Origin of the sequence: Sphaerisporangium album (assembly GCF_003323745.1) — a bacterium.
GTDB classification, from domain to species: Bacteria; Actinomycetota; Actinomycetes; order Streptosporangiales; family Streptosporangiaceae; genus Sphaerisporangium; species Sphaerisporangium album.
The window spans coordinates 57,672-115,342 of record NZ_QOIL01000008.1 but is presented as its reverse complement, the minus strand read 5'-3'; the positions used below and the strand labels follow the sequence as shown (position 1 = coordinate 115,342).

Here is a 57,671-nt window from a genome sequence, read left to right as displayed (position 1 = left end):
GGAATCACGCCGTACCTCGACCGGACGGGCGTCTCGACACAGGTCAACGGGCGGCGTTTCCTCCAGCCGGGCGTGGCCTCCGTCCCGGCCTGACCGTCGCCGGGCTCACCGTGCCCGACCGTCCACCGGCTCCCGGGTGATCACCTGGGGGCCGGTGTCAGCCTGATCGGGAATTGATCAAACAGATCCAAAACCCGCTGAAAGGCTGATCGTGGTACGTACCTGTACAGACCACTCGCGGCCGGGTGCGCGCGCGAGGGCGCGTACCCCGTTCGGGATGATGGGGGCGTGCTGGCCGACGCGATCGACTCCCTCGCCTGCCCCGTCTGCCGCGGCGACCTGTCGCTGCCGGGCGAGGTCGTGCGCTGCGCCAACGGCCATTCGTTCGACGTCGCGCGGCAGGGCTACGTCAGCCTGCTGACGGGCTCGGGCGTCCCGGGCACGGCCGACACCCCGGCCATGGTCGCCGCGCGGGATGAGTTCCTCGGCGCCGGGCACTTCGCGCCGCTCGCCGACCGGCTCCGCACGCTCGTCCACAAGGCCGCCGAGCGCGAGCCCGCGCTCGTCCTGGACGCGGGAGCGGGCACGGGGTACCACCTGAGCCGGGTTCTGCGCCCGGAGGACGTGGGGATCGCCCTGGACGTCTCCAAGCACGCCCTGAGGCGGGCGGCGCGGGCGCATCCGCGGATCGCCGCGGTGGTGGCGGACGTGTGGCGGCCGCTGCCGGTCAAGGACGGCCGCGTGGACGTGGTCCTGGACGTCTTCGCCCCCCGCAACGCACCCGAGTTCGCCCGCGTCCTGCGCCCCGGGGGGACGCTGATCGTGGTGACCCCGACGCCCCGCCACCTGACGCCGCTCGTCGAGGCGCTGGGCCTGCTGACGGTGGACGAGGACAAGGACCGGCGGGTCGGGGAGGCGCTCGGGGGGCACTTCGCGGAGGCGGGGCACCTGGTGGAGGAGGCACGGATGTCGCTGGACCACCGCGCCGTGGCCACGGTGGCCGGTATGGGACCGAGCGCGCATCACATCGATCCCGTCACTTTGGACCGCGATGTGTCCTCGCTGCCCGCCTTGACAACTGTCGAAATGTCATGCCACATCTACCTGTTCCGTAAGATCGCCTAGAATACCCGAATTACGAATTTCCCCGACTTTGTAGGCCATCATCCGATTAGAAGCGACATACTTAACGGCAACCCGCCGATCCCGGTCCGGGAGAGCGTGAGGGAGGGGCACGCCCATGAAGGCCGAGGAACGCTGGCAGGCCAGGTTCCGCGCGGCACGTATGACACTGCCTGTCTGGGCACGGCTGGCACCCGCCCGGGCCGTGTACCGCTGCAACATCTCCGGCATCTGGGAGATCCACGCCTGGGACCGGTCCACCGGCGCCACCAGGCAGGTCACCAGCCGTCCGCGCGGCACGTCCCACGCCGCGATCGACCCCACCGGCCAGTGGATCTGGTGGTTCTCCGACACCTACGGTGACGAGTTCGGCATCTGGATGCGCCAGCCGTTCACCGGAGGCCCGGAGATCCCCGCCCACCCGGACCTCGCGCCCGGCCATCCGACCGGCCTCGCGCTCTCGTCCGCGGGCACCGCCGCCGTCGGGCGCAGCAGCCGCCACGGCTTCCAGGTGCTGCACTTCCGCGTCGGCTCCGAGGACAGGCCCGCCGTGATCTACGAGTCGCGGGAGTTCGCGCAGGTCGCGGGCATGTCGCTGGACGGCTCGCTGATCGCGGTCAGCCACAGCGAGCACGGCGACTCGCGCCACCCCGCCCTGCGCGTGATCAGGCCCAACGGCCAGGTGGTCGGCGACCTGCACGACGGGCCCGGCAAGGGCTTCAGCGGCGTGCGGTTCGCCCCGATGATGGCGGACCGGCGCATCCTCACCCTGCACGAGCGGCGCGGCCGCCGCGAGCCGCTGGTCTGGGACCCGCTCACCGGCGAGCAGCGCGAGATCTGGCTGCGCGTGCCCGGCGAGATCACCGCCGACTGGTACCACGACGGCCGGGCCCTGCTGATCGGCCACAACAACCGCGCGCGGACCGAGCTGTTCCGCTACGACCTCGGTGGCGGCGGCCTCACGCCGATCAAGACCCTGCACGGCGTCATCCACGACGCGATGCCCCGGCCCGACGGCACCGTCGAGTACTCCTGGTCGAGCGGCGCGCACCCCCCGGTGATCAGGTCCAGTGACGGGGGCGTCGTCATGAACCAGTCCGGCCCGTCCGCGCCGCCCTCGGTTCCGCTGGAGGACGTCTTCGTCGAGGGCCCGGGCGGGCGCGTCCACGCCCTGGTGTCGCGGCCCGAGAGCGGCACGGGTCCGTACCCGGCCGTGTTCCTGCTGCACGGCGGCCCTGCGGCGCAGGACGACGACTCCTTCCTGCCGAACGTCGCCGCCTGGGTCGACGCCGGCTTCGTGGTCGTGCGCGTCAACTACCGGGGCTCGACCGGGTACGGGTCGGCGTGGCGGGACGCGCTGCGCGGCGACGTCGGCCACATCGAGCTGTCGGACGTCGCGGCCGTCCGCGAGTGGGCCCTGGCCACGCGGCTGGTGGACCCGGAGCGGCTCGTGCTCGCGGGCGCGTCCTGGGGCGGCTACCTCACGCTGCTCGGCCTCGGCACCCAGCCCAAGTGGTGGGCGGCCGGGATCGCCGCCGTGCCGATCGCCGACCACGCCGCCGCCTACAACGACGAGACCGAGGGCCTGCGCGCCTACCACCGCGCGCTGTTCGGCGGCTCGCCCCGCGAGGTGCCCGACCTGTACGCGGCGTCGTCCCCGATGACCTACCTGGACGGCATCCAGGCGCCGCTGCTCGTTCTCGCGGGCGAGAACGATCCACGCTCGCCGATCAGGCAGATCGAGCAGTACCTGGAGAAGCTCGCCGAGCGCGGCCACGAGTTCGAGGTCTACCGGTACAACGCCGGCCACGGCTCGCTGGTGGTGGAGGAGCGCATCCGCCAGATGGCGGCCCAGCTCGACTTCGCCCGCAAGAACGTCGGCCTCTGAGGCCCTGACGCCTCGGCGCGGCTGATGTTTCGGGGCCGCTGAGGCTTTGATGCCTCGGAGCCGGGGCGCGGTCCCGCCGCGCACCCGGTCCGGACCAACTGGTCCAGACCATTCGGGGGCCAACCGGCTTCAAGACGCGAGCCGGGTGAGTTCGGGACGCCGACCGGCTTCACGACGCGTGCCGGATGAGGACGTCAGTCGGCGCGCAGGACCAGGATCGCCAGGTCGTCCGCGCTGGGTTCGACGGCGAACTCCTCGACGGCGCGGCGGATGCGCTCGGCGACGCCGCGGGCCGACAGGTCCACGCATTCGGCCAGGAGCTTGGCGAGGCCGCCGTCGTCGTCCAGCAGGCGACTGCCCGAGCGGCGTTCGGTCACGCCGTCCGTGACGCCCAGGAGGACGTCTCCGGGGGCCAGGTGGACGTGGTCGGCCTCGAACTCGGCCTCGGGGAACACGCCCAGCAGGGACTGCGAGGTCACGACGCCCTCCACGACGCCGCTCGGCCGCAGCCGCAGCGCCTCGGGGTGGCCGGCGGAGATCAGGGAGAGGTCGAGCCCCTTCTTCGTGCGGGTGATCTCCCCGTGCAGGAGGGTGAGGAACCGGGCGCGCTCCCCTTCCTCCAGGATCGCCCGGTTCAGCCGGGACATGACGGCGGCGACGTCGTACCCCTCGCGGGCGAGCAGGCGCAGCGTGTGACGGGCCAGGCCGGTGACGGCGGCCGCCTCCGGGCCCGTGCCGCAGACGTCGCCGATCGCGAACCGCCAGGAGGACTCGCCGGTGGTGAAGAGGTCGTAGAAGTCGCCCCCGACCTCGTTGGTCTCGCCCGCCGGCTCGTACACCACGGAGTAGTCGAGGCCCGGGGTCTCGGCGGGGGTGCCGGGCGGCAGGAGGCTGCGCTGGAGCGCGCGGTTGGCGTCGGCCTGCTGGGCGTACAGCCGGGCGTTGTCCATGGCGAGCGCCGCGCGCCGCCCGAGGTCCTCGGCGAGCTGGGCGACGTCGTCGGGGAAGCGGCCGGCGCGCCCGAGGCACATGACGCCGAGGCTGCGCCCGCGCGCGGTCAGCGGGAAGGCGAGCGACTGCCAGTCGGCGAGCTGGATCGGCATCGGGCTGAGGTTGTCCAGCGCGGGGATCTCGGCCTGGTCGAGCTGCTCGCGCAGCGCGTCGATCTGCGACTCGTCGGCGTGCCAGAGATAGGCGGGCGTGGGCGGCTCGCCGCTGGCCCCGGCCGTGTAGACCGCGCACCAGGTGGCGAGCCGGGGGACGACGATCTGGGCGATGAGCGCGGGCACCATGTTCAGGTCGAGGGTGCCGGCGAGCAGGTCGCTGGCGTCGGCGAGGAACCCCAGCCAGCCGGGGCCCTGCGACGCGCCGCCGCGGGCCCAGTCGTCGTGCGCGACACGCCCGGCGCTCCAGTCGTCGATCACATCGACCTCGGCGTTCCCGGGCAGGGGCAGGCGGGCCCAGCGGGTGCGCAGCGCGCCGGAGAAGCTGACCCCCCAGACGCTCACCGGCGCCGACGGGGCCGAGGCGACGGGCTCGTCGAGGTCCTTCTGGCGCACCTCTATCTGGAGGGAATCCCCTTGATGCACCCATACAATCTCAAATGGGACATCCTGCACCTCGGACACGAGTTCTCCGGTCAGGCGCTCAGCGGCCGACCTGATCGGAGCAGCGGCCCAAGCGGTCATGACCTCACGCGTGAACCGTATGGCCGCGGGTAGGGCCGTACCGCCGGCCGCGAAGGATGCGGCCAGCACACCCCGGGAAGAACTAGTCATCGCACCGTGCTTACCACACCTCGTCGTTACATGCGGTCAATCGACTGGGCGACCGCATCGCCGCCTTCATGCCAGACTGGCATTACTCCGAACTCCCGCCCGAGCAGCGTGAAGGAGGCTTCATGAAGGGTACCCCGACCGCGGAGCCCGTTCCGGAGCGGTGTTACACCGAGTCCGAGCTACGGCCGCTGCTGGAGACGCTGATCACGTGGCGTGACGGTGACTTCCGGCGCAGGGTTCCCCATGCCCCGCACGGCATCCTCAGCGAGATCCGGCTGCTGGTCAACGAGGTCGCCGACCGGCGGGAGCACCTGGCCAACGAGCTGCTGCGCGTCCGCAGGGAGGTCGTCAAGGAGGGCCGCTTCGGCGTGCGCCTGACCCCCGGTCCCGGCGTCGGCTCCTGGGCCGAGAGCGTCGACTCGGTGAACGCGCTGATCGACGCGCTGGTCGGCCCGGTCAGCAGCGCCGCCGACGTCCTCGACGCCGTCGCCCAGGGCGACCTCTCCCGCCGCATCGACATGGACCGCACCTCGCGCGGCGAGGTACGGCGGCTCGGCAAGGCCATCAACGGCATGGTCGACCAGCTCTCGCTGTTCTCCTCCGAGGTCACGCGCGTCGCCCGGGAGGTCGGCTCCGAGGGCCAGCTCGGCGGCCGGGCCAACCTGCGCGGCATGTCGGGAAGCTGGCGCGACCTCACCGAGGCGGTGAACACCATGTCCAGCCGGGTGTCCGCCCAGGTCCGCGACATCGCCGTCGTGACCACCGCCGTCGCGCGCGGCGACCTCAGCCGCAAGGTCACCGTCGACGCCGTCGGCGAGATGCTGGAGCTGAAGAACACCGTCAACACTATGGTCGACCAGCTCTCGGCCTTCGCCGAGGAGGTCACCCGCGTCGCCCGCGAGGTCGGCACCGAGGGCGAGCTGGGCGGCCAGGCCCGCGTACGAGGGGTGTCGGGGGTCTGGAAGGACCTCACCGACAACGTCAACGTCATGGCGAGCAACCTCACGAGCCAGGTCCGCAACATCGCCACGGTGGCGACCGCCGTGGCCCAGGGCGATCTCTCCAAGAAGATCACCGCGGACGCGCAGGGCGAGATGCTTCAGCTCAAAGAGACCCTCAACACGATGGTCGACCAGCTGTCGATGTTCGCCGACGAGGTCACCCGCGTGGCGCGCGAGGTCGGCACCGAGGGCCAGCTCGGCGGCCGCGCCGACGTGAAGGGCGTGTCGGGCGTCTGGAAGGACCTCACCGACAACGTCAACTCGATGGCGAACAACCTGACCTACCAGGTGCGCAACATTGCCCAGGTCACCAAGGCCGTCGCCGGCGGCGACCTGTCGAAGAAGATCGACGTCGACGCCCAGGGCGAGATGCTGGAGCTGAAGTCCACCATCAACACCATGGTCGACCAGCTCTCGTCGGTCGCCTCGGAGGTCAGCCGCGTCGCCCGCGAGGTCGGCTCGGAAGGCCAGCTGGGCGGCCAGGCGCAGGTCCGCGGCGTCTCCGGGGTCTGGAAGGACCTCACCGACAACGTCAACTTCATGGCCAACAACCTGACCTCCCAGGTCCGGCAGATCGCGGCCGTCTCCAACGCCGTCGTGCAGGGCAACCTGTCCAAGAAGATCACCGTGGACGCGCAGGGCGAGATCCTGCAGCTCAAGGACACGGTGAACACCATGGTCGACCAGCTTTCGATGTTCGCCGACGAGGTGACCCGCGTCGCCCGCGAGGTCGGCACCATGGGCCAGCTCGGCGGCCAGGCCCGCGTACGCGGCGTGTCGGGCGTCTGGAAGGACCTCACCGAGAGCGTCAACGAGCTGGCCGGCAACCTGACCTACCAGGTCCGCAACATCGGCGAGGTCACCACCGCCGTCGCCAAGGGCGACCTGTCCAGGAAGATCGACGTCGACGCGCAGGGCGAGATCCTCGTCCTGAAGACCACGATCAACCGCATGGTCGACCAGCTCTCCTCGTTCGCCTCCGAGGTCACCCGCGTGGCCCGCGAGGTAGCCTCCGACGGCCGTCTCGGCGGCCAGGCGCGCGTCGAGGGCGTCGAGGGCACCTGGAAGCAGCTCACCGAGAGCGTCAACGAGCTGGCCGGCAACCTCACCACCCAGGTTCGCGCGATCGCCGAGGTCACCAGCGCCGTCGCCCGCGGCGACCTCACCCGCTCGATCAGCGTCGAGGCGCAGGGCGAGCTGGCCGACCTGAAGGACAACATCAACACGATGGTGTCCAACCTGGTCGCCACCACCAAGGCCAACCAGGAACAGGACTGGCTCAAGAGCAACCTGGCCCGCGTCTCCCGCCTCATGCAGGGCCACCGCGACCTCATGGAGGTCGGCAAGCTGATCATGAGCGAGCTCACCCCGCTCGTGACGGCCCACCACGGCGCCTTCTACATGGTCTCCAGCCCCCGCGACACCGAGCTCCGGCTGATCGCCGGGTACGGCGTGCGACCGGGTGACGGCCTCGGCCCCCGCGAGCGCTTCGCGTTCGGGCAGGGCATCGTCGGCCAGGCGGCGGCTGAGGGGCGGCCCATCGTCCTGGACAATGTGCCGTCCGACTACCTCACGATCGACTCCGGGCTGAGCAGCTCCACCCCCGCGCAAATCGTCGTCCTCCCCGTCATCTTCGAGGACCAGGTCCTCGGCGTGATGGAGCTGGCCTCGTTCAGCCGGTTCGGCGAGGTGCACCTCGCCTTCCTCAACCAGCTCGTCGAGACCATCGGCGTCACGATGAACACGATCATCGCCAACTCCCGCACCGAGGGCCTGCTCGCCGAGTCGCAGCGGCTCACCACCGAGCTGCGCGAGCGCTCCGACGAGCTTCAGCGCCAGCAGGAGGAACTGCGCCGGTCCAACGCCGAGCTGGAGGACAAGGCGGCGCTGCTCGCCAAGCAGAACCGCGCCATCGAGATCCAGAACTTCCAGATCGAGCAGGCCCGCCGCACGCTGGAGGAACGCGCCGAGCAGCTCGCGGTGTCCTCGCGGTACAAGACCGAGTTCCTCGCGAACATGTCGCACGAGCTGCGCACCCCGCTCAACAGCCTGCTGGTGCTGGCCAAGCTGCTCACCGAGAACAGCGAGGGCAACCTCACCGCGCAGCAGGTCGAGTTCGCCAAGACCATCCACGGCGCCGGGTCCGCGCTGCTCCAGTTGATCAACGACATCCTCGACCTGTCCAAGGTCGAGGCCGGCCGCATGGACATCCACCCGCAGCAGATCTCGATGCCCAAGCTCGTCGAGTACGTCGAGGCCACGTTCGGGCCGCTCGCCCAGGACAAGGGCCTGTCGTTCTCCGTCGAGCTCGACCCGGCCGTGCCGGATGAGCTGCGGACGGACGAGCAGCGCCTCCAGCAGGTGTTGCGCAACCTGCTGTCCAACGCGGTCAAGTTCACCCCGAAGGGCGAGGTCCGCCTGGACATCACCCGGGCCGCCGGCGTCCCCTACATCGACGAGACCCTGCGCGGAAGCGACGACATCCTGTCCTTCTCCGTGATCGACACCGGCATCGGCATCGCGCCCGAGAAGCTCGACGTCGTCTTCGAGCAGTTCCGCCAGGCCGACGGCACCACCAGCCGCAAGTACGGCGGCACCGGGCTCGGCCTGTCGATCTGCCGCGAGATCGCCCGCCTGCTCGGCGGCGAGATCCACGCCAAGAGCGAGCCCGGCCGCGGCAGCACGTTCACCCTGCACCTGCCGATCAGCTACTCAGGACCCCTGGCCAACGGCGACGGCGGCGCGGCGGTCCTGGACACCCCGCAGGAGGCCTCCCTGGAGCTCACGGCCTCCGACGTCCTGCCCGAGCTGCCGGCCATCGCCGAGGAACCGCCGCTTCCGCACACCCCCGTGGCCTGGCAGGGCGACGACCCTCTGAACGGTGCGAAGATCCTCATCGTGGACGACGACATCCGCAACGTCTTCGCGCTCACCAGCGTCCTGGAACGCCACGGCGCGACCGTCGTCTACGCCGAGAACGGGCTGGAGGGCATCGACCAGCTCGAACGCAACGACGACGTCGCACTCGTCCTGATGGACATCATGATGCCCGAGATGGACGGCTGGGCGACCACGTCCACCATCCGCCGGATGCCGCAGTTCGCGGACCTCCCGATCATCGCGCTGACCGCCAAGGTCATGCACGGCGACCGGGAGAAGAGCATCGCCTCCGGCGCCTCCGACTACGTGCCGAAGCCGGTCGACGTCGACCGGCTGCTCGAACGCCTTCGGGGTTGGCTCACACGAGGCCGGGTGGCCTCCGGCGAAGGTAGGGAGGGGCGCGGTTGATGCCCGATCGAGCGAAGATCCTTCTGGTCGACGACCGGGAGGAGAACCTCATCGCCTTGGAGGCGATCCTCAGCTCCCTGGACGTGACCGCCGTGCGGGCACGCTCGGGCGAGGAGGCCCTCAAGGCTCTGCTCGGCATCGACTTCGCGTTGATCCTGCTCGACGTGCGCATGCCAGGAATGGATGGCTTCGAGACCGCCGCGCACATCAAGCGGCGCGAGCGCACCCGCAACATCCCGATCATCTTCCTCACGGTGGTCGACAGCGCCCCCGACTACGCCTTCCGCGGCTACGCCGCCGGCGCCGTCGACTACCTGACCAAGCCGTTCGACCCCTGGGTCCTGCGCGCCAAGGTCTCGGTCTTCGTCGAGCTCTACAACATGAACCGCCGCCTCGCCGAACAGGCCTCCCTGCTCCGCGAACGCCTCAGCGTCGAACTCCCCGACGGCATGGGCGCCGAGGTCCTCCCCGAGCTGTCCCGCCGCCTGACGGCCGTGGAGGAAGAGGTAGCCCGCATCCGCGACCTCACCGAACACGCCAACGGCAGCACCAGCCTGACCGGCCCCCTGAAAGACCTGACCGACCGCGTAACCCACCTCAGAGCCGGCTTCGACGCCCTCAGCTGACCACCCGATCAACCGCCCCGACAACTTCGCGGCAACGGACCTTCGCGAAATCGATGAGCATGCGATTTCCTTTGATGCGCGCACGTTGCGTGCCAGGCTTGGAGCGTGTCCACTACCGTGAAGATCCTTGACGTCCCCGAGGAGGTCGTCGAGATCCTCAAGTCGCGCGCCGCTGCCAGCGGGATGTCTCTGACCACCTACCTTCGGGAAAGGCTGTGCGAGGAGGCCGCCATCCCCTCCATCGAGGAGGTGATGGCGAAGATCGCTACCGATGATCCTATACCCCATGACCCCGACCTCGTCCAAGAGGCCCTGCGCGATGGGCGTCGGTGAATTAGGCCCGACTCCCACCCCGTCACAGAACACGCCGTACAGGCGAGCCACAGCTCAAATGATATGCCTTGCAAGACATATCGCCTTGATGACATAATTCCTGGGTGGACATCGACTGGCCGGCCAACTTCGGCACCTGGCTCGACCGACTGGAGGCGGACTGCCGGGCGGGCGACGAACGCGCACGCCGCATTCTGGCCTTCACGGCACGCGCCTTGGACCAGCTGCGAAACCTGACCGAGCCGCCGGTGAAGGAATCGGAAACGGCGACGCTGCGGTGGGTTCGCCAGTCGCGCCGCCACATACTGTGGCGCGTGTCCCACGCCTACCATCCGGATGTAGCCGTGCGGCTGATCTGCTGGTTCCCGCCGGACAGCGGCAAGGTCGTCGTCGCGCTGTTCGCCGTGGACAAGGCCCAGTTGGGCGACCTGTTCTACAACAGCGTCGCAGCTAGAGCCGACCCACTGATCGACTAGTGGAAACGGGAGACATCCTACGAGGAGAAGCCATGACCGAGTCCGACAACACCTTCGTCCGAGGCAACGAACACCTGGATCGTCTCCTGTCCGATCCGAACCTTGCCGCAGAGGTCGCCGAGGCCAACGAGTCGGCCCAGGAAATGGATCGCGTCTACGCGATGAACCTGGCGATGATCCGCAAAGCAGGGCAGATGACGCAGGTTGAGGTGGCCAAGAAGCTAGGAGTGGGGCAAGGGGTGGTGTCGCGGCTGGAGAATCGCGGCGACATGCTGCTGTCCACCCTGTACGACTATCTGACGGCAACCGGCGCCGAGAGCGCGAGCATCGTTGTAACCGTGCACGGCCGCCGCATCGAACTCGACCTCGCTCAACTGCGGGCCTCCCACTCCGAACGCCCCTCGGCCTGAACCCGCAGTTCACGACTCGAAGTATGGTCGGTCACCAGACCGGCAGCGCGGCCTCCATACACCGACCGACGAGGAGGTCAGCATGAAGGAGATCGGGCCTGTCCGCCCCATCTACCCACCCGCTCACCCGAAGACCTCTCCGGAGGAACTTGTCAAAGCCAAGAAGGCCGGTCCGATCAAGTCCCTCGCCGACCTCGCGGCACCGCACGTTTTCGAGACCGATGAGGAGCTGGCGGAGTTCCTGGCCTTCACGTACGCCGAACGCCACGCCGACCTCAACTTTCCGAGCGCACTGTACAGCCCATGACCACATATGGATCGCCGCCGGGCATCGCATCCTGAACCCCACAGCCCTCATCCCTTTCATGACTAAGCGCAAGGACGAACCAGAGGATGCAGTGGGGGCGGGACTCGGTGAAGCCCCAGTGGGTGGAAAGGGTGCGGATCAGGCGGATGCCGCGGCCGGAGCTAGCCGGGTCGTCGTCTGCGTCGTCAGCCGGGTGCGGGGGGATGCTCGGGATGGTGGGACCGCCCTCGTCGGCGATTTCGATCCGTACGTCGCCGGTCTGCTCGATCGCCACGGTGACGCCGACGGTGGGGGAATCGGTGTGTACGAGCGAATTGGTGACCGCCTCTGACAGGAGCAGGACCGCGTCGTCGTGGCGGGGGTGGCCGTCGAGGAGCTTGCTCAGCCAGCGGCGGGCCTCCCCCACGGACGGGCCGGTGGCGGGGAAGGTCACGGTCTCCGTCCGGCAGGTGCGGGTGTCGGGACGGGTCATGCGGCGGCTCGCCAGCCTGAGGCAGCGAGTCCGCCGGTGATCAGGAAGTCCCGTTCGGCCTCGCGGATCTGGGCGGTGAGGTCCTGGGCGGTGGTCGCCTCCAGGATCAGCGGGTCCGGGGTCCGGAACAGGGGCAGGGCGTAGAAGCGGCGGCTCCACGGGCCGTACATGATCGTCCAGGCCGGTTCGAGCCGGTCGAGGAGGACGGCGGCGGCGCGGTCGCCCGGGTCCGGGTTGCCGGCCTCGACCCGTACGTAGGGCTGTCCGACGCTGTGACGGCCGGGCCGCCGGGAGCCGCGGCGCCCGAAGAGGCTCCATCGCCGCTTGGTCTGCACCACCTGGCAATACCACCTTCCTGGTCTTCCTGATCGAGGGGTCCGCACGGCGGTCCGGCATCTGCGGGTCCCGCCATTCATGCCCACCACGGGCCGTAGCAGTGCAATCATGGACAGTGATCGACGCTGGCAGCAGGGGAACGGTGTGGTCATCGGTGGGCGCGCCGGACCACGAGCGCGAGGAGTGTTCATGGCCGCAGACGCGATCGACCCGCACGCCTCCGCCTGGCACCTGTTCGGCGCGGTCATGCGCCGCTGCCGGGAGAGCGAACCCAAGATCGCCCTACGCCGCGCGGCGGCCAACCTCTACGTCGACTATTCCAACCTGGCCAAATGGGAACGAGGCGAGCGCACGCCCCCGGCCGAGATGGTCTCCCGCCTGGATGAGGTGTACGGCGCACGCGGAATTCTGACCGCCCTTTATGGCACGTTGGTGCGCCTTAATGCCGCCGCCGAGTCGGACCGGCTGCGCGCGGGTATGTGCATGGAAATCCCCGCATATCGCAATGGAGACGACGATATGGAACGCCGGGCCGCCCTCCAGTTCCTCGCCGGAATCGGCACATTCGGCGCTCTCGGGAGTTCGGGCGAATCTCTGCGCCAGTTCCTCGACCTCTCCCTCGGGCAGGCCCACCGCCCGATAGAAGAGTGGGAACTGGCCTGCGCCGACCACCTGCACGCACTCCGTACCCGGCCCCCCTCACAGGTCTCTGCCGCACTTCTGATCGACTTGCTCGCGATACGACGCCAGCTCGACACCGCCACTCCGCCCGATGCGACCGAACTGCACCGGATCATGGCGGTCCTTGCGTCCGTCCACGCCAATGCGCTGACCCGTCTCGGCGATCATGGTGCGGCCATCCACTGGTCGTACACCGCACGCCAAGCCGCCGACGCTTCGGGTGATCTGGCACTCGGGCTGATGGTCCGAGGCGAGGAGGCAGGGCTTGGCCTGTACGGCCAACGTGCCCCGGAGACCGTGCTGCGGCTAGTGCACCACGCTCAGCGACTTGCCGGAGAACCGACCGTTGATCTGCTGACCACCGAGGTCAAGGCGCTGTCCCTGCTACATCGACACGATGAGGCGATCAAGACGCTGAACAAGCTCCACAGGACCGTGGAGAATGGCGTCACAGCGGACCGGTACGGCTTCTGGAAGCCCGACCAGATTCACTTCGCCGAAAGCTGGGCGTATGCCGCTGCGGGCCAGGAGTCGGCGGCGGATACGGCCCGGGAGAACGTCCTCAAGTTCGCTCCGGAATACCAGTACCGCACCAATGTCCAGCTCCATGGGGCCCTCTGCACCGTCGTTCGAGGCGGCATCGATGAGGGTCTGCGCCAGGCGACGACGACCATCGACACGCTCCCACTCACCTACCGTAGCGGCAACATCATCGAAACCGGCCGCATGATCCTCCGTGCCGTACCCCACCACGAGCAGAACCGCCCATCCGTCGCCGAGTTCCGCAAGATGCTGGCCCCCGAACCCGCGAGTGCTGTCTGAGGGGATGAGTCGCCGAGGCGACCGACGGATTCTGCCGCGCTGACAGATGGTGGCGTGGCTGCGCGGACTGTGATGATCAGAGGGCCACGCGGCTCGCCAAGCCGCTGGTAGACCGCCTTCTCCACCACGTCGGGCCGCGCGTCGATCGAGGGGTCCGGCGCGAAGAGCGGTGGCGCGTCCGGGCGGGGCCCGCTGTCCATGGGCCCCCGCAGGGGGAAATCACCAGCCTTACAGGCGCTTGTCAGGCTGTAAAGAGCGATTGTTCGTGAATATCGGCCTGGATCTTGATCGAGGTCTGTTCCGGCGGTAGGGGATATTTCAGCTCATTCTTGTGCATTGGCAGACACCTGTCGCGCGCCCCACCCCCTGGACGAAGGCAGAGCCCCATGGTCAAGCGAGCCCTCGCGCTAGTGTCCCTCTCCCTCACCGCAATACTCGGATTAACGCTCCCCGCATTCGCGGTGACGCTGGAGCAAAAACTCGCCGCACTTTCCACTTTCACCCAGCCCACGTCGAGCAGCGCCGCCAGCTGGACCTCCGCGTGGCAGAACCAGGCGGCCTGGGCGGACTACGCGTTCGACTGGTCGACCGACCTGTGTTCGAGCAGCCCTGACCAGCCGCTCGGCTACGACTTCAGAATGCCGTGCCGACGTCACGACTTCGGCTACCGCAACTACAAGGCGGTCGGCCAGTTCCCCGGCAACAAGTCCCACGTCGACGACGCTTTCTATTTCGATATGAAGCAGGTCTGCGCCAGATATTCCGGCGTCTCGAAGTCCACCTGCGACGGCCTCGCCTGGACCTACTACCAGGCGGTCAAGCAGTTCGGCTCCCTGAACGTCACCCAGGCGCAGATCGACCAGGTCCGCAAGACCGCCGAGCGTAACGCCGAGAACGCCGGAGCGTAATCCCCTCCACGCACCTCAGGTAATCGGGACGCCGAGCCGCCGCATAGCCGACGCTCGGCGTCCCGCCCTGTTCCGCGGCACCCGATCATCAGCCCTCCAGACGGACGGTGACGGTGACACGGCCCGCTTCGTCGCGCGTGGCGACCGCGTGCCCGGTGCGGTCGATCCCATCCAGTTGCAGCGAGATCGGTCCTCCCTCGTCCACGAAGTTGCGCCACCATTTCTTGGCGTCGGGGAACTGGACGCCGATCGTGACCGTCTCACCCGAGCGCCGGAAGGCGACGGGCGTGCTGAAGGTGCGTCCAGAACGGCGTCCCGTGTAGGTGACGACCGTGAGGCGCCTGCTGACGAGCCGACCCCATCGAGGGGACGAGCGCAATGTCACGACACAAGAGTTGAAACGGCCGATCGCCCTCTTCGAAAGCGGTCCCCGGTATGGCACAGAACCTCCATCAGGACGGATATCTCTTGCCGCCAACGTAACGCGGCAACTGGAGAGGCCCGTCCACTAGACCTGAAGTGAGTCACCCCACCGAGAGCCGGCGGCGGCACGGCGACGACCGACCACCGAAGGTTCGCTAGTCCTTGACGACGGTGTCGCGGGGGCCGCCGTAGACGGGGTTCTTGTCGTAGCGCTCGTCGGTGACGATCAGGCGGACGGTGTCCGGAGCGGATTCCTCCGCCTCCCAGACGATCCAGTCCTTGCCGACGGGGGTGTCCTGCTTGTCCGGGTCCATGCCATAACCGCCCGGGTTTTCGGGGGCGACGGTGGCGATCAGGTACGTGATCTTCAGGCCGCGCTTCTCGATCTCCGGCACGACCTCACCCACGGTCTTCTCGTCCACGCGGTACCCGGCGAGCGTCCCTCCCGCAGTGGTGGCGGTCGTCACTCCCGCCTCGTCGTAGACCTCGCCGGCCCTGGCCGGACGTCCCAGCCGGACAACGAGTTGTCCCGTCAGGCCGACCGGAACGCGGAGCACCAGGTAGCAGCCGTCCTGCCCAGCCATGCACGGTGTCCCGTCCGGTTCCTCCATGCCGGAGGAGAGCCATTCGGGCGTTCTCCCCGACGATTCACGTACACCTCCATGAACACCCACCGACAACTCCTGGCCCACCTTGCGGGGCGCCGCGGGAACGACGCGCACGTCGACGTCCAGGCCGAGTGTCCCGAACGCCTCGCGGTACCTCTGGTGGTCGGCGTAGGGATTCTTGATGCGGGCGACGTACAGGTCGGCCTCGCGGCGGATGTCGATGTCGGAGCTCGCGTAGGAGGTGGCGGGGCCGAGGCCGTTTCCCAGCAGGCTCGGGCCGACCACGACGCCCGCGGCGAGCACGGCCACGGCCACCAGGCCGAGGAGCAGCCGCTGGGGGCCGTACCGGCGGACACGACGAGGTCCGGGGACGGCCCCGCCGTGCTCCTCGGCCGGGCCGAAGTCCCCCGCCGTGATCAGGACCAGCAGCGCGCGCGCCTCCGGGGCGGACGGGTCGCCGCCCGGCTTTCCGGGTTCGACCCGAGCCAGCAACCGGGTCGTCGCGTCGATCTCGTCGGTGCTCATCACAGCGACCTCTCCGCCGGGACGAGCCGGCACTCTGGCGTCGAACGGATGCCGGCCTCGGTGAGCGCGCGGGAGAAGCGCCTGCGGGCGCGGTGGAGCCTGACGCGTACGGCGTTGCGCGACAGACCGAGCGCCGTCGCGATCTGGCGGCGGTCCAGGCCCTCCCAAGCGACCAGCGACAGCAGTTCACGGTCGTCGTCGGGCAGGCTCCGGAAGACCTCGGCGATCACCTTCAGCTCGATCCCGCGGTCGGGAGAGGCCGCGTAGAGGTCGGCCATCCCGGCGTCGAACTCGGCGCGGTGGGCCCGGCGACGGGCCTCACCGCGAAGGTGGTTGGCGAGCACCTTGCGCGCCACGCCGTAGAGCCACAGCACGGCCTCGTCCCCCGGCGGCAGTTCGTCCATGCGCCGCCAGGCGATGGCGAAGGTCTCCGCGACCACGTCTGCGGCGTCCTGCGGCGAGTCGCAACGGCGGGCCGCGTATGCCGTTATTTGGCCATATGTCTGCCTGTAGACGGCCTCGAAGGCGGCCGGTCGTTCGCTATCCACGGGCGGTTCCCATGGGCGGTTTCCTTTGCGGGCAGGGAATGTGGACATCTTCCCTATGTGCGGAGCGAGCCCATCATTACCGGCCAGACCAAGGTGTTCGGGTGGCTCGCGCGGGGCCGCGGACCAGGACGGTACTAGAGGGCGGTCCGGGTCAGGACGTCCACGGCGAGGTCGCGGACGACGGTTTCGTCCACCTCGACGCCGAGGCCGGGGCCGGTGGGGACCTGGGCGACTCCGGTGGCGATCTTGACCGTGGGGCCGCTCGCGTAGGGGGAGCCGATGAACTGGCGGCCGTTGAGGTCGACGGGGCCGGTGATGCCGTAGGCCGCGAAGAGGTGGAGGGAGGCGGCGAGGCCGAGGTCGGAGTCGGTGAGGCCGGAGCCCATCAGGCGGACGCCGCAGTCCTCGGCGAGCTGGCAGAGGCGGCGGGACAGCGTGAGGCCGCCGCTGCGCTGGACCTTGGCGATGGCCACGTCGATCGCGTCCAGGCGGACGAAGGTGGCCAGATCGGTCGGGTGGCGCAGGCTCTCGTCGAGGGCCACGGGCAGCGGGGACGCGGCACGTTCAGCTGGCTCACTTGCTCTTGACCTGTTCGTGGCGCGGTCCTACCGTACACGGAAAGCGCTTACCTGAAAACGCTTTCTGATCATGCCCGGCACGACTCGAACCGAGGATGACCGCTCTGCTCCTGTCCTTCCATGACGTCTTCGGCGTGTCCTGACCCCCCGGATCCACACACCCCCGCCCGCCCGGTGCCGCGCCGTCACCGGCGGGCCCCCTAGGAGGATTTCCATGACCACACGCACCGTCGGCCTCGTGATGAACGGGGTCACCGGCCGGATGGGCTACAACCAGCACCTGGTCCGGTCGATCCTGGCCATCAACGAGCAGGGCGGCGTACCGCTGGCCGACGGCGGGCGGGTGCTGCTCGAACCGACGCTCGTCGGCCGCAGCGAGGCCAAGCTGCGGGAGCTGTGCGAGCGCCACAACATCAAGCAATGGACCACGGACCTGGAGTCCGCGCTGGCGGACCGGGGCAGCCTCATCTATTTCGACGCCCAGGTGACGCAGGCCCGGCTCGGTGCGATCAGCCAGGCCGTCGCGGCGGGCAAGCACGTCTACACCGAGAAGCCGGTCGCCGAGACGCTGGACGGCGCGCTCTGGCTGGCCCGGCTCGCGCGGGAGGCGGGGGTGAGGAGCGGCGTCGTTCAGGACAAGCTGTTCCTGCCGGGGCTGCTCAAGCTGAAGCGGCTGCTGGACGGGGGGTTCTTCGGCCGCGTGCTGTCCGTGCGCGGGGAGTTCGGGTACTGGGTCTTCGAAGGGGACTGGCAGTCCGCGCAGCGGCCGTCGTGGAACTACCGGGCGGAGGACGGCGGGGGCATGGTGCTCGACATGTTCTGCCACTGGTCGTACGTGCTGGACAACCTGTTCGGCCGGGTCGAGGCGGTCACCGCGCGGGCGGTCACGCACATCCCGACGCGGACGGACGAGAAGGGCCGCGAGTACCAGGCCACCGCGGACGACGCGGCGTACGGGATCTTCGAGCTGAGCGGCGGCGTGGTCGCGCAGATCAACTCCTCGTGGTGCGTCCGGGTGAACCGGGACGAGCTGGTGGAGTTCCAGGTGGACGGCACGGAGGGCAGCGCGGTCGCGGGGCTGCGCGACTGCCGGATCCAGCACCGCGGCGCCACGCCCAAGCCGGTCTGGAACCCGGACCTGCCGGTCACCCACTCCTTCCGTGACGACTGGCAGACGGTGCCCGACAACGGCGAGTTCGACAACGCCTTCAAGATCCAGTGGGAGATGTTCGTCCGGCACGTCCTGGAGGACGCGCCATGGCCGTACGACTTCATGGCCGGGGCCCGCGGCGTCCAGCTCGCCGAGCTGGGCCTGCGCTCGTCCGCCGAGGGCCGCCGCATCGAGCTGCCGGAGCTCGGCCTGTGATCACGCTGCCGACCGCGGACGGGAACCTCTCGTCCTACACGCTCCGCGCCCCGGTCACCTGGCCCCGGCCGGACGGCCCGCCCAGGAGCCGCATCGCCTACGCCGCCGCGCACGTCGTCGCCGACCCCCTCGCCGAGAACACGCCGGGCGCGCCCGCGGCCGTCGACTGGGACGCCACGCTGCGGTTCCGCCGGCACCTGTGGTCGTACGGCTTCCGGGTCGCCGACGCGATGGACACCGCCCAGCGCGGCATGGGCCTGGACTGGCCCGCCACCCGCGAGCTGATCCGGCGCTCGGCCGCCGAGGCCCGCGCGTTCGGCGACCCCTCGGCGTTGCTGGCCTGCGGGGCCGGCACCGACCACGCCCCGGGGGCCGCCACGCTGGACGAGGTCGTCTCGGCCTACACCGAGCAGATGGAGGTGATCCAGTCGGCCGGCGCCACCGTGATCATCATGGCCAGTCGCCGCCTGGCCGCCCTGGCGGAGGATCCCGCGGACTACCACCTCGTCTACGGCAGGCTCCTGGGCCGCGCCGACCGGCCGGTGATCCTTCACTGGCTGGGCGAGATGTTCGACCCCGCGCTGACCGGTTACTGGGGTTCGGCCGACCTGGAGAAGGCCACCGGCACCTTCCTGGACCTGGTCCACCGGCACGCCGACAAGGTCGACGGGGTCAAGGTGTCCCTGCTGGACGCCGGGCACGAGACGCGGCTGCGGGCGGCGCTCCCGCCCGGCGTCAAGCTCTACACCGGCGACGACTTCAACTACCCGGACCTCATCGCCTCGGGCAGCCACGCCCTGCTCGGCATCTTCGACGCCATCGCCCCCGCCGCGGCCACCGCCCTCCAGGCCCTCGACGTGGGCGACACCGTCCGCTACACGCAGATCCTGCGGCCCACCGTGGCACTGTCACGCAAGATCTTCGAGTCGCCCACCTACCATTACAAGACCGGGCTGGTCCTCCTCTCCTGGCTCGCGGGACACCAGGACGCGTTCGCGATGGTGAACGGCGCGCAGAGCGCGCGATCCGTCGTCCACCTCGCCGAGGTGTTCCGCCTGGCGGACCAGGCCGGGCTGCTGCCCGACCCCGACCTCGCGGAGGCCCGCATGCGCGCGCTGCTCACCGTCGCCGGGGTGACCCGGTGACCGTCCTGGACGTGCCCAGCGGCCTCCCCGCCGCGATCCCGACCCCCGGGCCTGGCGACGAACGGCTGGCCCGGCTGTCGCTCAACCAGTGGACCACCCGGCGCTGGGGCGTGGCCGAGGCGGTCGAGGGGTGCGTGCGCGCCGGGATCCCGGCGATCGGGCTCTGGCGGCAGCAGGTCGCCGAGCACGGGCTGGTCGCCAGCGCCAAGCTGGTCCGGGACGCGGGGCTGCGGGTCTCCTCGCTCTGCCGCGCGACCGGGCTCAGCATGCCGGGCCGGTCCGCCGAGGACGGCCGGCGGGCCGTCGACGAGGCGGCGGCGCTTGGGACGGACTGCCTGGTCGTGGTCGTCGGCGGGCTGCCCGAAGGGTCGCGCGACCTGGCGGGGGCACGGGCGCGGGTCGCCGACGCGCTCGCCGAGCTCCAGCCGTACGCGCGGCAGGCGGGGGTGCGGCTCGCGCTCGAACCGCTGCACCCGGTGTACTGCGCCGAGCGGGCCGTGCTGTCGACGCTCGGCCAGGCCCTGGACCTGGCCGAGCGATGGCCGGCGGACAGCGTCGGGGTCGTCGTCGACACCTTCCACGTGTGGTGGGATCCCGACGTCTTCCGGCAGATCGCGCGGGCAGCGGGGCGGATCGCGAGCTTCCAGGTCTGCGACTACCTGGTGCCGCTGCCCGCCGATCCGCTGCTGGGCAGGGGCATGATGGGCGACGGGGTGATCGACTTCCGGCCGCTGTACGCCGCCGTCCACGACGCGGGGTACGAAGGGGACATCGAGGTCGAGATCTTCAACGCCGAGGTATGGGCCGCCGACGGGTCCGACGTGCTCGCGACGATGATGCGCCGGTACGTCACCGAGGTCCTCTGACGCGTTCCCCGGCCTGAAAGTGAAGGCCGGGGATTCAGCCCGTGCCGCGCGCCTGGGGCTCATGCGCGGGAGACATGACGCCTTTCCGCACCGGGTGAACTCATGATCAGTAAGCGCTTTCCGTGCGCGTGCGCCGGTGTACCCTAGGACTGCCTCATGGGCTGATCAAGGGCGCGGTGCGTCCGGTGAACTCATCTGTCCGAAGGAAAGGTCGCCGGACTCTTCCACAGCGGGCGGCCTGGAAGAACGTCCCCCGAGGAGGCCGAGGTCACCCGTGTTCGAGGAGATCGGATGAGCGAGCGGTCGTTGGTGACCTTGGAGGACGTGGCCCAGGCCGCCGGCGTGTCCCCCGCCACCGTGTCCCGGGTGCTCAACAACACCGCCGCCGTACGTGCCGACATGCGCGAACGCGTGCTGGCCGCCGCCACCTCCCTCGCGTACACGCCCAACAGCCACGCCCAGGCGCTCGCCCGCGCCACCAGCCAGGTCGTCGGCGTCATCTGCCACGACATCGGCGACCCCTACTTCGCCGGCATCATCCGGGGCGTCATGCGCATGGCCAGCGAGCACGACCTCCACGTGACGCTCGGCAGCACCTTCGGCGACCAGGAGCGGGAGATCGCCTACGTCGGCATGATGCGCGGCCAGCGCGCCCGGGCGATCCTGCTGATCGGCTCCGGGTTCGAGGACGCCGCCTGGCAGGAGGCCATGGGCCGGGAACTGGACAGGTACGTGGCCACCGGTGGCCGGGTCACCGCCGTGAGCCGGCATCGCGGGCTGCACGTGGACGCGGTGCTCCCGCAGAACCGCACGGGGGCCGCCGAGCTGGCCAGGGCGATGGTCGAGCTCGGCCACCGCGAGTTCGCCGTCCTGTCCGGGCCCGCCACGCTCACCACCGCGGCCGACCGCCTGGCCGGCTTCCGCGACGGGCTCGCCCGGGCGGGCATCGAGCTGCGCCCCGACCAGGTGGTGGAGGGCGCGTTCAACCGGGACGGCGGCTACGCGGCGGCCACCGAGCTGATCCGCCGGGGGCTGCGGGCCACGTGCCTGTTCGCCGCGACCGACCTCATGGCCGTCGGCGTGCTGGCGGCCCTGCGCAACCATGGGCTGTCCGTGCCGGACGACGTGTCCCTCACCGGGTTCGACGACATTCCGCTGGTCCAGGACCTCACGCCGCCGCTGACCACGGTCGCCCTTCCGCTGGAGGAGGTGGGAAGGCGCGCGATGGCCATGGCCCTCCGGCGCGGCACCACCACCCGCAACCGCGTCGAGCGCGTCCAGGGCCGGGTCGTCCTGCGCGCGAGCACCGCACCCCCTCCCCCGAGCGGACGTCCGTAACCTTTCTCGCAGGACGGGGTCGGCGGCGGGCACGTTCCAGAACGTCCAGAAACCCCCGGCGCGGAGCGAGGCGGGCACGTTCCATAGCGTCCCGGAAGCCACCGGTGCGGGGAGGGTCAGCGGCGGGCGCGTTCGAGGGCGTCCCAGAAGCCCCGGCGCAGGGCGTGGCGGACCTCGTCGTGCAGGAGGAAGTCGATGGGCAGAGAGGAGCCCTGGAGCAGGCGCGCCTCCAGGTCGGAGGGCATGCGGGGCTTGCGGGCGAGCACGGCCTCCAGCCAGAGCGCCGGGGCGTCCCTGGCCACGGACTCGCCGAAGTCGTGGCCCTCCTTGTGCGCGGCCTTGACCGCGTCGGCGAGGGTCGTCGTTCCGGGCGAGCCGGCCTGCGCGGGCACGGGGGCGGGCTGCGGGCCGGTGTACGGGCCGAGCTGAGGCCCGGGGTACGGCGGCGGGCCGCCGGAGCCGCCCAGGGTGTACTGGCCGGAGGCCTGCGGGGGTACGGGCGCGGCCAGCGGAGGCGTCGGCGGCGGGGAGCCGTGCGAGGACGGCGGGGAGTCGGACGAATAGGTCGGATAGGGCGCCGGGAGCGCGGGCTGGGAGGAGCGCGGCGGGCCGGAGGGTCGGCCGGGTGAGGCGTGCGATCCCGTGCCGGACGACGGGCCGGCGGAACTCAGCCCACGCGACCCCGAACCGGTGGAACCGGATCCATAAGACCCGCCGCCCGAAGACGACCCACCAGAACCCGACCCGTAGGACCCACCACCTGAAGACGACCCACCGGAACCGGATCCATAGGACCCGCCGCCCGAAGACGACCCGCCCGAACCCGGCCCATAGGACCCGCCTGTGGACGACCCCTGCCCGTGCGATCCGGGACCGGACGAGGGACCGGCGGAGTTCCCGCCGTAGGAGCCGGTGCCCGAGGAGGGGCCGGCTGAGCTCAGACCGTAGGAACCGGGGCCCAGGGGGCCGATCGCGGGCATCGCGCCCGTGAGGGTTCCGGGAGGCGCTGTGTCGTAGGAGCTGTACGGGCCGCCGTCCGCGCCAGAACCGGCGCCCGGGGCCGAACCCCGTGAGCCGCCCGAGCCGTGCGAACCGGAGCCGTGCGGACCCGAGCCCTGTGAACCGGAGCCATGCGGACCCGAGCCGTGCGGACCACCGCCCGCGTCCGCGCCTTCACGCGCGCCGGAGCCCAGGCCGTGTGAGTCACGTGAGTCACCCCCGCCCGAGCTGTACGAACCACCACTCGTCGATCCTTGGGAGCCGCCGCCGAGGGAGCCGTACGTGCCCCCGCCCGCCGGGGCTTGCGGACCGTCGCCGAGAGTGCCGTGCGCGCCCGTGCCCTCCGCCTGAGGGCCGTGGGATCCCCGCCCGGAGGAGAGCGAACCGTGTGAACCGGTGCCCGTCGAGAGCGAACCGTGGGAGCCCTGGGCGGGCGGTCCGTAGATGGGCCCGGTGGTGCCGCCCCCGGAGTCCTGGGAGCCCGTCATCCCGCCGTACGAACCCGCTCCGTGGGAGCCTGTCACGCCCGTGCCGCGCGCCCCCGCCGCCCCACCGCCATGGGAGCCCGTCATGCCCGAGTCGCGCGAACCCGCGTCCCCCGAGCCGTGGGAACCCCCGAGCCCGGCGCCGCGCTGCCCCGTTCCCCCTGTGCCGTAGGACCCCGTACCGCTGGCGCCGTGCGAGCCTGTGCCGTGCGAACCCGCGCTGTGTGAACCTGTGCTGTGTGAACCTGTGCCGTGCGAGCCTGTGCCGGGCGGGCTCGTGAACCCGCCGCTGTGCGGAGCGGCCGTCTCCGTGTCCGGGGAGCCGTGGGCTCCCGAGGAGGAGCCGCCGCCGAGGAGGCCGGAGCCGTGGCCGCCGAGCCGGCCGCCCATCGGATCGCCGGTGGCGGGCGGACCGTGGGAGGCGTGCCCGAGGGACGTCGAACCGAGGGACGTCGAGCCCACCCCTCCAGTGCCGAGCGAGCTGGAGCCGAGCGAGTTCGGGTCGTGGGATCCGGACGACCCCGAGGGCCCGGACGACAGGCCGCCCGGGTCGGAGGGGGACTGCTGGGAGCCCAGGCCGGACGTCTGGGACAGGTCGGCCCCGTGCGAACCGGCGCCCCGGGAGCCCGGCGAGGGGCCGGGACCGTGCGCGGACGTGCCCGCCAAGGAGCCCTGCGGCGGGGACGCGGACGGGCCGTGCGAGGGCTGAGAGGGCGGCGTGGAGGAGAGGCCGGAGACGGCGGCGAAGGCGCCGGTCGAGGCGGGGGGCCGTCCGTTGTACGCTTGCGAGGAGTCGCGGGCGCGGCCGTTGCCGATCGGCTGGGGCAGGTGGAGCCCGGTGGACGGGCCGCTGTCGGGCCCGGCGGCGACGTTGCCCGTGACCAGGTTGACGTACGGCCGCAGATGGCCGCTGCCGATCTCGATGAGGTCGTCGCACTCCTGCTGGAGCGTGCGCGACACCGCCCACCCTCCCTCGGCCGCGATGTGGATCACGGTGACGCGGATGCCGAGGTCCTGGGCGTCGCTGACGACCTGGGCGAGGTCCTCGTCGCCGCTGACCACCACGGCGTCGCAGATGGCGTTGTTGCGGGCGAGCGTCATGAGGTCTCGGTGGACCTGCGCGTCCACGCCCTCCCGGCGGCCGGGCCTGATGCGGGCGAGGCGCAGTTTGAGGCCGGGGATGTCGGCGAGCGCGTCGTGCTCGGGCGTGCGCCTGCCCTCGACGGTGGCCTCGTACCAGTAGCAGCGCAGCAGCGGAAGGTCGGTACGCTCGCGGGACAGTGTGGACAGAAGTTGGAGCAGGCCGGGGTAGTCCCAGGCGACGGCTTCGCGATGGCGGGTCCCATGCACGGCCATCGCGCCGTCCGCCAGCAGATAGCCAGCGTCCACGAACAGCGCGCAGCGATCCACGCGACACCGCCCTTTCGTACATGGCCCAGCTCCGGTGGCAGCCGAAGCCCGGCCCTATCTCAGGGTAATGAAGGCACTGATCGCGCGAGGGTGAATCCCGGCGATTCGGCCCGCGCATGCCCATATCTAGGATGGTTCCCGCAGACCGTACCAGTTTGCCTGCTATTACCGACCTTGGGTGATAAACGAGTGGCCCCGTCGGCGCACGTCGCAGGGGTCTCTAGGCTGGCCTCCATGAATGACCGCGCGAAACTTCTCGACGAGATCAAGAAAAAGGGAGTGGTGCACGGCCGGGTCGTGCTCAGCTCGGGCCGCGAGGCCGACTGGTACGTGGACCTGCGCCGGATCACCCTGGACGGCACCGCCGCCCCGCTGGTCGGCAACGTCATGCTCGACCTCACCGAGGACCTCGGCTACGACGCGGTGGGGGGCCTGACCCTCGGGGCCGACCCCGTCGCCACCGCCATGCTGCACGCCGCCGCCGCGCGGGGCCGTGCCCTGGACGCGTTCGTGGTCCGGAAGGCGGGCAAGGCGCACGGGCTCCAGCGCAGGATCGAGGGCCCGGACGTCACGGGCCGCCGGGTGCTGGCCGTGGAGGACACCTCGACGACCGGCGGATCGGTGCTCACGGCGGTGGAGGCGCTGCGCGAGGCCGGGGCGGAGATCGTCGGCGTGGCCACCATCGTGGACCGGGGCGCGGGGTCCACGATCGAGGAGACCGGCCTGACGTACCGCACCGCGTACACGATGACCGACCTCGGCCTGAGCTGAGGGCGAGCCGTCCGGGTCGGGCCTAGCCGTCCCGGCGGGCGGTGAAGTGCTGGCGCTCCCCCGGCCTGCCCGGGGAGCGCGGCTCGCCGTTGACCTCGACGTACACCGTGGAGGCGTCGGCGAGCACCACGTCGAGCGACGGCTGGGAGTAGAACGCCTGCTGGCCCCGGCTGAGGTCGCGGTCCTCGACGATGTCGCCGCCGCTGACCCGTACGAAGATCGGGCAGCGGTCGGCCCGGCATTCGACGTACACGGTGGGCGTCTCGGCGACGGAGGTCTCCACCGGCGGCGGGGGCGCGGCGGGAGAGGTGCTGAGCGTGGCGCTTCCGGCGGGGGCGCCCTGCGCGCCGTCGGAGCTCAGCGCCCCGACCAGGGCGATGACGCCGACGACGACCAACGCCAGCAGGGCGAGGATCGCGACGCCCACGACCAGCAGGCGGGCGATGCCCATGGGGTCAGACCGATGGCGTCCCACACTTCGGAGGGTAGCCCGTGAGCAGGGCGTTCACCGAGCGGTCGCCAGGACTCCTGTGACCGGCCTCGACACCCCGTCCACCAGGGGTGAGGGGCGGGAGATCGCCTCAGCGCGGGGCGGTGGGGTCTCCCGCGTCCCAGTGACCGCTCTGGTCCCGGTGGTGACGTCCGCGCGGCTCGGCGGCGGCCTTGAGCGCCTTGGACTCCTTGCGGCTCTTGAGCACCTCGCGGATGATCGGGATGATCGACAGCAGGATGATCAGCGCCGCGCCGGGCAGGATGTAGTGGTCGACGTTCGGGATCGTGCTGCCCGCGAAGTAACCGATGAGCAGCATCGACTCGGTCCACAGGATTCCGCCCACGACGTTCCACATCAGGAAGGTGGACGAGCGCATGCCGAGCATGCCGGCGACCGGGTTGAGGAACGTGCGGACGATCGGGATGAACCGCGCGAGCACCACGGCGCGCGAGGGACCGAACCTCTGGAAATAGTGCTCGGCCTTCTCGACGTACTCTTGCTTGAACAGCCGCGAGTCGGGCCGGGCGAACAGCCTCGGGCCGGTCCTCGCGCCGATGTAGTGGCCGAGCTGTGCGCCCACAATCGCGCACAGCGGGGCGCATACCAGCAGGACGGGCAGCGGGAACGGCGCGTCGAGCCCGACGGAGGACGCGACCGCCGCGGACGCGCCCATGCCCGCCACGACCAGCAGCGAGTCTCCGGGGAGGAAGAAGCCGATCAGCAGCCCCGTCTCGGCGAAGATGATCACGAGGATGCCGATGAGCCCGAAGGTGACGATCCACCACTGGGCGTCGAGAAGGTTTGTGAGGTCCATCACCGATGAGACTACCGCCGAAGGGCGGGGTGTACGTGCCACTGGGTAGGACCAGTCGTAGTCCGTCCAAAGCGGGCGGCGAGGGGATGACCCGGCTACGGGAGCGCCTGCTCCGGCGCCGGACACATGCTGGACCCCTCCTTCCTCGCCCGCCGCTCCTTCGCAATACTTGCCCCGGGGATCCAGCCCCCGCCACCCACACGTTCTAGGAGTTGACTTCCGATGCCCATCGCGACCCCAGAGGTCTACGCCGAAATGCTCGACCGGGCCAAGGCCAATGGTTTCGCATACCCGGCGATCAACGTGACGTCCACGCAGACGCTGAACGCCGCGCTGCGCGGCTTCGCCGAAGCCGAGAGCGACGGCATCGTCCAGGTGTCGACGGGTGGCGCCGAGTACCTGTCCGGTCCCACGGTGAAGGACATGGTGACCGGTTCCGTGGCCCTCGCGGAGTTCGCCCGCGTGGTGGCCGACAAGTACCCGGTGAACATCGCCCTGCACACCGACCACTGCCCGAAGGACAAGCTCGACGGCTTCGTCCGCCCGCTGCTGGAGATCTCGCAGCGCCGGGTGGCCGAGGGCAAGGACCCGCTGTTCCAGTCCCACATGTGGGACGGCTCGGCGTGCCCGCTGGACGAGAACCTCCAGATCGCCCGCGAGCTGCTGGAGAAGGCCGCCGCGGCGAGGGTCGTGCTGGAGGTCGAGATCGGCGTCGTCGGCGGCGAGGAGGACGGCGTCGTCGGCGAGATGAACGAGAAGCTGTACAGCACGCCGGAGGACGCGCTCGCCACCGCGGAGGCGCTGGGCCTCGGCGAGCGCGGCCGTTACCTGCTGGCCGCGACGTTCGGCAACGTGCACGGCGTGTACAAGCCGGGTCACGTGAAGCTGCGCCCGAGCGTGCTGCACGAGATCCAGGAGGCCGTCGGCTCCAAGTACGGCGTCGAGAAGCCGTTCTACCTGGTGTTCCACGGCGGGTCGGGCTCGTCGCTGGAGGAGATCCGCGAGGCGATCTCCTACGGCGTGGTGAAGATGAACATCGACACCGACACGCAGTACGCCTTCACCCGCCCGGTGGCCGACCACATGTTCCGCAAGTACGACGGGGTCCTCAAGGTCGACGGCGACGTCGGCAACAAGAAGGACTACGACCCGCGTTCGTGGGGCAAGTCGGCCGAGGCGGGCATGGCGGCGCGCGTCACGCAGGCCTGCCAGGACCTGCTGTCCGCCGGCAACAAGCTGGCCTGAGCCCGGACGCCCGCCGAGCGCGGGCGCCGGTGTGGACGATGAGGGGCGGGCCCGCCGGCCCGCCCCTTCTGTGAATTCACTGAGAATGCAAGTAAAAACTGGTGGTCTCGCGACTTCTGTAACGAATACGTCGTTACCATGTGCTAAATGTCCATCTCCTACCGAGCGCGTCCATATGTGTGCGGTGCCATCGGAAAGTGGGATGCGCGCATAGCGGAGCGGCTGGTGTCGGCCTCCCCGCGAGGGCTTGACGAGGTGCACCGATCCCCACTGGCCACCCTGTGGTCCACCGGCGAGCCGGAGAACTGGTCGCAGGGACCACGCTCCGGCTACCTGTGGTGGCCCGCCGCCGGTGCTCCCCCCCAGCCGCACTCCTGGCGGGACGCCGCCGAGCGCCGCCTCGCCGCCGGCCTGGTCCTCGAACCCGGCGGGGCCGTCCTGCACACCGACGCCCTCGGCCTGCACGAGCTGAACGTCCGCCGGATCGGCGACGCCCTCTACTTCGCCGCCCGCATCGACCCGCTGACGCGGCTGGACGACTGTCCCCTCGCGATCGACTGGTCGGCCTGGGCGAACCTGCTGGTCATGATGACCCCGCTGGGGGACGAGACGCCGTTCGCGGAGATCCGCCACATGGAGCCCGCGACCGCGTGGCGCGCCGGTCGGGACGTCCCCGGCGGGCTGCGGGTGGAGCGGTTCGAGCCCGGCTGGCTCGCCGCCGGCCCGGACAAGCCCCCCGCGCCCGAGGACGTCGTCGACCTGATCGCGGACCGGATCCCGCACCGCGCCGGGCCCGTGGCGATCGGCCTCAGCGGCGGCTGGGACTCCCGCCTGCTCGCCGCCCTCGCCGTACGCCGCCCCGCCGCCCAGATCGAGGCCTGGACCACCAGCACCGACGACGGGCTCGACCTCGACATCCCCCACGCGCGGACCGTCGCCGCGACGCTCGGCGTGCCGCACCACGTGGTCAGGCCGGGGCCGGAGTCGTGGCTCCAGGAGCATCGCGAGGTGTGGCGGCGCACCCAGTACCAGACCCTGCACCACGCGTGGGCCATGCCGTACGCCCGCGCGGTGCACTGCCTGCGCGCGCCGCTGATCGACGGCTGCCTCGGGGACGGCCTGTTCCGCACCCGCGGCGACCACGCCGAGGTGGCCGGGGCCGCGAGCGCCGACGAGGCGCGGGAGATCACGTGGAAGGCGTTGTCGACGCACTTCCCCCGCCAGCCCGAGGTCTGGGCGCCCGGGGTCGGCGACGCGATCGCCGAACTCGGCCTGTCGGCGTTCCACCGGGTGATGCGCCCTTTCGACGGGCACCACGCCGCCCCCGTCCTCGCCCGGCTGAACACCCGCTACCGGGGGATCTACACCTCCCCGGCCTGGCTGCTCGGCCCGGAGGCCGAGCTCTGGCTCCCTTTCGCCGACCCGGACGTGGTCACGGCCGCCATGAGCGTGCCGCTGTCCGCGCGCCGCGACCACGCCTACTACCTGGCGATGCTGCGGTACGGCGCGCCGACCGTGGCCTCGCTGCCCTCGACCAACGACCCGGGCGACAGGCCCGCCCCCGGCCCCCAGCGCAAGACCAGCCCGGCGGCGCTGGCCGCCCTCGCCGCGAGCATCACCACCAGCGAGGACGTACGCTCGCTGCTCGGACCCCGGATGCTGGCCGCCCTGACCGATCCCGAGCTCCGCGCGCGGCAGACCCGCTGGTCGGGGCCGCTGTACGTCCTGCAGTGGGCGAGCATGCTCGCCTGCTGGCGTACTCAGTACGGCTCCCGCCTCCGCTGGAGTCCGCTCGCCTGAGCGACGCCCCCCTCTCTCTTCAGCGTAGAAGAAAGGCTAGGAAAATCGGATGACGCGGACGACGCTGACACTGTCCCCCCGCCTCCTGCTGATCGGCAGCGCCGCCTTCGCAGGCCTCGCGGTGGTGGTGCTGGTGGCGCTCTCCGTCGCCGGAGCCGTGGACCCGGTCACCGCGGTCCAGCTCGCCGCCTCGCTGCTCCTTCTCGCCGCCGCCGCCGCGATCGTCGCGAGCGTGCGCAGGACCGACGGCAAGGCGCTGCGCATCGACAACAGGACCAAGCGCCAGGACGCCGCGCTGCTGCGGGCGGAGCGCACCCTCACCCAGCTCACCGCCACCCTGGACGGGCTCACCGGCCGCCTGGTGGACGCCTCCCGCAGCCAGTCGGGCTCGGTCCTGGCCGCGCTCGGCGAGGACCGCATGACGCTCACCACGCAGGCCGGCCGCCTGGCCGAGCTTTCTGAGTCGATGTCCGAGATCCGGGCCCTCGTGCGCGACAACGCCGCCGAGCTGCGCGAGATGCGCGGACTCCTCCACGACGAGACCACCGGCGGCGTCGCCCAGACCGTGCGGCAGATCGGCGAGCGGCTGGACGCGCTCAGCGAGGCCGTCCGCGACGGGCGGTCGGAGCTGTCGGGGGCCGTGCGGCAGAACTACGCCCAGCTAGAAGCGCTGATCGACGTGCGCGCCCTCCTCCAGCCGCGCGCCCCAATGCCCCGGCTGCGGGGGTGGGCGGCCTCGCCGGACGTCCTGCGCCTGCTGGTCGAGCGGATCGCGGTCGACCACGCCAAGATCGTGGTCGAGTGCGGCAGCGGCGCGTCCACCGTCTGGCTGGGGTACGCCGCCCAGCGGTTCGGCGGTGGACGCGTGATCGCGCTGGAGCACGACGAGCGGTTCGCCCGGTCGTCCCGCGATCTGGTGCTCGCCCACGGGCTCCAGGACGTCGTGGAGGTCCGCCACGCGCCGCTGACCTCCTGGACGGCCGGCGGCGAGACGATCCCCTGGTACGACACTCGGGCGCTGGACGACCTGACCGACATCGGACTGGTCTTCGTGGACGGCCCTCCCGGGGCGACCGCGCCGATGGTGCGCTACCCGGCGATGCCCGTCCTGCTGCCGCGCTGCGCGCCCGACGCCTGGTTCGTCCTGGACGACGGTGCCCGCCCCGCCGAACGCGAGGTCGCCGACCGGTGGCTCAGGGAGTTCCCCGAGCTGACCGCGTCGGCCTACCCCGCGGAGAAGGGGGCCATGGTGCTCAGGCGGGACAAGGGATGACATGGGGCGCCCAGGTGACCACCCGGGGACGGGCATGACGGCCGCGCTGCTGCCCGCCGAGACGACGGCCAGGCTGACCCGCGCCGGCGCGAAGATCGCCGTGGCCGTCGCGGGGGTGGACACCGACGGCCTGGACGCGCTGCTGCCGGGGCTGGCGTACGAGGTGGCGGACGTGGACACGATGGGCCCCGCGCCGTGGACCCGTCCCGACCCGCCGGCCGTCGTGATCGTCGCCCGGACGCCCACGGACCTGCGCCGGGCCGTGACGCTCGGGACCGCGCTGCCGTCGGCGCCCCTGACCTGCGTGATCATCGCCGAGGCGCCGTCGTGGTGCGACGCGCCCGGACTTCCCCTGTCGCCGAGCCTCGGCCGGCGCCTGCTGCGCGACCTCGGCGTCACCCGGTACGGCGCGAAGGGGTGGCGGGTCGCGGCGCGCTTCTCCGAGCCGCTGCCCTCCGGCGAGGTCGCGGCGGCCGTCGCCAGGAGCCTCGGCGGCCACCACCTCGCCGGGTACGCCCTTCCTATGGCCGGCCTGGCGGGCCCCGGGCTCGCGGACTGGCGTCCGGGCGACCCGAACGTGGCCTTCGCCGACGAGCGCGGCCCCGCGCCCGACCGCTCCGACGTCCCCACCGCCGACCTGGCCGTCCGCGCCACCCCGCCCTCGGGCCCCGCCGGCCTCGCGGGCCGCGCCACCTCGTCCCCGGAGGCGCCCGCCACCTCGTTCTCCGACGGCCCCGGCGCGGCCGAGGAGGGCTGGATCGACGCGCGCGTCCCCGTCGTGGACCGCCCCGTGGACCTGACCTGGGCGCGGTTCGGCTCCCCAGGCGGCTACCGGGCGCTGCGAGCCCTGGAGATCGAGCCCGACGTCATCCCCCCGGTGGACGAGCGGTCGGTCAACCCCCGGGGCTTCGTGAAGACGCCCAAGCAGCCGATGGCCGAGATCGTCCAGCGCGACGGGCGCTGGGAGATCGACCTGGAGGGCCGGACGGTCGTCCGCGTGCCCGCGTCCGGCGGCATCACCGACGCCGACGTCGGCCGCCTGCGCCGGGCGCGCGGACTGCGATTCGCGTGGCGTCCCTCGCACACCGGCCCGATCGCCGCCGTCCGGGCCGTGGCCGGGCTCGCCGCCGCCGGGATCCCGCTGATCTCCGACGCGCCGCCCCCCTGGGCCGTGGACGGCCTCGGGGCCGACCTGGCCGCGCTCCCCGCCGGCGCCACCGAGAACGACCTGGCCGGCGAGCTGCGCCGCGAGGAGCACAGCGTGCGGCTGCGCCGGCTGGCCCTCGGCCGCCACGGCACCACCGCGCGCTGGCGGTCGATGGCCGCGCGCGCCGGGGTGCCGGTCCCGCCGCCGCCCCCGATCTCGGTCGTCATGTGCACGCGGCGCGCCGAGCTGGTGCCGTTCGCGCTCGGCCAGATCGCCCGGCAGCGGGGGGTGGACCTGGAGGTCGTCCTCACGCTGCACGGCGTGCCCGCCTCCGCGCCCGAGGTCCGGCGGGCCGTACGGGACTTCGAGCGCCCGATCACGGTGGTCGAGGCGGACGCGTCCCTGCCGTTCGGCTCCGTGCTGAACCTGGCGGCCTCGCGGGCGAGTGGCACGTTCCTCAGCAAGTGGGACGACGACGACTGGTACGGGCCCGACCACCTGGCGGACATGGCGCTGGCCCGGGCGTACTCGGGCGCCGAGCTGGTGGGCGCCGCCTCGGAGTTCTTCTACCTCCAGCAGATCGACGTCACGATCCGCCGCGACTGGACCAGCGAGACGATGTCCAACCACGTGGCGGGCGGCACGTTCGTGGTGTCGCGTTCGGCGTTCGAGGCGCTCGGCGGCTTCCGGCCGGTGGCGCGCGCCGTGGACGTCCATTTCTTCCAGGACCTGATGCGGGCCGGCGGCGCCATCTACCGCACGCACGGCCTCGGTTTCGTCGCCCGCAGGGCGGCGAGGGGCGGTCATACCTGGCAGGAGCCCGTCGGTTACTTCCTCGCCCGCGCGAAGGACCAGTGGCGGGGATTCCGGCCCAGCCGACTGATGGAGGCCGACTGATGGAGTGCGAGCAGTGACACAGCGGTACAAGACGGCCGCCGGGCAGCCGAGGATCCGGCACAACGACTACGGCGTCCTGAAACCCCCCGCGCCGGGCACCTGGAGCCCCACGCTGTCGGTGAGCGTGGTGATCGCCGCGTACGGGCACCAGGACAAGCTCGACCTGACGCTCGCCGCGCTGGCCGCGCAGAGCTACCCCCGGCACCTCCTGGAGGTCGTGGTCGTCGACGACGGCACCCTCCCGGCCCTGCGCCTGCCCGAGATCGTCCCGGACAACACCCTCCTGATCACCACGGAGCCCGGCTCGCGCGGCCGCTCCAACGCCCGCAACGCCGGCCTCGCCCACGCCTCCGGCGACGTCGTCCACTGGCTGGACGCCGACATGGTCACCTTCCACGACGAGGTGGAGGCGCACATGCGCTGGCACCACCTCGCCGACTACCTCGTCGTGATGGGGTACGTCCGCTTCGTCGACCACACGCCCGGCACGCCCACCCCCGAGCAGGTGCGCGACGCGGTCGCCTCCGCCGCCACCGAGACGCTCTTCGACGAGGCCGCGAGCGAGCCACACGCGTGGATCGTCGACCTGGCCGAGCGCACGAACGGCCTGCGCACCGAGCGCGACCTGGCCTACCGCGTGCACGTCACCAACGCGGCCTCGGTGAACGCCAGGCTGCTGCGCGAGGCCGGGCCGCTGGACACCGGGCTCGTCCTCGGAGAGGACAGCGAGCTCGGCTACCGGCTCGCCCAGCGGGGCGCGGCGTTCGTGCTGGCCCCCGAGGCGCGCAGCCGCCACCTCGGCACCTCGATGATGATGCGCGACGGCGAGCAGGTGCGCCGGTACAACCAGGCGTTCGTGCCCGACCAGATCCCGGTCATGCGCTGGCTCCGCACCCACCCGCGCCGCCAGTGGCAGGTGCCGTACGTCGAGATCGTGGTCGACGTCACCGGCGCCTCGTACGAGGACGCGCGGGCGACCGTGGACGGATTCCTGGCGAGCACGCTGAACGACCTCGCGATCACGCTCGTTGCGCCGTGGAGCCAGGCCCGCGAGGACCGGCGCGACCCGCTGAGAAGCGCCATGCTCGACCTGGTCCTGCTGCGCGGCCTCTACCGCGCCGAGCCGCGCGTGCGCCTCGCCGAGCAGGCCCCCGAGACGGCCGCGCCGACGCCGTACCGGATGCTGTGCCCGGCGGGCTGGGTTCCCGGGCCCGAGACGCTGCGCAAGCTGGTCGAGCAGGCGTCCGACCAGGGGTACGGGCTGGTCAGCGTCGCCCTGGACGAGACCGACGAGGTGATCGCGGCCCGGCTGGAGCACACCGGCGCGTTCGCCCGGGCCCGGCTCGTGCGCGCGCCGGACGAGCCGCTGGAGTCGGCCGTGGACGACGTGGCCGGCACCCGGTGGATGGACGGCGCGACGCTGGGCTTCCTGCCCGCCGGAGAGGCCGAGCCGCCCAAGCGGGGCAAGGCCGAAGACCCGGCCCTCAAGCGCGAGGTGGCGCGGCTGCGCGCCGAGAACGCCCGGCTGACCGAGCAGCTCGCCGCCGCGACCACGGAAACCGGGCAGGGGCAGGCGAAGCCGGAGAACGGGGCCGCGCCCACCCGGGCGCTGGGACCGTCCACGACACGCCCGCGCGGCCCGAGGGCCCTGCTGCGGCGCCTGCGCTGATCATCGATCTTGGGCCGTAGGCGCTCCCGGCCGCCGCGCCAGGTCACCGCGACAGAACGATTTCTCGATATCACCCCGTATCACAGCAGCCGGTATGACCGAACAGCCGGATCACAGGTAAGACTGTGCTCATGGAAACGCACGAGAACCTCCTCGCCGGGCCCCCGCCGACCCTCCTTCCGGACACCCCGGAGGCGAGGGAGGCCCTTGAATCCGGTGCCAAGCCCAGCGATGTCGCCGCGCGCTTCCCGGCCTACTCCGCGGCCTGGGCGGCCCTCGCCGACGAATTCTTCGCCAAAGGTCACGCCGTCACGTCGTACGCCTTCGCGCGCACCGGCTACCACCGGGGCCTGGACCAGCTGCGACGCGCCGGGTGGAAGGGCCACGGCCCCATCCCCTGGGACCACGCGCCCAACAGGGGGTTTCTGCGCTGCCTGAACGCTCTTGCCCGCGCCGCGCAGGCGATCGGCGAGAAGGACGAGGCCGAACGCTGCTCGAAGTTCCTGCGTGACAGCAGCCCGGAGGCGGTAAAGGCCCTCAATAACCACTAAGCCGCGCTTGGGCGGCATCAGCCTGCTCGGGTAGTCTCTCAACGCAAGAGCCCCTGTCGCGCTTGCGCCAGGGGTTTACGTTTTTGTGCGCGGGAGTTAACCATGCCGGCTGTCGTTCTCGTGGGCGCCCAGTGGGGCGATGAGGGCAAAGGTAAGGCCACCGACCTGCTGGGCGGCGAGGTCGACTACGTCGTCCGCTACCAGGGCGGCAACAACGCGGGGCACACGGTCGTCATCGGCGACCAGAAGTACGCGCTGCACCTGCTGCCGACCGGCGTCCTCTCGCCCGAGGTCGTCCCGGTGATCGGCAACGGCGTCGTCATCGACCCCGGAGTGCTGCTCGCGGAGATCGACGGCCTGCTGGAGCGCGGCATCTCGTGCGACCGCCTGCTGATCTCGGCCAACGCGCACCTGATCATGCCCCACCACAAGGCGCTCGACAAGGTGACCGAGCGCTACCTGGGCAAGGCCCGCATCGGCACGACCGGGCGGGGCATCGGCCCGGCGTACGGGGACAAGATCGCGCGCATGGGCGTGCGCGTGCAGGACCTGCTCGACCCGGGCATCCTCGGCCAGAAGATCGACGTCGCCCTGAACGAGAAGAACCAGGTGCTGACCAAGGTCTACAACCGCAGGGGCATCGACCCGGCGAAGGTGCTGGAGGAGTACCTCGGCTACGCCGAACGGCTCAAGCCGCACATCGCCGACACCTCGCTGATCCTCAACCAGGCGCTCGACGAGGGCAAGGTCGTCCTGCTGGAGGGCGGCCAGGGCAACCTGCTCGACATCGACCACGGCACCTACCCGTTCGTGACGTCGTCCTCTCCGACGTCCGGCGGCGCCTGCATCGGCTCGGGCATCCCGCCGACGCGGCTCACCCGCGTGATCGGCATCCTCAAGGCGTACACCACGCGCGTCGGCTCCGGGCCGTTCCCCACCGAGCTGACCGACGAGATGGGCGACTGGCTGCGCACGACCGGCGGCGAGTACGGCGTGACCACCGGCCGCAACCGCCGCTGCGGCTGGTTCGACGCGATCATCGCCCGGTACGCCACCCGCGTCAACGGCGTCACCGACTTCTTCCTCACCAAGCTGGACGTGCTCTCCGGCCTGGAGCGCATCCCGGTCTGCGTCGCCTACGACGTCGACGGCGAGCGCCACGAGGAGATCCCGATGACCCAGACCGGCTTCCACCACGCCAAGCCGATCTACGAGGAGTTCCCGGGGTGGGAGGAGGACATCACCGAGGCCAAGTCCTTCGAGGACCTGCCCAAGAACGCCCAGGACTACGTGCGGACGCTGGAGGAGCTCAGCGGGGCGCGCATCTCGGCCATCGGCGTCGGCCCCGGCCGCGACCAGACCCTTTCGCTGCGCCCGCTCATCTGACGACGCGCCGGTCCCCCCGCCCGGCGTCCGTCTTGCTCCCCGGTCTTTGGCCGGGGCCCGCGGGGCTTGGCCGGCTCCCGCGGGGCTTGGCCGGGGTTCCCCGTACGTTCACGGCCCCGCCTGAACCGGGCCGGGACACGTGGACGATAGGGTGCGCCGTGTGCAGGTGGAGAAACCGGAGATACACGGCCACCGGGGGGCACGGGGCCTGCGCCCGGAGAACACCCTCCCCGGCATGGCCTTCACGCTGGAGCTCGGCGTCCACGCGATCGAGTTCGACGTCGCGCTCAGCGCCGACCGCAGGCTGGTGCTGACCCACGACCTGACGGTGTCGGCCGTGACCAGCGCCGACACCGCCCCCTTCACGGAGGACGACCCCGGCTTCCCCTACGTCGGCAAGCCGATCCGCTCCCTCACGCTGACGCAGCTGCGCATGCTCGACGTCGGCGTGCGCCGCCCCAGGACCAAGGACGACGGCTTCGCCCTCACCCAGGCGCGCGTGCCCGGCGCCCGCATGCCGACGCTCGGCGCCGTACTCGGCCTGGCCTCCGCCTACGGGGCCGACGACGTGCGGATGAACGTCGAGATCAAGTCCGACCCCACCCGGCCGGACCTGTCCGGCGACCCGCGGGAGCTGACCGAGCTGGTCGTGGCCGAGCTGGACCGGCACAAGCGGCTGGACGGCGCGGCGATCCTCAGCTTCGACTGGCGCGTCCTGCGCGTCGCCCGCGACCTGGTGCCGCTGCGCTACGCCCTGGTCGAGAAGGCGACGCTGGACCCGGCGTGGCTCGATCTCGACCACGTGGCCGACTTCGGCGGCGACATCGCGGCGGCCGCGGCCTCCGTCGGCGCCACCACCCTGTCCCCGGACCGCGTGCTGGTCGACGAGGAGCTGATGGCCCGGGCCGCGAAGGCCGGGCTGCCGGTCGCGGTGTGGACGGTCAACGACCCGGAGGAGGCGTCGCGCCTGCTCGACCTCGGCGTCGCGGGCATCGTCACCGACTATCCGGACCGCATGCGCGACCTGTGGACCCGGCGCGGCCTCGCCCTGCCCCGTCCGGCCGTGAGCCCGCGTCCGGCCCGTCCGTGACCCTCCCCTCGGCCGATCTCTCTGCCCGGTGACCGTCCTCGATCCGTCAGCGAGTCACAACATCAACTGGAGTGGGCGCGGGAGTATCGTGCGGAGAACTAAAGTGGCGGGATCATCGTCCTGATGCGATCCGACGCATCCTGACGCCATGGACCGGAGGTCACCGATGCAGGCGGAGCCGCGCATGTCGAGCTGGGCCACCGAGCGCTTCGGCGCGCGCGCGGCGGACGTGAGACGTCAGCTCGCCGCCTCCCTCAGGGAGGCCGCCGAGAACGCCCAGGACGCGCAGAAGTGGTCCAGGAGCGACAAGCGGTACGCGTACGGCTCGACGTTGATGGCGCGGCGTTACGAGGCGCTGGTGGCCGGGTTCAGGAACGAGCCGGGGTTCCAGGTCATCCGGCCCTACCGCTCGCCGCACCACCTCGTCGTCCTGGACGGCAACCTGTTCCTGCCCTTCCGCTACGCCGAGGACGACACGACCCCCATCTCCGAGGCGCGCATCAGCGACGGCCGCGTCTCCGCGCTCGCCCGCGAGCTGTTCACCCGCTACGGCCCCCGGACGATCTACACCCAGGAGGAGCTCGACCTCGGCGTCGACGAGCACGACGACGAGCTGGACGAGGTGCGTCCCCTGCTGGCGAGGCTGCCCGCCGACACGCGGCTGATCCCGGTCGCCTACGCCGCGAACGCGCAGGCCAGCCTGCTGCGGCTCTACTGGGGCGAGGCCGAGCTGGTCGACGACCTGGGGCACATCCACTGGCTCCACTGCGAGCCGATCCCGCTGCTCGCCGCGTCCTCGCCGTGGGTGCCGCAGACCGTCCCGCTCGACCGCCCGGACGCCGCGCCCGACACGGCGGCCCGCTTCGACGCCGCCGCCGAACCCGACCTCACCCTCACCCGCCGCCCGGCCGTGGAGCGCGAGAACCCCGCGCTGTTCCCCGTGCGCAGCGAGCCCCACGACGAACCGCGGACCGCCGACGCCGATGAGCGAGCGTAGCGATGGAGGCGGCCGGAATCCTGGCCAGGCCGGCGGCCAGGTCACTGGCCAGAACCCAGGCCGCCCTGGGGCCCGGCGGGGTGGCCGCGATCGTGGCCAGGTCCGCCTCTTCGACCCGACCGCCCCCGGACGAGGTGGACCCACGCCGCAGGCGGTCGCCGACGCCTTCGACCAGGCCCGCCTCACCCAGGCGCGGCGGCTCGCCGGGCTGACCAAGAAGGATCTCGCCGAGCGCATCGGCGTCACCCCGGCCGCGGTCGGGCAGTACGAGACCGGGGCCACCCACCCGCGCCCCGACCTCGTCCCCCGGCTCGCCGAGACCCTCGGCGTCCCCATGGCGTTCTTCCTGCCGGGCCGTCCGCACGCCAAGCTGGACGGGTCGATGGCGCATTTCCGCAGCCTGCGCTCCACCCGCGTCCACCAGCGGGTCAAGGCCGTCGCGTTCGTCGAGCAGGTGTGGGAGCTCACCCACGCCCTGGAGAGGCGCGTCCGACTGCCGCACGTCGACCTGCCGGGGTTCTCCGGCGGCGAGGTGCACTCGGGCGTCGAGCTGCCCCGCGACCCGGCCGCCGCCGCCCGCGAGCTGCGCCGCCACTGGGGCCTCGGCACCGGCCCGATCTCCCACCTGGTGCGCCACATGGAGGCCCACGGCATCGTCGTCGTCCTGCCCCCGCCGGACGAGGACGCGACCACGGTCGACGCGTTCTCGACGTCCCAGCTCCCCCGGCCGATCGTCGTGCTGACCGCCAACCGGTTCGACGACATCCACCGCTACCGCTTCACCGCCGCCCACGAGCTGGGACACCTCGTCCTGCACGGCGAGACGGCGGCGGGCGACGTCCAGCAGGAGCGCGAGGCCGACACCTTCGCCGCCGAGTTCCTCACCCCCCGCGACAGCATCCTCCCCGACCTCCCCCGCCGCCTGGACCTGCGCCGCCTGGCCGAGCTCAAGCACGTGTGGGGCGTCTCGGTCGACTCCCTGCTGTACCGCTGCCGCGAGGTCGGCCTCCTCTCCGACTCGGCGGCCGGCCGCGCCTACCAACGCCTGGCCGCCCTACGCGACCAGCCCGGCTTCGCCAACGAACCCATAACCGGCTACCCCGGCGAACACCCCGTCCTCCTGTCCCACGCCTTCGACCTCGCGGCATCCGAAACCGCCCTCACCCTGCCCGCCCTGGCCGCCCAACTGGCCTGGACGCTCCCCCGCGTCCGCCAACTCCTGGGCCTCCCGGACCACCGCCCCGAGCTGCGCATCGTCCCCTGACGTTCACTGCCGGGTCACCTGCCCGGGATGGCCGCACCTCCGTCGGCCGCGCAGGAACGCGTAGGAAAGGACGCATACACGGCAGATCGAATCGTGGGACGATCGCGGTGTGCCGCCGTGCAGTGGCGGCCGGTGATCGCGGCGACGGTATCGGAGTGGCCGAGGATGGCAGCGCAACCCCCATTAGGACCGTCGTCCACGCCGTGGGCGCGTCTCGCCGTGGCGCTCGCGGCGCTCGGCCCGCCCGCCCTCGTCGGCGCGGGGCTGTGGCCGGACGTCCGGACGCATCCGGTGCTGAGCGGGCTGGCGCTGCTCGGGTACTGGATCGTGCTGGCGGTCGTCGAGTTCCTGCGGCAGGTCGGCAAGGCCGTCCAGGACAAATGGGTGCAGCGCGTCGCGGACCTGGTCGACGCGACCGTGACGGACCGCCTGGCCCGCACCCGCAGGACGTACCTCAAGCAATTGGCGGCGAGCATCCGCTACATCGACGTGCGCGGCCTGACCACGATCGGCGAGTACGCCCTGGAACTGCGTCAGGTGTACGTGGACGTGAGCCTCGTCCCCCGCGCCGTCCACGAGACCCTTCGCGAACCGCTGGCCGGGACCTCCAAGGGCGAGCCCCCGCAGGAACCGCTCGCCGGGACCGTCGCGGCCGGGACCTCGCGGGAACCATCGGCCCGGACCGTCACGGCCGACCAGCGGCGCTCGTTGCGATCCTTCCTCGACGCCGACCGGACCGGCGTCTTCGCGGTCATCGGGGCGCCGGGCTCGGGCAAGACCACCCTGCTGCGGCGGACGACCCTCGACCTGTGCCGGCCCCGGCGCGGCGACCTGCCGATCCTCCTCTACCTGCGCGACCACATCCAGGCGATCCTCGACGATCCGGACGTCACGCTCGGCGCGATCGCGGCCGGGCAACCCTGGCTTAAGGGACGGATCCCGGCCACCTGGTTCGAGCGATCCCTGCAGAAGGGCCGCTGCCGGGTGATGCTGGACGGCCTGGACGAGGTCGCGAAGGAGGAGGACCGCAAGGCCGTCGTCCGGTGGATGTCCGGGCAGACCATCCGATACTCGGGCAACACCTTCGTGGTCACCTCCCGGCCGCACGGGTACCACGAGAACCCGCTGAACGACGCCACCGTCCTGCAGGTGCGGCGGTTCACCCCCGAGCAGATCTCGGCGTTCCTGCACGGCTGGTACCTCGCGATAGACCAGCGCAGCACCGGCGAGACCGGCCCCGAGACGCGGGCCCGCGCCCGGAACCATGCCGACGACCTGCTCGAACGCCTGCGCAAGAAGCCGGCCCTCTACGACCTCGCCGCCAACCCGCTGCTGCTGACGATGATCGCCAACGTCCACCGCTACCGGAGCGCGCTCCCCGGCAGCCGCGCCGGCCTGTACGGCGAGATGTGCGAGGTGCTCCTCCACCGGCGGCAGGACTCCAAGGGCCTGGCCGACCAGGGAACCGGCCTTCGTGGCGAGCAGAAGGAGCGCGTCGTCCGCGAACTTGCCCTGACCATGATGCTCCGGGGCGTGAAGGACATCTCCGTCGAGGGGGCACGCCAGGCCATCGGGCCCGCGCTGGCCCGCGTCTCCCCCGACGTCACCCCCGAGGCGTTCCTGGCGGAGACCGAGAAGAGCGGCCTGATCATCGAACGCGAGAGCGGCATCCTCGCCTTCGCGCACCTGACCTTGCAGGAGTACCTCGCCGCCACCGAGATCAAGCAGGAGAAGCACGCATCGTTGCTCGCCAAGCGCGTGGACGACCCTGCGTGGCGGGAGACGATCCTGCTGTGGTCGGCGACCGCCGACGCGAGCCCCGTGGTCGAATCCTGCCTGACCTCCGGCACCGTACGGGCCCTCGCCCTGGCCTTCGACTGCGCCGACGAGGCCCGCGAGCTGTCCCCCGACCTCCGGGACCGCCTGGAGTCCCTGCTGTCGTCCCCCACCTCCGAGAGTGCCGACGCGAAGGACCATTCCCGGCTGATCACCGCGATCAAGGTCAACCGCGCCCTCCGCGACGTGATCCGCATGCAGGAGGGCACCGCGCTCTGCGCCCACCCGGTCCCCACCGACCTCTACCGGCTCTTCGTCGAGGACGCGTACGCCATCAGCCCCCACCATCCCCCGGAGCACATGGCCACCGGCGGCTGGCCGAGCCCGGAGACCCCGATCACAGGGCTGTGGCCGAACGACGTGACGCGGTTCGTGGACTGGCTGAACTCCCTCTCGGCCGACGGGTCCACCTACCGCCTCCCGACCACCGCCGAGCTCTCCGATCCGGCGATCCGCGTGGTGGCGGACCTGACGCGTTCTCGCGCCTGGGCCGAGGACGGCGGCGACACCATACTGTTCGGCACGGAAGCCTCCCACGGTTCGTTCGCGTACGACGCGTCCGAGGAGGCCGCCATCCGGCGACTGACAGAGATGCCGCTGTTCGCCTACGAGCGGATCGGGCCGTTCCTGCTCACCGCCACCGTGCTCACCCTGCTCGGCACCGCGAAGGACCTGCGCACCATGCGCCTGTCCACCGTCGAGCACCAGTTCGCGGTACACCTGAGCCCGCTCCTCGCGTACTCGCTGCACGCCCACGACGTCGTTCGTCAGGTGATCATCGAGCGTGAGCTCGTCCATCTCAACGCCCGCACGGAATTCCAGGACATGGGTTTCGAGCTGAGATTGACCGCGATCCGTGCTCGTATGCTGAACGATGAGGCGAGCACCACCACAGACCCCGGTATCAAGAAGATCCGCCAGCTCGTGAAGCGCCTCCATATCGACCAGACGCGCCCGGCTGACGAGAGAATCAAGACGATAGACCGCACATTCGGTCATGTCCTGCGCGAGGTCGGCGGACTCGTGCACGAGAATTGTCCACTTCTCGCGCTCACCACCGACGGCACCGAGGGAAAGAGCCTCCACCGTGACTACCGGCGGCTCCTTCGCGCCGCGCACGAGCTGGCGGATCAGATAATGACCAAGGGTGAGTCACACCCCCTGCGCGCGGGCGACGGAGAAGGGCCGGGACACCGGCTGTTGCTGCTCGGGTCGGCGACGCTCTGCCTCACCTGGTGGCTCGGCACCTCCCCCGATCGTCACCCCGTCTGGCAGTGGGTGCCGAAGAACCTGGACGATCTGCCCACCACGGCCGTCCGCCGTTTCATGCCCGGGCACAACCCGATGGACACCGTGCCCGGCGACCTGCCCGGCCTTCTCCTTTCGGCATTGGTCGACGTGAGGGGCAAGCTGGAGAGCCGTCCCGGATTTGCGCTCGTCCCGATGTTGAACCAACTTGTGACGGACATCGTCGCCGTACTGCAGCCGATGGCCGACCGCCGCGCTCCGTACGACAAAGATCTGGTGCGGGCCGCGCGAATCGGCGCCCTGGCGGCCGCGCTCCTGGTCGCCCTCGGCGTCGCCGACACCGACCCCGTCGCGATCACGCCGTTCATGGAGGCGGTGCACGTCCTGGCGACCTTCGAGTGCCGCGCCTCCGGGTCGATCACTCCCCGGGACGTCCTTCTCCTGGTCCGCGGCTGAGCGTCCGGCGGCCCGTCGAACGCGATGCCCAGGGATGTCGCGGACGGCGGGCCGGGCCCTGGCCTCCCGGCCTGCTGCATCTCGCCACTCCCACGACCCCTGGGTCCCGGGGGGACCGTCACAGGAAGAACGCGAGAGTGCGCTCCGCCAGAACCGGGGCGGTTTTCCGTTCCGTTGGCCCGAAATGGTTGAGGCCCTCCAGGGTTTCGAGTGTGGCGTCGGGCAGGGTGTCGCGCAGGGCGCCGAACCCCGCTGTCATCTCGCGCGCTGTGCGGCTCCCGCAGAGGATCAGCACCGGCGCGGTGACGGCCGAGAACTCGGAGAGCCGGCCGTGCTGGGCCGCGAGCTGCTCGTGCTCGGCCAGGTTGGCCTCCAGAAGGGGCCTCATCCGCTGCCATTTCTTTCCGCGGAAACCGACACGCAACACTGCGCGGAGATACCAGTGCGGCATCTTGGCGACAACGGGCGGCGCGCCGCCCGAGCCACGGATGAAGTGAACGAACGCCCCGTACGGGTCCCCTGCGGCCAGCCGTTCCCGGTACGGAGTCATCCAGCCGGTGGGGACGGGAGCGCAGGGCACTCCGGGCTCGTAGACCGCGATGCGATCGAAGGGCCGCGACGAGCGCGCCGCCTCAAGGACGACGAGCGCGCCGTAGCTGTGCCCGAACGCCAGGCGCGCCCCGGTGTCCGCCTGGACGGCGAGGAGATCCTCCACATCCTTCCCCAGAGCGTAGTGGGGGCCCAGAGGACCACTGGCGCCACGTCCCCGCCGGTCCACCACGTGCACGGTGAAGGAACCGGCCAAGACGGAGGCCAGCGTCAGATAGTCGTCCGACGTTTGCAGGGCGCCGCCGACCACGATGAGGCCTGGCCCGGAACCCATCGACTGGTAACCGATCGCCGTGCCGTCGGCCGAGGTGACCGTGCGCCGACGCACGGTTGGGGTCGGTACGGTGCGGTTCACCTGCCCGCCTCCCTTTCCATCCGGTCGAACGTCTCCAGCAGTCGCGCGGTGTACTCGGCGTACTCGGCGTACGGCACGCCACTCGCTGCGACGAGCGCGGCCAGCCGGTCTTCGAAGTCCTGCCGGACCGAAGCCACCAGTTGCTTTCCTTCGTCCGTCAGGCTCAGCTGCCGACGGTTTCCCCCACCCGGGTCGGGCCGGACGTCGAGAAGCCCGTCCGCGGCGAGGACGCCCGTCATGCGGCTCACCGACGGTTCGGTCACGCCGAGGTAGTCGGCAAGCACCCGTTGTGTCGTGGCTCCCAGCTCCCCCACCAAGGTCAGTGCCAGGAAGCGGCTGTAGGACACGTCGCGTTCCGCCCGCAGGAGGCGGTCGGCCGCCCGATCGAGGCGAGCGGTGAGCACGTGCAGGTTCAAGCTCAGGTCACGTTCCATACCCGCTAACTTAGCTTGCTAAGTTAGCAAAGGCAAGTTACTGCCGTGATCGGTTCCCTCCCCACTCCATCCGCCTATGACGCTTGGGGCGCACGGCCGAGCGCCATCAGGCCGCCGCCGCGTTCCTGGCCAGGTTCGCCACCCGATCGGGTTCGCCCTCGCCACAGGTGGGCGTGGTTGACGAGCCAAGCCATGGGACAACGGCCTGAGTGGGGGTTGATTCTGGTTTGGGGGGGTGGAATGGCTTGTATTCGGTTATGTCGGGTGATTTGGTGGGGCGAGTTGTGGGGGTGGCGGTGGTTTGGGGGTTTTGCGGGGCGGGAGTTAGGGATGTTGAGTTAGCCTCGATCACACGACCGCGTTAGCCTTGCTACGACAACCGCGGGAGCCTGGCGTACCGGGCTGAGAGTGTGGCTGCTGCGGCCGCTGACCGCTCGAACCTGACCGGGTCATGCCGGCGTAGGGAGCTTGTTCTTATGGAGACATCCGAGTCCACTGCTTCGCTGGGGCCGTCCAGTCCGTTCAGCGAGGAACTGTGGGAGGCCATCGGTCCCACATACACGGCCATACTCGACCACCCGTTCATCACGGGCCTGGTCGACGGCACGCTGCCGCACGACGCCTTCCGCCACTTCGTCGTGCAGGACTCGCACTACCTGCGCGACTACGCGCGGGCGCTCGCGCTGTGCGCGGCCAAGTCGCCCACCGAGGACGATGTGCGCGCCTTCGCCCGCGATGCGGTGAACGCGGTCGCGGCCGAGCAGGAGATGCATTCGGAGTTCATGTACCAGCTCGGCGGCTCGGCCGAGGAGGCCGAGAAGCTGCCCGTCGCGCCGACCACCCGCGCGTACACGAGCTACCTGCTGGCCACGGTGTACGGCGGCTCGTTCCTGGACGGCCTGGCGGCCGTGCTTCCCTGTTACTGGATCTACGCCCGCGTCGGCGAGGCGCTGCTCGCGAAGTCGTCGCCCGACCCGCTGTACGCCCAGTGGATCGCCGCCTACGGCGACCCCGCGTTCCAGAAGGTGGTGCGCCGGGTGGTCAACCTGACCGACCGTACGGGCGCGGACTCGACGCCCCGGCAGCGCGCCGTCGCGCTCGCGCACTTCGTCACGACGGCCCGCTATGAGTGGATGTTCTGGGACGCCTCGTGGCGCCAGGAGTCCTGGCCCGTCTGAGGCGGCGCCGGCCGGTACGGGGCTGATGCCAGTACAGGCCGACCTCGACCGGCTCGGGGGGCCGGTCAGTCTGTCGGACGGTTCAGAGCCGCGGCCGGACGGGTCAGAGCCAGCTGTTGCGGCGGAAGCCCCGGTAGAGCAGTGAGCAGACGACCAGCATGAAGCCGAGGACGACCGGATATCCCCACATGGCGGACAGCTCGGGCATGTGGTCGAAGTTCATGCCGTAGATGCCGGCGATCATCGTGGGGACCGAGATGATGGCGACCCACGCCGAGATCTTGCGCATGTCCTCGTTCGCCAGGGCGTTGGACCGCGCGAGCGCGGCCTGGAGGATCGAGTTGCACAGCTCGTTGGAGGACTCGACCTGCTCGCAGACCCGCGAGAGGTGGTCGACGACGTCACGGAAGTACTCGCGCATCTCGGAGGGGATCATGCGGCGGGTGGGCAGCGCGTTGAACGGCGTCTGCAGCGGCGTCACCGCGCGCTTCATCTCGATCATCTCGCGCTTGAGCTGGTAGATGCGGGTGATGTCGCGGGAGCTGACGTCGGCGAAGACTGCGGCCTCGACCTCTTCCAGCTCGGCCTGCATGAGGTCCGACACCGAGAGGTACTTGTCCACGACGTGGTCTGCGATGGCGTGCAGCACGCTGGAGGGGCCGCGCGCGAGCAGCTTCGGCTTGTCCTCCAGGCGCTTGCGCACGTCGGCCAGGGGGCAGTGCTCGCCGTGGCGGACGGTCACCACGAAGTCGGAGCCGACGAACACCATGATCTCGCCGGTAGCGATGATCTGGTGGGAGTCGGCGGGCTCGTCGTGGTCGAGGTAGGCGACGGTCTTGAGCACCACGAACAGCGAGTCGCCGTAGCGCTCGACCTTGGGACGCTGGTGGGCCTTGACGGCGTCCTCGACGGCGAGGGGGTGCAGGCCGAAGACCTCGGCCAGCCAGCCGACCTCGGGCGCCTCGGGCTCGTGCAGGCCGACCCAGACGTAGGCGCCGCCGGTCTCGGAGGCGGCGTTGTGCTCCCGCACCAGGGTGACGGCCTCCGGGATGCCGGGGACGTCGACCCGCTTGCCGCCGATGTAGGCGCCGAACTCCACGACGGAGTCACTAGGGGGCACGCACCGGCCGTTGAGCTCACGCCGGGACCCCTTGGCGCCGGACGAGGCGCCGAGGCGGACGTGGGTGGGGCGCTGGTGCAGGTTGATCCGCTGGAACAGGGTGGACGAGCGCATGGCGGTCCCTTCCCGCCCGACCTGGTGAAACCATGCGCGAAATAAATAAGGGCGGCAAACGCCGCCAACAAGAAATCAGCGCGTGGCTCTCAGTCGGACACCGAGTTGGAGTGGTCGGGTTTGCGCACGACGTACGTGCGCGAGCACGTACTGCTGGGATCACCAGAAGTCATCCCGATTCCACCTCCAATCGCCGAGAGACGGCCCTGAGCCGCCCTAACTTACCACAGGCGGGCGCCGCACCCCTAGCTTACATCGCCCTTACAGATTGGATCATGAATATCGCCACAAAGGCCGCCGCCCATTGCGTGACCCGCGGGCGTCGCGCGACCCCCGGACCCCCCGTACGCGCGTTGTCCACAGGCGACGCGGGCGCGGTCCGGCGACCCCGGAGCGGACCCGTAGACTCCCCACGTGCGCGTTCTTGTGATTGGATCCGGCGGCCGCGAGCACGCCCTGTGCCGTGCCCTCGGGCTCGACCCCTCCGTGTCGGAGCTGCACTGCGCCCCCGGCAACGCCGGCATCGCCGCGGTGGCCACCGTACATCCGGTGGTGCCCACCGACCCGCGGGCGGTCGTGTCGCTGGCCACGCGCCTCGGCGCCGAGCTCGTCGTGGTCGGCCCGGAGGCGCCGCTGGTGGCGGGCGTCGCCGACGCCGTGCGCGCGGCGGGCATCGCCTGCTTCGGCCCGTCCAAGGAGGCCGCCCGCATCGAGGGCTCCAAGGCGTTCGCCAAGGACGTGATGACGGCGGCGGGCGTGCCGACGGCGGGCGCGCGCGTGTGCGTCACCCGGCAGGAGGCCGAGGCCGCGCTGGACGCCTTCGGCGCGCCGTACGTCGTGAAGGACGACGGGCTGGCGGCGGGCAAGGGCGTCGTGGTGACGTCCGACCGCGACGAGGCGCTCGCGCACGCGGCGGCGTGTGAGCGTGTGGTCATCGAGGAGTACCTCGACGGCCCCGAGGTGTCGCTGTTCGCGCTGTGTGACGGCGCCACGGCCGTGCCGCTCCAGCCCGCGCAGGACTTCAAGCGCGCCTACGACGGCGACGAGGGCCCGAACACCGGCGGCATGGGCGCCTACACCCCGCTGCCGTGGGCGCCCGAGTGGCTGACCGGGCGCGTCATGGACGAGGTCGTGCTGCCCACCGTCCGCGAGCTCGCCCGGCGCGGCACTCCGTACTCGGGGGTGCTGTACGCGGGGCTGGCGCTGACGTCCGCGGGGCCGCGGGTCATCGAGTTCAACGCGCGCTTCGGCGACCCGGAGACGCAGGTCGTGCTCGACCGCCTGGAGACCCCGCTCGCGGGCCTGCTGCACGCCTGCGCGACCGGCACGCTGGCGGACGAGCCCGCGCCGAGGTACCGCGACGGCGCGGCCGTGACGGTCGTGGTGGCCGCCGAGAACTACCCCGCGGATCCGGTGAAGGGCGACCGCGTCGAGGGCCTGGAGACCCCGGTGAAGGACGCGTACGTCATCCACGCGGGCACGGCGTTCGACGCCGAGGGCCGGGTCGTCTCGGCGGGCGGCCGGGTGCTCAGCGTGGTCGGCACGGGGCCGGACATCGCCGCCGCGCGCGCCGCCGCGTACACGCTCGTGGACCGCATCCGGCTTCGCGGCTCCCACCACCGCTCCGACATCGCCGCGCGCGCCTAGAACGGCTCCTGGACGCGCTCAGGACGCTCTGGAACACACCTACCGCCCGGCACGCGCCAGGGGTCGCACGCGCGCGCCTGGAAAGGCCGGCAGGTGACTTCCGCGTCACGATGAGAGCGGTGCGGTGGCGCGGACGCCCGCCACGGGCGATGATCCGGAAAGGGGCGAATCCGGAAGGAGCGCGCGTATGACTGCCGAGCCGGCGGTGCGGGAGAACGAGACGCCGGAGGTTCCCGGCGACCGTGAGGCGCTGCGCTGGCCGGGCGTGTGGCGGGTGGCCATCGCCTCGCGCGCCGAGGAGGTGCAGGCCGACGCCGACCGCTGTCTCGCGGCCCGGCCGGGCGACCCGGCCATGGCCGCGCTGCACGCCTCGATCATGCGCCAGCTCGGCATCGCCCGCGAGTACATCCGGGAGCGCCAGGGCTGGCGGCGCTGGCTGACCGGTCAGGCCATCGAGGGGGCGTGGGCGAACCTGTACGGCGCGACCATCATGCTGTTCGGCATGCTCCCGGAGCGGGAGCTGAACCCGAGGGCGCCCGAGGTGCTCGCCGTCGGCCGCGCGTACCTGCCGGCGGACGACGCGCGCATCACCCAGCTCGCGGCACGCCTCGCCGCGGGCGACATCGCCGAGACCGACCGCTCGCTGCTGCAGTCGGTGCTGCGCGCGGCGTACGCGACCGCGGCGATCGAGAGCGGCCGGGTGCGCAGCTTCCGCAACATGCTGCTCGGCGGCGTGGCGGCGCTGACGGTCATCGTGGCCGGGCTGGTCGCCGTCGGCGCGGTGTGGCCGTCGGCGGTCCCGATGTGCGGGAACCGCACCCTGCTCGCCACCCTCGGCGTGGGCGGCAGCCAGGTGTGCCCGAGCGGCAACGGCGCGCCGTCCCACGGGGACGTGCCGCTGGTCGCGCTCGTCGGCATGCTGGGCGCCGCGCTGGCCACGGCCGCGAGCCTGTCCACGCGTTCGGAGCTGTCCACGCGTTACTCGCTCGCCGTCGCGCAGAACCTGCTGAAGGCTCCGGCGGGCGTCGCCACCGCGATCGCGGGCCTGCTCATCCTCAACTCCGGGTTCGTGCCGGGATTCTCCGGGCTGAGCTCCCAGACGTCGATCCTGGTGTGGGCCGTGGTGTTCGGCTACGCGCAGCAGGTCGTCACGCGTATCGTCGACCAGCGCGCGAACACGCTGCTCAGCGCCGCTTCCCCGGACTCCCCGGCGGGCGCCGCGGTCCGGCCGGCACGGTGAGCGACGCCCGGTTCCGCGGGCGGCGCAGTGAGGGGAAACGGGCCGGGCCGGCATCCGCAAACGGCTAATGTGGGCGGATAACTTCGCCGCCGTCGGGCAGTTCAGGCGCGTATCTCCACCGATTCCATGATTTCAAGGAGCCACATCATATGGTTCGTTACCGCGTGCGCGGTGGCAACGCCCTGCGCGGAACCGCCTTCATCCAGGGAGCCAAGAACGCCGTGCTCCCGATGATCGGTGCGGCTCTGCTCGCCTCCGAAGGCCGCACAGTCCTGCGCAATGTGCCGATCATCGAAGACGTCCGGCGCGCCGTCGAGCTGGCGGAGGCCGTGGGCGCGAAGGTGGAGCTCCACGAGGCGGAGCGCACGCTGGTCATCGACGCCTCGCGTCTGACCAGCCCCGTGCTGCCCGCCGAGATCGCCCGGCGGTTCCGCGGGTCCGTCCTGTTCGTCCCGGCGCTGCTGCACCGCCTCGGCGAGGCGCTCATCGAGGGCGTCGGCGGCTGCAACCTCGGCAGCCGGAACCTGGACTTCCACTACCTCGGGTACAAGCGGCTCGGCGCGATGGTGGACGAGGGCGAGAGCGTCATCCACGTCAAGGCGGCCGGGCTGACCGGCGCGCCGCTGTACCTCGACACGCCCTCGCACACGGGCACCGAGAACCTCATCATGGCGGCGGCCCTGGCCAAGGGAACGACGATCATCGAGAACGCCGCGCTGGAGCCGGAGGTCCTCGACGTCATCGACATGCTGACCAAGATGGGCGCGCGCATCGGCGGCGGCGGCACCGGCTTCATCACCGTCGAGGGGGTGGACGAGCTCACGGCGGTCGAGCACCGGGTCATGCCGGACCGGCTGGACGCCGGGGTGTTCGCGATGGCGGCGGCCATCACGGGCGGCGAGGTGAACCTCGTCGGCGCGTCGCTGGAGCACCTGGGCGTCGTGCGCTGGAAGCTGGAGCAGATGGGCGTCGAGTTCGCGACCGACGGCGCGGTGCTCCACGTGCGGCGCGACCGTCCGCTGCGGCCGATCAACGTGATCACCGACACCTACCCCGGCTTCGCGACCGACCTGCAGTCGCCCATCATGACGGTGGCCTCGCTGGCCGACGGCGCGAGCTACATCCACGAGCGAATCTTCGACGGGCGGTTCGCGCTCGCGGGCGAGCTCAACAAGATGGGGGCGCGCATCGAGATCGACGGAAGCCGGGCGGTCGTCCACGGCCCCACGGCACTGACCGGAACAGATGTGACCGCGCACGATCTGCGTTCCGGAATCGCGCTCGTGCTCGCCGGTCTCGCGGCGTCCGGCGAGACCGTCGTCTCCCCTGGATATCTCATCGACCGGGGCCACCACGACCTCGCGGCGCGTATGAAGGCCCTGGGTGGAGATGTGGTAAGAGAAATTTCCTCTAGCTCGTGACTGAGCCCGTAAACCGCCTCTGACCTGTTCTTATGACCATCTCATCCATACCTTGTCGGCATGGCTGGGTCGCATTCCGGCAAATCCGGGCGTGACATTAGTGCCTTGGCGAGCGATCGTTCCAAAGAGGACTAGACCGGATGGGAGAAGAACCCGCGCCGGGAACGCCCTGGATCGCCTGATGGCGGCCCGCCCGGCGGCCCCCGCGCGGCGGAATCGACCAGTGGATTGGAGGTCGCCATGCCGAACGCGAACGGGACCGGAACGTCGGTTCACGCCACCGTGCGGCGGGGTGGCCTCGAGCAGAGGTATGGCGGGATGGGACGAACATTGGTCGAGAGGGCCGAAGAAACTCCTCGGGGGTCGCGCGTGGGCGCGTCGGCCCCGGACCTCACGATCGGGGTGGTGGGACCCCACGATCTGGTCGAGCGAGTGATGTTGATGGGTCATGCGGCGGCACCGGTTCCCAGCCGGCTCGTCGCCGCGGCGTACCGAGACGAACAGGAGGCCGCGGACAAGGTGGTCCGGCTCGGGCCGGGGGTGGACGCGTGCTTGTTCGCGAGCCCGGTGCCGTACGAGCTGGCGAGGCGTTCGGGGGTCCTGACGATCCCCGCGACGTACGTGCAACTGGGCGGCCCGGCGCTCACGGCGGCGCTCGCGCGGGCGGCGCTGGACGAACGCATCGACCCGCGCAGGATAAGCGTCGACCTGCTCAGCCGGTCGGACGTCGAGGAGGCGTACGCCGACCTCGGCCTGCCGACGGCGGGCGTGCAGACCCGGGAGGAGCCCGGGGCGACGGGAACGGTCGCGGCCTACCACGAGCGCCTGATCAGGCAGGGGAGCACCACTGGGGCGCTCACGTGCCTGCCCGCGGTGGCCGACCGGCTGACGGCGGCGGGCGTGCCGACGGTACGCGTGCGGCCGACCTCGGCGGCGATCCGCTCGGCGCTGCACACCGCGGCGCTGCTCGGCGCGCACCACAGGCTGGAGGAATCCCAGCTCACGGTCGTGCTGATCGAGGTGCCGACGTTACGCGAGCCCGTACGGCGGGCCGCACCCAGGTACTGGCGTGACGAGCTGAGGCTCTCCCTGCACCGGCTTCTGGTGCAGGAGGCCAACAGGATGAACGCCGCCGTATGGGCAATCGACGATCACAGCTACCTGGTCACGGCGACGCGCGGCTCCATGGCCGCCGCCACCGACGGCTTCCGCATTCTGCCCTTCGCCGCGCGCATCCGCGACGAGCTCGGCCTGGCGGTCGAGGTGGGCGTGGGCATGGGCCGTACCACCCACGACGCGGAGACCCACGCGAGGGCCGCCCTGGCCCGTACACAGGCGGGGAAGCAGCCTCAGGGCTTCGCGGTGGACAGGGAGGGCCGCACGCTGGTGCCCGCTCCCCGGATGCCTCCTCAGGCACCCGGCCAGGGCAGGCCGAAGGGCGTGGAGGTGCTCGCACGGCTGGCCGCCAAGCTTGAGGGCGGCGACACGATCGTGGACGCGGAGAGCGCCGGGCGCATGCTCGGAGTGACTCCCCGCACGGCCCGGCGACTGCTGCGCACGCTGGTTGACGAGGGACTCGCGTGGCCGCTACCGCCGAATCGAACACCGCAGCCGGGGCGTCCGCGCCAGCTCTACCGGCTCATCGTGGAGAAGCTGGGTCCGCGGTAGCGTTTCGAACGGGTGACCCGTGTGGGGCGGGTAACCCGTGCCTATAACCTCGCTCCGCTCGGCGGTTCGGGGCCGTGTCTATGGCCGAGCCTCCGGCTCGGCGGGTTCGGGGCGCCTTGGAGTCGGCGTTCTTCCGCTGTTGCGGGCAAGGGGTCGTTCCTCACCCTTGCCCGCAACAGCTTCGGAAACACCGCCGCGCCCCGAACTCTGTTCATGGCCGCGCCTTGGGCACGGCGGGTCGGGCCGGTCTCGGGGTGATGATCTTTCGTCGCGCGCCGACCGGGCAGTGACGGCCCGCTGCGGGCAATTTCGGTCTGTGGTTCGAACGTGTGGACGGTATTGGTCGCTGACCTGCCATGGGGGGCCGGGCGGTGCCGGATGGGCGGGATATCCACAGCCTGTGGACAACTCGTACCGTGACGGACGTCCGCCGCCGACCCGGCCCAGATGCGGAAATGTGATGTCGGGGCGCCTTCTTCGGGCCGGTTATCCACACCGTGTGGACAAACCTGTGGTAGTAGCGACAACCCTCGAATCTCATAGTCCGAAACCCGCGCGAAACAGTACAGACCCGACCGATATTGTCATGAGCCATGGGGCAGAACACTCGTGACATGAGAGTCTGGGCCGCTCTGGCGATCGTCTACGTCGTCTGGGGTTCGACCTATCTCGGCATCCGGATCACCATCGAGACCATTCCCCCGATGCTCAGCGGCGGCGTCCGCTTCCTCGTGGCCGCACTCGTGCTCGCCTCCGTCCTGACGCTCCGCCGGGGACGCGCGGTGTTCCGCATGACCCGCGCGGAGTTCCTCGGCGCCTGCGTCGTGGGCGTCCTCCTCCTCACGGCGGGCAATGGCATGGTGTCGCTCGCCGAGCAGTACATCTCCTCGGGCCTGGCCGCGCTTCTGGTGGCCTCCGTGCCGCTGTGGCTGGTCGTCTTCCGCGTGCTGGCCCGCGACCGCCCGCAGGCACTCACGGTGGCCGGTGTGCTCGTCGGCTTCTGCGGCGTGGCCGGGCTCTCGCTGACCGGCGGCGGGGACGGCAGCGTCGCCGGCGTCGTGATCATCCTCTGCGGCGCGCTGGCGTGGTCGGTCGGCTCGTTCCTGTCCGGCCGCGTCCGCATGCCCAGGGACCCGTTCGCGGCCAGCGCGGTCGAGATGACCGCCGGCGGCCTCGCGATGCTCGTCATCGGCCCCCTGCTGGGCGAGCGCCCGCACGTGGAGGCGATCAGCACGGGCTCGCTGGTCGCGCTGGTCTACCTGATCCTCGTCGGCTCGCTGGTCGGCTTCACCTCGTACGTGTGGCTGCTCGGCAACGCGCCGATCTCGCTGGCGTCGACCTACGCCTACGTCAACCCGGTCGTGGCCGTCCTGCTGGGCGTGATCGTGCTGGGCGAGGACGTGACGGCACAGATGGTCGCCGCCGGGGTCGTGATCGTCCTCGGCGTGGCCCTGGTGGTCTCGACCGAACGCCGCGGCCGGCGCGCCGTGCGCGACGCGCCGGCGGGCGAGGCGGAGCTCAGCCCTTCCTGAACCGCTCGGCGGCGGCGAGGAAGGCGTCGTTGGCCTCGGGCGACCCGATGGACACGCGGCAGCCCTCTCCGAGCGGGCGGACGGCCACGCCGTCGACCGCGCAGTGCTCGGCGAACTCGGCCGTGCGCTCGCCGAGGCGCAGCCACACGAAGTTGGCCTCGGTGGGCGGCACCGGCCAGCCCTGGCCGAGCAGCGCCTCGCGGACCCGCGTGCGCTCCTTGACGACCGTCTCGACCCGTTCGAGCAGCTCGTCCTCGGCGGCCAGGGAGGCGACCGCGGCGGCCTGGGCGATGCTGTTGACCGCGAACGGCACCATCGTCTTGCGCACCGCCGAGGCGATCGGCTCCTGCGCGATCAGGTAGCCCACCCGCAGCCCCGCCAGGCCGTACGCCTTGGAGAAGGTGCGCAGGACGGCGACGTTCGGCCGGTCGGCGTACAGGCCGAGCCCGTCGGGGACGTCGGCGTCGCGAACGTACTCGCGGTAGGCCTCGTCCAGCACGACCAGCACGTCCTCGGGCACCCTGTCCAGGAACTCGACGAGCTCGGCCGCGCGGTTGACCGTGCCGGTCGGGTTGTTCGGGTTGCACACGAAGATCATGCGCGTGCGCGGGGTGATCGCTTCGGCGAACGCCTTCAGGTCGTGGGTCTCGTCGGCCAGCGGCACCCGGACGGAGGTCACGCCCGCGAGGTCGGCGAGCAGCGGGTACGCCTCGAAAGAGCGCCAGGCGTAGATCACCTCGGCCTCGGGGTCGCTCACCGTCTCGAACAGCTGCTGGGCGACCGTGACGGACCCGGCCCCGAGCGCGACGTGCTCCCGCGGCACGCCGAACCGCCCGGCCAGGGCCTCGGTCAGCCGCGCGCACGCCGGGTCGGGGTAACGGTGGACCTCGCGCGCGGCGGCGGCGATGGCCTCGACCACGGAGGGCAGCGGGTCGTACGGGGACTCGTTGGACGACAGCTTGAACGACCGGCCGTCGGCGGACACCACGGCCTTCCCCGCCCGGTAGGCGGGCAAGTCATCAAGAATCGGGCGGAAACGCGGCATGGCATTACCCTACGACGCGCCGGGAACCGGACGTCGACCGAGACACGCGGACGGCCCCACCGACGCCCCGACCGCCCGGTCCGGACCGGCCCCCGGACACCCCGGCGGCCCGGACCTTACCTGACCGTCCCCCCCGGACGCCCCGGCCCGCCTGGACCGGACCGGCCCTGGACGCCGGCCCGGGTGGACCGAACGGCTCCCGGGCGCCCTAGCCCGCCAGGCGCAGCATCGGCGGGTGCAGCAGCTCGGCGGGCCCCCGGCGGTAAAGCATCGCGGGCCGGCCGCCGTCCCGCGTCGTCGTACGCCCCGTGGGCAGCAGGAACCCGTCCGCCTTGGTGACCTTGCGGTGGAAGTTGCGCGGGTCCAGGGAGCGCCCCCACACGATCTCGTACACCCGGCGCAGGTCGGCCACCGTGAACTCCTCCGGGCAGAACGCCGCGCCCAGCGAGGTGTACTCCAGCTTGGCCCCGGCGCGCTCGATGCCGTCGAGCATGATGCGGCGGTGGTCGAAGGCCATGGTGTCCAGCGAGGACACCGGCTGCCAGCTCATGTGCGCCTCGGTCGGCGCGGGCAGGTCGGGAGCGAGCCCCAGGTAGGCGACGCTGACGACGCGCTGACGGGGGTCGCGGTCGGGGTAGCCGTAGGTGCGGAGCTGTTCGAGGTGGACGGGCGCCCCGGGCAGCCCGGCGCGCTCGGCGAGCACGCGGGCGGCGGCGGCCGGCAGGTCCTCCTCCAACTGGATGAACCCGCCCGACAGCGCCCAGCACCCTTGGTACGGAGGGCGATCGCGCCGCCACACGAGCGCGCTGAGCTGCTGGCCGCGCACGGTGAGGACGACGAGATCCACGCTGACGGGTATGCGCGGGACCATGGCACGCACGTTACACCGAGACGGCCGGTCCACAGGCCGTCACGTGCCGCGGTTGAGGTAGATCGGGGCGTTGCCGCGCCGCCCGTCCTCGGAGGTCACGTCGACGCGGATCCACGCGCCGGAGGGGACCGCCTCCCAGTCGACCGGCACCCACAGCCGTTGCACGCTGGCGGGTAGGCCGGGAATGGGCGTGGTGTCCGACCAGCCGACCGCGGCGGAGTCCACGCTGCGCGGCTCGTCGGCGCCGGGCCAGCTCAGCGTGACCGTGCCGCGGGCGAGGTTGTAGCCGCGCACCTCGATGCCGTTCTGGATGCCCCGCGACCCCGGAACGGCCTGGATCGGGATCGGCCGGTCCCAGTCCTGCGCCACCTGCTCGGCCAGCGTCGGCGACCCGCAGGTGAAGAAGCTGCTCCACTTGTACGAGATGATCTTCGACACGTACGGGCCCGCGAAGGCGACCGCCGCGTCCAGGCGCTCCTTGTCCGTGACGCCCCGCTTGCCCCCCGCCTCGCAGGCGCCGTCGCCTGCGGGCTCGAACGCCTCGACGTTGGCCCAGAGCTGGACGTCCTGCCCCTCGGTGCGCAGCTCGGCCAGCGCCTCCGCCATCGCGCGGTAGTAGTCCCGCGTGGAGCCGTAGTACGCGTCCCCGTACGAGACGTTGCCGACGACCGGTCTGAGGCGCTCGTCCACGGGCTGGGCCCTGCCGCCGGGCCAGAACAGGCCCACCTTGCCGGTGCCCCGGCTGTCCTGCGGGGCGACGA

At 71.2% G+C, this 57,671-nt stretch carries 48 protein-coding genes, 1 pseudogene and 1 riboswitch (2 of these 50 cut by a window edge); of the genes and pseudogenes, 33 read left to right on the top strand and 16 right to left on the bottom strand.

Annotated features, from left to right (window positions below):
- From DQ384_RS15960 to DQ384_RS15950, 3 genes are all read left to right on the top strand, one after another.
- On the top strand, positions 1–93 hold the final stretch of the coding sequence (locus DQ384_RS15960; protein ID WP_114029607.1) for a 3-hydroxyacyl-CoA dehydrogenase NAD-binding domain-containing protein. 2,001 nt of this gene lie to the left of the window's left edge; 93 of the gene's 2,094 nt are visible here — the last part of the coding sequence; its start codon lies off the left edge, out of view; it ends in the stop codon at positions 91–93.
- Positions 94–288: 195 nt separating this feature from the next.
- Entirely contained in the window at positions 289–1,125 is an 837-nt protein-coding gene (locus tag DQ384_RS15955; protein WP_114029606.1) for a putative RNA methyltransferase, read from the top strand.
- Between the two features lie 115 nt (positions 1,126–1,240).
- The gene (locus tag DQ384_RS15950) at positions 1,241–3,010 is read left to right on the top strand and encodes a S9 family peptidase (protein ID WP_114029605.1); all 1,770 of its coding nucleotides are present in this window, start codon (positions 1,241–1,243) and stop codon (positions 3,008–3,010) included.
- A 194-nt stretch (positions 3,011–3,204) separates the two neighbouring features.
- Here the strand turns inward: DQ384_RS15950 and DQ384_RS15945 are convergent, their stop codons facing one another.
- The gene (locus DQ384_RS15945) at positions 3,205–4,599 is read right to left on the bottom strand and encodes a PP2C family protein-serine/threonine phosphatase (RefSeq protein WP_245966517.1); all 1,395 of its coding nucleotides are present in this window, start codon (positions 4,597–4,599) and stop codon (positions 3,205–3,207) included.
- A 311-nt stretch (positions 4,600–4,910) separates the two neighbouring features.
- Between DQ384_RS15945 and DQ384_RS15940 the strand changes: the two genes are divergently transcribed.
- From DQ384_RS15940 to DQ384_RS15915, 6 genes are all read left to right on the top strand, one after another.
- Entirely contained in the window at positions 4,911–9,077 is a 4,167-nt protein-coding gene (locus DQ384_RS15940; protein ID WP_114029603.1) for a HAMP domain-containing protein, read from the top strand.
- The gene (locus DQ384_RS15935; RefSeq protein ID WP_114029602.1) at positions 9,077–9,703 is read left to right on the top strand and encodes a response regulator; all 627 of its coding nucleotides are present in this window, start codon (positions 9,077–9,079) and stop codon (positions 9,701–9,703) included. The genes DQ384_RS15940 and DQ384_RS15935 overlap by 1 nt, the downstream gene beginning before the upstream one ends.
- Positions 9,704–9,808: 105 nt before the next feature.
- Positions 9,809–10,036, top strand: a complete 228-nt coding sequence (locus tag DQ384_RS15930; protein ID WP_245966516.1) for a hypothetical protein — start codon at positions 9,809–9,811, stop codon at positions 10,034–10,036.
- A gap of 104 nt (positions 10,037–10,140) precedes the next feature.
- A complete protein-coding gene (locus DQ384_RS15925) occupies positions 10,141–10,512 on the top strand; it encodes a hypothetical protein (RefSeq protein ID WP_114029601.1) in 372 nt (123 codons plus the stop codon).
- A 32-nt stretch (positions 10,513–10,544) separates the two neighbouring features.
- On the top strand, positions 10,545–10,922 hold the full coding sequence (locus DQ384_RS15920) for a helix-turn-helix domain-containing protein (protein ID WP_114029600.1): 378 nt from the start codon (positions 10,545–10,547) through the stop codon (positions 10,920–10,922).
- Positions 10,923–11,004: 82 nt separating this feature from the next.
- Positions 11,005–11,229 carry a hypothetical protein gene (locus tag DQ384_RS15915; protein ID WP_114029599.1) on the top strand — a complete coding sequence of 75 codons (225 nt, stop codon included), beginning with the start codon at positions 11,005–11,007 and terminating at the stop codon, positions 11,227–11,229.
- On the opposite strand, the gene DQ384_RS41285 is transcribed toward DQ384_RS15915, so the two are convergent.
- Together DQ384_RS41285 and DQ384_RS41280 are read right to left on the bottom strand one after the other, a co-directional pair.
- A complete protein-coding gene (locus DQ384_RS41285; RefSeq protein ID WP_181871241.1) occupies positions 11,198–11,701 on the bottom strand; it encodes an ATP-binding protein in 504 nt (167 codons plus the stop codon). The two genes, DQ384_RS15915 and DQ384_RS41285, sit on opposite strands and share 32 nt — an antisense overlap.
- Positions 11,698–12,039 carry a hypothetical protein gene (locus DQ384_RS41280; RefSeq protein ID WP_181871240.1) on the bottom strand — a complete coding sequence of 114 codons (342 nt, stop codon included), beginning with the start codon at positions 12,037–12,039 and terminating at the stop codon, positions 11,698–11,700. Before DQ384_RS41280 ends, DQ384_RS41285 begins: the two co-directional genes overlap by 4 nt.
- Before the next feature lie 187 nt (positions 12,040–12,226).
- Between DQ384_RS41280 and DQ384_RS15905 the strand changes: the two genes are divergently transcribed.
- Positions 12,227–13,540 carry a helix-turn-helix domain-containing protein gene (locus tag DQ384_RS15905; RefSeq protein WP_147268796.1) on the top strand — a complete coding sequence of 438 codons (1,314 nt, stop codon included), beginning with the start codon at positions 12,227–12,229 and terminating at the stop codon, positions 13,538–13,540.
- A gap of 461 nt (positions 13,541–14,001) precedes the next feature.
- Positions 14,002–14,448 (top strand): phospholipase, encoded by a 447-nt coding sequence (locus tag DQ384_RS15900; RefSeq protein ID WP_245966515.1) that lies wholly within the window; start codon positions 14,002–14,004, stop codon positions 14,446–14,448.
- An 88-nt stretch (positions 14,449–14,536) separates the two neighbouring features.
- Here DQ384_RS15900 and DQ384_RS15895 read toward each other — a convergent pair whose 3' ends face one another.
- From DQ384_RS15895 to DQ384_RS15880, 4 genes and pseudogenes are all read right to left on the bottom strand, one after another.
- Positions 14,537–14,833: a hypothetical protein gene (locus DQ384_RS15895; RefSeq protein WP_245966514.1), complete on the bottom strand. Its 297-nt coding sequence runs from the start codon at positions 14,831–14,833 to the stop codon at positions 14,537–14,539.
- Positions 14,834–15,026: 193 nt separating this feature from the next.
- The gene (locus tag DQ384_RS15890) at positions 15,027–16,004 is read right to left on the bottom strand and encodes a hypothetical protein (protein ID WP_114029594.1); all 978 of its coding nucleotides are present in this window, start codon (positions 16,002–16,004) and stop codon (positions 15,027–15,029) included.
- Entirely contained in the window at positions 16,004–16,552 is a 549-nt protein-coding gene (locus DQ384_RS15885; protein ID WP_114029593.1) for an RNA polymerase sigma factor, read from the bottom strand. Before DQ384_RS15885 ends, DQ384_RS15890 begins: the two co-directional genes overlap by 1 nt.
- Before the next feature lie 134 nt (positions 16,553–16,686).
- Positions 16,687–17,103, bottom strand: a pseudogene (locus DQ384_RS15880) (enolase C-terminal domain-like protein); the annotation flags it as partial.
- A 241-nt stretch (positions 17,104–17,344) separates the two neighbouring features.
- Here DQ384_RS15880 and DQ384_RS15875 point away from each other — a divergent pair.
- The 4 genes from DQ384_RS15875 to DQ384_RS15860 all read left to right on the top strand — a co-directional run bounded on the left by DQ384_RS15875 (position 17,345) and on the right by DQ384_RS15860 (position 21,845).
- Entirely contained in the window at positions 17,345–18,496 is a 1,152-nt protein-coding gene (locus DQ384_RS15875) for a Gfo/Idh/MocA family protein (protein WP_114029592.1), read from the top strand.
- Positions 18,493–19,641 carry a dihydrodipicolinate synthase family protein gene (locus DQ384_RS15870; protein ID WP_245966513.1) on the top strand — a complete coding sequence of 383 codons (1,149 nt, stop codon included), beginning with the start codon at positions 18,493–18,495 and terminating at the stop codon, positions 19,639–19,641. The genes DQ384_RS15875 and DQ384_RS15870 overlap by 4 nt, the downstream gene beginning before the upstream one ends.
- A gap of 5 nt (positions 19,642–19,646) precedes the next feature.
- On the top strand, positions 19,647–20,507 hold the full coding sequence (locus DQ384_RS15865; protein ID WP_220182981.1) for a sugar phosphate isomerase/epimerase family protein: 861 nt from the start codon (positions 19,647–19,649) through the stop codon (positions 20,505–20,507).
- A 291-nt stretch (positions 20,508–20,798) separates the two neighbouring features.
- Complete coding sequence (locus DQ384_RS15860; RefSeq protein ID WP_114029589.1) at positions 20,799–21,845, top strand: LacI family DNA-binding transcriptional regulator; 1,047 nt, start codon at positions 20,799–20,801, stop codon at positions 21,843–21,845.
- 116 nt (positions 21,846–21,961) lie between these two features.
- Here the strand turns inward: DQ384_RS15860 and DQ384_RS42905 are convergent, their stop codons facing one another.
- Entirely contained in the window at positions 21,962–24,739 is a 2,778-nt protein-coding gene (locus DQ384_RS42905; protein WP_245966512.1) for an NYN domain-containing protein, read from the bottom strand.
- 234 nt (positions 24,740–24,973) lie between these two features.
- On the opposite strand from DQ384_RS42905, the gene pyrE reads away from it, so the two are divergent.
- Positions 24,974–25,510: an orotate phosphoribosyltransferase gene (pyrE, locus tag DQ384_RS15845; RefSeq protein WP_114029771.1), complete on the top strand. Its 537-nt coding sequence runs from the start codon at positions 24,974–24,976 to the stop codon at positions 25,508–25,510.
- Between the two features lie 22 nt (positions 25,511–25,532).
- On the opposite strand, the gene DQ384_RS15840 is transcribed toward pyrE, so the two are convergent.
- Both DQ384_RS15840 and DQ384_RS15835 read right to left on the bottom strand, forming a co-directional pair.
- Positions 25,533–25,985: a hypothetical protein gene (locus DQ384_RS15840; RefSeq protein WP_147268795.1), complete on the bottom strand. Its 453-nt coding sequence runs from the start codon at positions 25,983–25,985 to the stop codon at positions 25,533–25,535.
- 106 nt (positions 25,986–26,091) lie between these two features.
- Entirely contained in the window at positions 26,092–26,817 is a 726-nt protein-coding gene (locus DQ384_RS15835; RefSeq protein ID WP_114029587.1) for a DedA family protein, read from the bottom strand.
- 222 nt (positions 26,818–27,039) lie between these two features.
- Between DQ384_RS15835 and fbaA the strand changes: the two genes are divergently transcribed.
- From fbaA to DQ384_RS15780, 11 genes are all read left to right on the top strand, one after another.
- Positions 27,040–28,062 (top strand): class II fructose-bisphosphate aldolase, encoded by a 1,023-nt coding sequence (gene fbaA, locus DQ384_RS15830; RefSeq protein ID WP_114029586.1) that lies wholly within the window; start codon positions 27,040–27,042, stop codon positions 28,060–28,062.
- A 255-nt stretch (positions 28,063–28,317) separates the two neighbouring features.
- The gene (locus tag DQ384_RS15825; RefSeq protein WP_147268794.1) at positions 28,318–29,862 is read left to right on the top strand and encodes an asparagine synthase-related protein; all 1,545 of its coding nucleotides are present in this window, start codon (positions 28,318–28,320) and stop codon (positions 29,860–29,862) included.
- A 49-nt stretch (positions 29,863–29,911) separates the two neighbouring features.
- A complete protein-coding gene (locus DQ384_RS15820) occupies positions 29,912–31,135 on the top strand; it encodes a class I SAM-dependent methyltransferase (RefSeq protein ID WP_245966511.1) in 1,224 nt (407 codons plus the stop codon).
- A 1-nt stretch (position 31,136) separates the two neighbouring features.
- Positions 31,137–33,179, top strand: coding sequence for a glycosyltransferase (locus DQ384_RS15815; RefSeq protein WP_147268793.1), 2,043 nt, complete (start codon positions 31,137–31,139; stop codon positions 33,177–33,179).
- Between the two features lie 13 nt (positions 33,180–33,192).
- Positions 33,193–34,848, top strand: a complete 1,656-nt coding sequence (locus DQ384_RS15810; protein WP_181871238.1) for a glycosyltransferase family 2 protein — start codon at positions 33,193–33,195, stop codon at positions 34,846–34,848.
- A 131-nt stretch (positions 34,849–34,979) separates the two neighbouring features.
- On the top strand, positions 34,980–35,399 hold the full coding sequence (locus tag DQ384_RS15805) for a DUF3151 domain-containing protein (RefSeq protein ID WP_114029582.1): 420 nt from the start codon (positions 34,980–34,982) through the stop codon (positions 35,397–35,399).
- A gap of 102 nt (positions 35,400–35,501) precedes the next feature.
- Positions 35,502–36,785, top strand: a complete 1,284-nt coding sequence (locus DQ384_RS15800; protein WP_114029581.1) for an adenylosuccinate synthase — start codon at positions 35,502–35,504, stop codon at positions 36,783–36,785.
- 139 nt (positions 36,786–36,924) lie between these two features.
- Positions 36,925–37,875: a glycerophosphodiester phosphodiesterase family protein gene (locus DQ384_RS15795; protein WP_342769401.1), complete on the top strand. Its 951-nt coding sequence runs from the start codon at positions 36,925–36,927 to the stop codon at positions 37,873–37,875.
- A 148-nt stretch (positions 37,876–38,023) separates the two neighbouring features.
- The gene (locus DQ384_RS15790; RefSeq protein ID WP_147268792.1) at positions 38,024–38,872 is read left to right on the top strand and encodes a hypothetical protein; all 849 of its coding nucleotides are present in this window, start codon (positions 38,024–38,026) and stop codon (positions 38,870–38,872) included.
- A complete protein-coding gene (locus DQ384_RS15785) occupies positions 38,859–40,136 on the top strand; it encodes a helix-turn-helix domain-containing protein (RefSeq protein ID WP_114029579.1) in 1,278 nt (425 codons plus the stop codon). The genes DQ384_RS15790 and DQ384_RS15785 overlap by 14 nt, the downstream gene beginning before the upstream one ends.
- A gap of 165 nt (positions 40,137–40,301) precedes the next feature.
- A complete protein-coding gene (locus tag DQ384_RS15780) occupies positions 40,302–43,676 on the top strand; it encodes an NACHT domain-containing protein (protein ID WP_181871237.1) in 3,375 nt (1,124 codons plus the stop codon).
- A gap of 118 nt (positions 43,677–43,794) precedes the next feature.
- Here the strand turns inward: DQ384_RS15780 and DQ384_RS15775 are convergent, their stop codons facing one another.
- Positions 43,795–44,640, bottom strand: a complete 846-nt coding sequence (locus tag DQ384_RS15775; protein WP_114029577.1) for an alpha/beta fold hydrolase — start codon at positions 44,638–44,640, stop codon at positions 43,795–43,797.
- Entirely contained in the window at positions 44,637–45,074 is a 438-nt protein-coding gene (locus DQ384_RS15770; RefSeq protein ID WP_114029576.1) for a MarR family winged helix-turn-helix transcriptional regulator, read from the bottom strand. The genes DQ384_RS15775 and DQ384_RS15770 overlap by 4 nt, the downstream gene beginning before the upstream one ends.
- 371 nt (positions 45,075–45,445) lie before the next feature.
- Positions 45,446–45,557, top strand: a riboswitch (TPP riboswitch).
- Here DQ384_RS15770 and tenA point away from each other — a divergent pair.
- Positions 45,551–46,252: a thiaminase II gene (gene tenA / locus DQ384_RS15765; RefSeq protein ID WP_114029575.1), complete on the top strand. Its 702-nt coding sequence runs from the start codon at positions 45,551–45,553 to the stop codon at positions 46,250–46,252. Its footprint overlaps the riboswitch before it by 7 nt.
- A 103-nt stretch (positions 46,253–46,355) precedes the next feature.
- On the opposite strand, the gene corA is transcribed toward tenA, so the two are convergent.
- Positions 46,356–47,486: a magnesium/cobalt transporter CorA gene (corA, locus tag DQ384_RS15760; RefSeq protein ID WP_114029574.1), complete on the bottom strand. Its 1,131-nt coding sequence runs from the start codon at positions 47,484–47,486 to the stop codon at positions 46,356–46,358.
- 414 nt (positions 47,487–47,900) lie between these two features.
- Between corA and purD the strand changes: the two genes are divergently transcribed.
- The 5 genes from purD to DQ384_RS15735 all read left to right on the top strand — a co-directional run bounded on the left by purD (position 47,901) and on the right by DQ384_RS15735 (position 54,994).
- Complete coding sequence (gene purD, locus DQ384_RS15755; RefSeq protein WP_114029573.1) at positions 47,901–49,133, top strand: phosphoribosylamine--glycine ligase; 1,233 nt, start codon at positions 47,901–47,903, stop codon at positions 49,131–49,133.
- Positions 49,134–49,320: 187 nt separating this feature from the next.
- Positions 49,321–50,373, top strand: coding sequence for a hypothetical protein (locus tag DQ384_RS15750; protein WP_114029572.1), 1,053 nt, complete (start codon positions 49,321–49,323; stop codon positions 50,371–50,373).
- Positions 50,374–50,522: 149 nt separating this feature from the next.
- Positions 50,523–51,794 (top strand): UDP-N-acetylglucosamine 1-carboxyvinyltransferase, encoded by a 1,272-nt coding sequence (murA, locus tag DQ384_RS15745; protein WP_114029571.1) that lies wholly within the window; start codon positions 50,523–50,525, stop codon positions 51,792–51,794.
- Positions 51,795–52,214: 420 nt separating this feature from the next.
- Positions 52,215–53,462: a transcriptional regulator gene (locus tag DQ384_RS15740; protein ID WP_181871251.1), complete on the top strand. Its 1,248-nt coding sequence runs from the start codon at positions 52,215–52,217 to the stop codon at positions 53,460–53,462.
- A 614-nt stretch (positions 53,463–54,076) separates the two neighbouring features.
- A complete protein-coding gene (locus DQ384_RS15735; protein ID WP_245966510.1) occupies positions 54,077–54,994 on the top strand; it encodes an EamA family transporter in 918 nt (305 codons plus the stop codon).
- On the opposite strand, the gene hisC is transcribed toward DQ384_RS15735, so the two are convergent.
- The 3 genes from hisC to DQ384_RS15720 all read right to left on the bottom strand — a co-directional run.
- Positions 54,981–56,039, bottom strand: coding sequence for a histidinol-phosphate transaminase (gene hisC / locus DQ384_RS15730; RefSeq protein ID WP_181871236.1), 1,059 nt, complete (start codon positions 56,037–56,039; stop codon positions 54,981–54,983). The two genes, DQ384_RS15735 and hisC, sit on opposite strands and share 14 nt — an antisense overlap.
- A 208-nt stretch (positions 56,040–56,247) precedes the next feature.
- On the bottom strand, positions 56,248–56,910 hold the full coding sequence (locus DQ384_RS15725; protein WP_114029569.1) for an NUDIX hydrolase: 663 nt from the start codon (positions 56,908–56,910) through the stop codon (positions 56,248–56,250).
- Between the two features lie 39 nt (positions 56,911–56,949).
- Positions 56,950–57,671, bottom strand: partial view of a DUF4434 domain-containing protein gene (locus DQ384_RS15720; RefSeq protein WP_114029568.1) — the 3' portion only. Its footprint extends 1,099 nt past the window's final position; the window shows 722 of its 1,821 coding nt (coding positions 1,100–1,821); the start codon falls outside the window, past its right edge — the gene reads right to left on this strand; its stop codon occupies positions 56,950–56,952.

What these genes read in the sequence shown, in the direction of transcription:
- DQ384_RS15950 (WP_114029605.1), top strand. Translation starts at nt 1,241, where the DNA reads ATGAAGGCCGAGGAACGCTGGCAGGCCAGGTTCCGCGCGGCACGTATG.
- DQ384_RS15940 (WP_114029603.1), top strand. Translation starts at nt 4,911, where the DNA reads ATGAAGGGTACCCCGACCGCGGAGCCCGTTCCGGAGCGGTGTTACACC.
- DQ384_RS15935 (WP_114029602.1), top strand. Translation starts at nt 9,077, where the DNA reads ATGCCCGATCGAGCGAAGATCCTTCTGGTCGACGACCGGGAGGAGAAC.
- DQ384_RS15920 (WP_114029600.1), top strand. Translation starts at nt 10,545, where the DNA reads ATGACCGAGTCCGACAACACCTTCGTCCGAGGCAACGAACACCTGGAT.
- DQ384_RS15915 (WP_114029599.1), top strand. Translation starts at nt 11,005, where the DNA reads ATGAAGGAGATCGGGCCTGTCCGCCCCATCTACCCACCCGCTCACCCG.
- DQ384_RS41285 (WP_181871241.1), bottom strand. Translation starts at nt 11,701, where the DNA reads ATGACCCGTCCCGACACCCGCACCTGCCGGACGGAGACCGTGACCTTC.
- DQ384_RS15905 (WP_147268796.1), top strand. Translation starts at nt 12,227, where the DNA reads ATGGCCGCAGACGCGATCGACCCGCACGCCTCCGCCTGGCACCTGTTC.
- DQ384_RS15890 (WP_114029594.1), bottom strand. Translation starts at nt 16,004, where the DNA reads ATGAGCACCGACGAGATCGACGCGACGACCCGGTTGCTGGCTCGGGTC.
- DQ384_RS15875 (WP_114029592.1), top strand. Translation starts at nt 17,345, where the DNA reads ATGACCACACGCACCGTCGGCCTCGTGATGAACGGGGTCACCGGCCGG.
- DQ384_RS15860 (WP_114029589.1), top strand. Translation starts at nt 20,799, where the DNA reads ATGAGCGAGCGGTCGTTGGTGACCTTGGAGGACGTGGCCCAGGCCGCC.
- pyrE (WP_114029771.1), top strand. Translation starts at nt 24,974, where the DNA reads ATGAATGACCGCGCGAAACTTCTCGACGAGATCAAGAAAAAGGGAGTG.
- DQ384_RS15835 (WP_114029587.1), bottom strand. Translation starts at nt 26,817, where the DNA reads ATGGACCTCACAAACCTTCTCGACGCCCAGTGGTGGATCGTCACCTTC.
- fbaA (WP_114029586.1), top strand. Translation starts at nt 27,040, where the DNA reads ATGCCCATCGCGACCCCAGAGGTCTACGCCGAAATGCTCGACCGGGCC.
- DQ384_RS15820 (WP_245966511.1), top strand. Translation starts at nt 29,912, where the DNA reads ATGACGCGGACGACGCTGACACTGTCCCCCCGCCTCCTGCTGATCGGC.
- DQ384_RS15815 (WP_147268793.1), top strand. Translation starts at nt 31,137, where the DNA reads ATGGGGCGCCCAGGTGACCACCCGGGGACGGGCATGACGGCCGCGCTG.
- DQ384_RS15805 (WP_114029582.1), top strand. Translation starts at nt 34,980, where the DNA reads ATGGAAACGCACGAGAACCTCCTCGCCGGGCCCCCGCCGACCCTCCTT.
- DQ384_RS15800 (WP_114029581.1), top strand. Translation starts at nt 35,502, where the DNA reads ATGCCGGCTGTCGTTCTCGTGGGCGCCCAGTGGGGCGATGAGGGCAAA.
- DQ384_RS15790 (WP_147268792.1), top strand. Translation starts at nt 38,024, where the DNA reads ATGGACCGGAGGTCACCGATGCAGGCGGAGCCGCGCATGTCGAGCTGG.
- DQ384_RS15785 (WP_114029579.1), top strand. Translation starts at nt 38,859, where the DNA reads ATGAGCGAGCGTAGCGATGGAGGCGGCCGGAATCCTGGCCAGGCCGGC.
- DQ384_RS15780 (WP_181871237.1), top strand. Translation starts at nt 40,302, where the DNA reads ATGGCAGCGCAACCCCCATTAGGACCGTCGTCCACGCCGTGGGCGCGT.
- DQ384_RS15770 (WP_114029576.1), bottom strand. Translation starts at nt 45,074, where the DNA reads ATGGAACGTGACCTGAGCTTGAACCTGCACGTGCTCACCGCTCGCCTC.
- tenA (WP_114029575.1), top strand. Translation starts at nt 45,551, where the DNA reads ATGGAGACATCCGAGTCCACTGCTTCGCTGGGGCCGTCCAGTCCGTTC.
- corA (WP_114029574.1), bottom strand. Translation starts at nt 47,486, where the DNA reads ATGCGCTCGTCCACCCTGTTCCAGCGGATCAACCTGCACCAGCGCCCC.
- DQ384_RS15750 (WP_114029572.1), top strand. Translation starts at nt 49,321, where the DNA reads ATGACTGCCGAGCCGGCGGTGCGGGAGAACGAGACGCCGGAGGTTCCC.
- murA (WP_114029571.1), top strand. Translation starts at nt 50,523, where the DNA reads ATGGTTCGTTACCGCGTGCGCGGTGGCAACGCCCTGCGCGGAACCGCC.
- DQ384_RS15735 (WP_245966510.1), top strand. Translation starts at nt 54,077, where the DNA reads ATGAGAGTCTGGGCCGCTCTGGCGATCGTCTACGTCGTCTGGGGTTCG.
- hisC (WP_181871236.1), bottom strand. Translation starts at nt 56,039, where the DNA reads ATGCCGCGTTTCCGCCCGATTCTTGATGACTTGCCCGCCTACCGGGCG.
- DQ384_RS15725 (WP_114029569.1), bottom strand. Translation starts at nt 56,910, where the DNA reads ATGGTCCCGCGCATACCCGTCAGCGTGGATCTCGTCGTCCTCACCGTG.